The following is a 56,944-nucleotide window of genomic DNA, read 5'->3' as shown; positions in this document are numbered from 1 at the left end:
GCCGCGTTGAACGTTCTGGCTGAGGGCATCCGCCTGCGCGCGCAGGCGGCGGAGGCGTCCCTCGACGAGGGAGGGCAGGATAAGGAGATGGTGGCCGCTGGGCTGGCGGACACCGAAAACGACTGTGGAGGGCGGGTAAGACCGGGCGAGGCAATTCCGACCCTGGCACCGCCCGCGACCTACGACGCTCACGCGGCGTAGCAGAAGCAGTAAGGACCTCACGGCGACGTGGGGAGCCCCGGTGTTCAGGGGAGGATGTCAAGGATGTGGACGTTCAATCCCACACCGACGCGCTGGACATGGCCGCGGCACAGTTCAAGACCAACACCGGTATCAGCGTCATCGCCGAGACGGTCCCCGACGATGTATTCGTGGCCGACGTGTTCATAGCCAAGGTGCAGAGCCTCGCCCGGCTGGCGACCTGCCCGACGTGCTGGAGGTATACGCGGGCACGAAGACCGCGAGGTGTGCGCGTCCGGACTACTCTCCCGCCTGTCCGGGGACGTCGGCGCGCATCGACTGAACCAGCTGCTGCCGACCACCAGGGAAGCCGGTCTGATGACCCGGGTCGTCATCGATTGAGAATGATCGCCCCTCACGTGGCCGAGCAGCACAGGACTCCGGCTGATGAGGGCTGCCCTGACCACGGTGGGCGGGAGGAGTGCAGGAGGGCGGGCATCTCATCCCCCGGCTGCCGACCTGGGAGACCCTGGTCACCACCTGGAACCAGCTGCACTTCGTGGAGTACTTCCGCAACAGCCTGGTGGTGACCGGGCTGACCGTACTCGGGGTGCTGGTGGTGTACTCGCTGGCGTCGTACGCGTTCGCGGTGCTCGACTTCCCCGGGCGGCGGGCCCTGTTCTGGTTCTTCGTGTCGCTGCTGTTCGTGCCCGGGATCACGATGCTGCTGCCGGTGGTGATCCTGGAGAAGAACCTCGGCATCCTGGGGTCGCACCTCGGGCTGGTGCTGCCGTTCGTGAACGGGACGGCGCCGCTGACCGTGTTGCTGCTCACGGGGGCGTACCGGTCGATTCCGAAGGAGCTGCGGGAGGCCGCGCGGGCCGACGGCGCGCGGGAGGCGCGGATCTTCTGGTCGGTGTATCTGCCGCTGGCGCGGCCCGCGCACATCACGATCGCGGTGCTGACCGCGGTGCCGACCTGGAACGAGTACGTGCTGACCCGGGTGTCGATCAACGACCCGTCGCTCTACACGCTGCCGCTCGGCCTGCAGTCGCTGATCTCCAGCCAGGTGCCGCGCTACAACGAGGTGATGGCGGCCTCGCTGATCATCGTGCTGCCCGTGATCGCCCTGTTCCTGTTCCTTCAAAGGTATTTCGTGAACGGCCTGCTGGGGGCGATCAAGGGCTGATAGCACCTTGCAAGCGGGCGTCTACTCGCAAATGCGGCAATACCGGGGAACCCGAGAACGGCCGCATGAGCAAGGAAGACACCTATGGGACGCGCCGCCCGAACCACAACGACGTTGGCTGTCGCAATCCTGGCCACAGCACTCGTTCTCCCCACCCAGGCAGCGCTGGCCGACGTCCCGCCCACCTACGACGACGGCACGCCGTCCACGGGCGACACCGGCGACCAGCCGGGCCGCGGCGACGAGGAGATGCCACCGGCCCCGCCCGGTCTGGAGGGCTACTACACCCAGCAGCTGATCTGGACCGACTGCGAGAAGGGCGTCCAGTGCGCCCAGCTGACGGTCCCGCTCGACTACGCCAAGCCCGAGGCCGACCAGATCAAGATCGCCGTCCTGCGCCTGCCGTCCACAGGCGAGAAGATCGGATCGCTGCTGACCAACCCCGGCGGCCCCGGCCGCTCCGGAGTGGAGTTCGTCTTCGGGAGCGCCCCGCTGTTCCAGCGGCTCCGGCAGAACTTCGACGTGATCGGCTTCGACCCGCGTGGCGTGAACCTGTCCACGCGCCTCGACTGCCTGACCGACAAGGAGCGCGACGCCGAGATCGCGATGGACATCACCCCCGAGACCAAGGCGGAGATCAGGTTCCTCGAGAACACCGCCCAGCGCTTCGCCCAGGCCTGCCGGACGCGGTCGCCGAAGCTGATCGGCCACATCGGCACCATGAACGCCGCCAGGGACATGGACATCCTGCGGGCCGCCCTCGGCGACCCCAAGATGAGCTACCTCGGCTTCTCCTACGGCACCTACCTGGGCACCGTCTACGCCCACCTGTTCCCGACCCGGATCCGCGCGCTGGTCCTGGACGGGGCGATGGATCCGACGAAGTCCCAGACCGAGCAGAACACCGGCCAGAGCAACGGATTCGCGGAAGCCTACGCGTCCTTCCTGAAGGACTGCTTCAAGCGGAAGGACTGCCCGTTCAAGGGCCGCGGCACCGACGCCGACCTCCTGAAGGCGGCGAAGCGCACCAACGCGATGTTCCTCAAAGCCGACAAGACCCCGTTCTCCACCACCATCGATGACCGCAAGGTCACCATGAACGTCGCGCTGTGGGGCTGGCGGTCGGCGCTGTACAGCAAGTTCACCTGGCCGCAGTTGCGGGTGGCGCTGACCCAGGCGTTCCGGGGCGACGGCACCGGCCTGATCCAGTTCTCCGACATCTACTTCCAGCGCGCCGCCGACGGCACCTACACCAACGCGGACCCGGCGTTCCGGGCCATCAACTGCCTGGACAACCCGCGCCCGAAGCGGAACAAGTTCGACGAGTGCTCGCTGTGGCCCGCCAAGGTCACCCCGGTCCCCCGGTCGATGCGGGCCAAGGGCGCGCCGCCCATCCTGGTGGTGGGCACGACCCGGGACCCGGCCACGCCGTACCGCGAGGCGGTGGCCCTGGCCAAGCACCTGACCTCCGGTGTGCTGCTCACCAACGACGACGACGGGCACACCGCCTACGGCAACTCCTTCTGCTCCTCCGACGTCATCGACAAGTACCTGATCACCCTGGAGACGCCCAAGAAGGGGTTCGTCTGCAAGCAGGAGGCGCAGGTCTGATCACGTGGCTGCTCGCCCGAACTCCGGGCGAGCGGCCACGCGTCCTGTGGAAGATCATTTGGCGCCGGGTCGTGGCATCTTCCGCGTCGGTATACTTGCCGCTGGCTCGCCCAGCGCACAGCACCATCGCGGTCCTGACCGCCGTGCCGACCTGGAACGAGTGCGTCCTGACCCGGGTGTCCGTCAACGACCCCGCGTGCTACCGCCCAGGAATCCCTGATCCCCAGCCAGGTCCCCCGCCACATCGAGGTCATGGCCGCGTCCCGTTCCTCCAGCGCTCCAATGGCCTCGTGGGAGCGATCAAGGAATAGCGACCCCAAGAACCCCGCAAGCGCGGGATGCGCTGATTCGGGTTGAGCCTGCTATTCGAATCAACCCTGAAGGACACGGATATGGGACGCGCATCCCGACTTATCACGATGCTGGGCGTGGGCCTGCTCGCCACGACCTTCGCGTCGCCGGCCCGGGCCAACCAGCCCGCAACCGGGAAGCCCGATCTGGGCAGGTTCTACACCCAGCGGCTCAGCTGGACCGGCTGTGACGATGGTTTCCAGTGCGCGAGGCTGACCGTGCCGCTGGACTACCGCGACGCCGGTGGGGAGACCATCCAGCTTTCGGTGATCCGGCTGCCGGCCGGCGGCGGCGAACGCATCGGCTCCCTGGTCACCAACCCCGGCGGCCCGGGCGGGTCGGGGCTCGAGTTCCTGCGCGGCGGCAAGGGCGCCTTCAGCCCGGCGTTGCGGGCCCAGTTCGACCTGGTCAGTTTCGACCCGCGCGGGGTGGGCGAATCGGCGCCGGTGCGCTGCCTGACCGGCCCGGAGCAGGACGCCTACTTCGCCGTGGACGACACCCCCGAGACCAAGGCCGAGGAGCGGGCGCTGGACGCGGCGGACCGCGATTACCTGAAGGCGTGCGCGCGCAACTCCGGCCGCCTGCTGCCGCATGTGGGCACGCTCAACGCGGCCAGGGACATGGACGTGCTGCGGGCCGCGCTCGGCGACGAGCGGATGACCTACCTGGGCTTCTCCTACGGCACCTACCTGGGCGCGGTCTACGCCGACCTGTTCCCCAAGCGGGTCAGGGCGATGACCCTGGACGGCGCGATGGACCCGGCGCTCACCGGCAACGAGGCGGCCGCGGGCCAGGGCAAGGGCTTCGACGTGGCCTACACCGCCTTCGTGACGGACTGCTTCAAGGCCGCGAACTGCCCGTTCAAGGGGCGTACCGTGGCCAAGGCGTTCACCGAGACCAGAAAACTGCTGAAGCGGGCCGACCGCAAAGCGCTCCCCGCCACGACGGACGGCAGGAAGGTGACCGAGCCGGTGGTTCTGACCGGCATCATGGCCGCCCTGTACGACTCCGGCAGCTGGCCGGACCTGCGGGTGGCACTGGCCGGGGGATTCGGCGGCGACGGCACGGCACTCCAGGCACTGGCCGACTCCTACCACGAGCGGGGACCGGACGGAACGTACAGCAACATCGACGACGCGTTCCGCGCGGTCAACTGCGCCGACCGGCTGCGGGGCACGCCGGTCGCCTCCTCCGGAAACGCCGGGAAAGGCGGGAAGCCGGAGCTCTTCGGCGACTACTTCTCCGACGGGGACGACACCGCCGACGAGTGCGCGGAGTGGCCGGCCAAGCCGTCCCCGGTGCCCCAGTCGCTCCCGGCCAAGGGCTCGGCGCCCATCCTGGTGGTGGGCACGGTACGCGACTCGGCCACGCCGTACGAGCAGGCCAAGGCGCTGGCGCGGCAGTTCGAGTCCGGGGTGCTGCTCACCTTCGACGGGGACGGGCACACCGCCTTCTTCCAGTCCAGGTGCGTGAACGGCCAGGTCAGCGCGTACCTGCTGACGGGGAAGGCGCCCAGGAACGGGGCGGTCTGCGCGTCGGGTACCTGATCACGGGGGCTGCTCGCCCGAACCCCGGGCGAGCAGCTCCACCGGGACCGTGACGCGGTGGACCGGGCGGTTGTGGTCGGCGATGCGGGCTCTGAGCAGGTCGATGGCGGTGGAGCCGATGGCCTGGTCGTCCTGGGCCACCACGGTCAGGTCGGGTCGTAACAAGGTGGCCAGCTCGGAATCGTCGAACCCGACGATGGCCACCCTCCTGTCGCCGAGGCTGCGGACCACCTCGACGCTGATCGTGGCGTTACCCGTGATGATCGCGGTCGCCGGATCGGGACCCTCGAGTGCGGTGGCCAGGGCGTGCACGATCCTGGCCGGTTCGATCGGGCCGGTGTGGACCATGCCCTCCAGGGCCGCTCCGGCCTCGGCGGCGCAGGCGCGGAACGCGGTGGCACGTTCCTGGGCGGTGAAGATGCGCTCGTCGTCGCCGACGTAGGCGATCCGGCGGTGGCCGTGCGCGGCCAGGTGCGCGTACGCCGCCTGGATGCCCGCCACGTTGTCGGAGATCACGCAGTCCACGTCCAGGCCGAGCACCGGCCGGTCCACGGCGACCAGGCAGAGCCCGGCGGCCAGTTCCGGCAGCAGGTAGCCGTGGTCGGCGCCGATCGGCTCCAGCACGATCCCGTCGAAGCGGCGGCGGCACATCGACTCGACCACCCGGCGTTCCAGCCGCTCGTCGTCCTCGGTGGAGGCGGCCAGCACCATCAGGTCGGCCGCCCGGGCCGCCCGCTCGACCGCGCGCAGCACCGGGTTGACGTGGGAGAGCTGGCGCACGGCCGCGCCGAGCGTGCCGGTCACGCCCAGGCGCAGGTGCCGGGCCCGCTCGTCCGGCCGGTAGTCGAGCGCGGCGATCGCGTCGTGCACACGTTTGGCCAGCTCGGAGCCGACCGTCGCGTCGTCGTTGACCACCCGCGAGACCGTGCGCAGGGCCACGCCCGCCTCCCGGGCCACGTCGACCATCGTCGGCCGCCGGGTCCTGCCGCGCTTGTTCACCTCACCGTGCATGTGCCCATCATTCTCATGATCGCCGTTCTTGGCCATCCGGGGGATGTGACCAATTCGTTGCCGTCCTCGCTCTTTGAAACCTCGCAGTAACACTCTACCTTTCGGGATAACGTTATCTCACCCCGGCTCCGGGGAGCCGAACTGGAGCAAGGAGGGCTGTGCAGTGCGCAGATCCACTTTTGTGCGCAGATCGATAGCATTAACGGTGACCAGCATGCTGGTGGCCGCGGGTTGCGGAATGGGTACGCAGGAGCCGTCCGGCGCGCCCGCCGCCAGCGGGGCGGCGGCCGAGGTCGAGCTGTCCTTCCTGGTGTTCGAGACGCCCAACCTGAACGCGGCGTTCTGGGACGCCGCCATCGCCCGGGCCACCGCCAAGGTGCCGGGGGTGAAGATCAAGAAGCTGGTCACGCCGAACGTGGACCGGACCGCGTACGCCAAGCAGCTCGACGCCGCCGGGAACCTGCCGGACATCCTGCAGTCGGTCAACCCGGCCGGGTTCGCCGAGGCGGGCAAGCTCGCTCCGTTCACGCCGGAGGAGCTGGCCAACTTCACCGCGCCGGCGGCGGGGGCGATCGACGGCAAGGTGTACCAGCTGCCGTACAACACGCAGGTCATCCCGGTTGTCTACTACAACAAGGACCAGTTCTCCAAAGCGGGTATCACCGCGACTCCCGCGACGTACCCGGAGCTTCTGGACGCGTCGGCCAAGCTGAAGAAGGCCGGGTTCACGGCGATGATCGTCAGCGGCGGCGGCGCGGACACCTGGGCGGACATGTATCCGCTGACCGGTACGGTGGCCACCGACGTCTACAAGAAGACGCCGGACTGGCTGGTCCAGCGGCGCACCGGCGCGGTCAAGTTCAGCGACCCCGACTTCGTGAAGGCGGCGGGCAAGATCGCCGACCTGGCCAAGAACGGCTACATCGACAAGGCCGGGCTGAGCCGGTCCTACGCCGACGGCGAGCAGGCCTTCCGGGACGGCAAGGGCGCCATGTATCCGATGGGCTCGTGGTTCGCGACTTCGGCCGACAACAACAAGCCGGGCTTCGAGATCGGCGCGTTCCCGTGGCCGTCCGACGACGGCTCCCCGGTCACCCCGACCTTCACCGGCGGCGGCACCCTGGTCAGCTCCTCGGCGAAGAACGTCGAGCTGGCCAAGAAGTGGGCGCTGGCGTTCGACGAGGACGAGGAGAACAACGACGCCTTCGTCAAGGCCGACGGGTCGATCCCGGCGATCAAGGGCTATGTCCCGCCGACCGACATGGGCCCGGTCTACCAGGCGACCGTCGCGATCTACGACCAGGGCATGAAGGACGGGTCGATCGTCAACGCCTTCTCCCAGGAGGCGGGTGACGCCTCGCTGCCGCCGGGTCTGGCCGACGCCACGGCGCTGGCGGTGCAGGACCTGATCACCGGTAAGAAGACGGCCGAGGAGTTCGCGGCCTACCTCGACGAGCAGTACGCCAAGGCAACCCAGTAGATGGCTGACACCAAGCACGCGGTTCGTGGCGGGCCCGCGCTCGCCACGCCGCCGCGCACATCCCGGGCTCGGCGATCGGCCCGAGCCCGGCTGACGCCGAAGCTGGGGCGGTTCGCCCTGTTCGCCCTGCCGGGTCTGGTGGCGTACGGACTGTTCGTCCTGCTGCCCATCCTGATGACGGGCTACTACAGCTTCACCAACCGCAACCCGTTCAATCCGCCGACCGAGTTCGTCGGGTTCCGGAACTACGTCACGCTCGCGAGCGACCCGGAGTTCCTGCAGGCGCTCACCAACACGGTGATCATCACGCTCATCGTGACCGTGCTGGCGAACGTGGGCGGGCTGCTGATCGCGATGTTGCTGGACCGGCCGTCCAAGCTCTACCTGGCCCTGCGCGGGGTGTTCTTCACCCCGGTGGTGCTCAGCTCGGTGGTGATCAGCGTCATCTGGCGGGCCGTGCTCACCGACGACGGGCTGCTCAACTCGGCGCTGCGCGGCCTGGGCGTGGAGAACCCGCCCGGCTGGCTGTCGGATCCCGAGCTGGCGCTGTACTCCATCGCGTGGATCATCACCTGGCAGATGCTCGGCTTCTGTGTGGTGGTCTACCTGGCCGGGTTGCAGGGCGTGCCGCGGGAGCTTCAAGAGGCGGCGGCCATCGACGGCGCGGGCGGCCTGGCCCGGTTCAGGAACGTGACCTGGCCGATGCTGGCCCCGGCGCTGACCATCAACACCGTGATGCTGCTGATCACCGGCTTCAAGGCGTACGACCAGATCCAGGTGATCACCAACGGCGGTCCTGGCACCGGGGCCACCGCCACCATGGCCTTCCAGGTCGTGAAGGAGGCCTTCGTCGGCAACCGGATCGGCTACTCCTCGGCGCTGGCCGCGGTGATGCTCGCGCTGGTCGCGGGCGTCTGTGCGGGCTGATGATCCCGATTCCGGTGATCCTGTCCCCGGTGACGTCGGTGCTGAAGGCGTTCGACCTGATGGCGACGTTGCAGGGCCTGGTGCTGGTGAACGTCGGCTACTACGTGCCGTTCGGCGTGCTGCTGTTCATGGGGTTCGTCAAGGGCGTGCCGCGCGAGCTGGAGGAGGCGGCCGAGCTGGACGGCGCGAGCAGGTTCCGGGTGTTCTGGCAGGTCGTCTTCCCGCTGCTGCGCCCCGCCTCGGCCAGTGTGCTGATCTTCCTCGGGGTGTGGATCTGGAACGACTTCCTGACCCCGCTGATCGTGCTGGGCCCGGACAGCGGCACCACGGTGACGGTCGGCGTCTACCGGGCCATCGGCCAGTACGAATCCGACTTCGGCGACCTGTTCGCCTTCATGTTCCTGGCCACCCTCCCGATCCTGATCTTCTACGCCGCCGACCGCACCACCTGGCAGAACATCATCAACGCGCTGCCGCCCATCCCGCGCACCACCCAGAACGGCCAGACCGTGTACGCCCTGGCCGACCCCGGCACGATGACCGGCGGCGACACCCGGGTCTTCCGCCCCGGCGACAACACCGTCAACCTGGAGTTCATCCACCCGGGCGAGGTGCTCGGCCTCAGCAGCCCGGCCGCCGACCGGCAGGTGGCGATCACCAGCCTGGACCAGATGAACTCCTGGGGCCAGGAGAACAGCTTCCCGAAGGTCTTCACCCAGGCCGCCAGGGTCGGCTACCCGGCCCAGAGCCTGATCGACAAGCTCAAAGGCCAGCTGAACACCAAGCTCATGCAGAACGGCCGGGTGTACGACGGCAACCACGGCCTGGAGAAGGCGGGCGCGATCGAGGCCGTCAACAGCATGCTGCTGCAGACCGACGGCGGCGTCATGCGGGTGTTCCCGGTCTGGCCGTCCGGGAAGAACGGCTCGTTCGTGAAGCTGCGGGCCAAGAACGCGTTCGTGGTGTCCAGCGCCCGTTCCGGCGGGCAGGTCGGCTACGTGGACATCACCAGCGGGACGGGCAAGCAGGTCCGGCTGGCCAACCCGTGGCCGGGGCGGACCGTCCTGGTCACCCGGGTGGGCACCGGCACGGTGAGCCACACCGTGGCCAATGATGTGATCACCTTCCCGACCGTGGCGGGGGCGACGTACAGCGTCACCGTCGTCTGACCGGAGAAACGGGCACCCGGCTGGGCGCCCGTTTTTCCCGGCATGTCGCGGCTCGCGGCCACTAGGTTTGTCGCTACCGACAGATGCGACAACGTAGGAGAAGTCTCGCGTGGCTGACGAATTAGAGTTCGATCCCCAGATCGACACTTCGGTGCCGCATTCGGCTCGAATGTGGAATTACTGGCTGGGCGGGAAGGACCACTACCCGGTGGACCGCGAGGCCGGTGACCAGTTCCGGGAGGCGTTCCCCGACATCGTGGCCATCGCCCGGCTCTCCCGGCACCTGCTGGCGCGCATGGTGGGCTATCTGGCCGGCGAGGCGGGGGTCCGGCAGTTCCTGGACATCGGGACCGGGCTGCCGACCGTCGACAACACCCACACGCTCGCGCAGCGGGTGGATCCGACGGCGCGCGTGGTGTACGTGGACAACGACCCGCTGGTGCTCGCGCACGCCCGGGCCCTGCTGGTGGGCACCCCCGAAGGCGCCACCCACTACATCGACGCCGACCTGCGCGACCCCGACCGGATCCTCGAAGCCGCCGCGGGCACGCTCGACTTCGACCGGCCGGTGGCGCTCATGCTGATGGGCATCCTCGGCTACGTGCAGGAGAGCGAGGACCCCTACGGCATCGTCAAGCGCCTGCTCGACCCGCTCCCCCGGGGCAGCTACCTGGCCATGTGGGACGGTTCCAACGTGGTCACAGGACCGGCGCTCGACGAGGCCCAGGAGAGTCTCAACGCGAGCGCGGCCATGCCGCCGTACACGCTGCGCGACCGGGAGCGGATGGCGGGCTTCTTCCACGGCCTGGAACTGGTGGACCCGGGCATCGTGTCGATCACGCTGTGGCGGCCCGACCCCGACCCCTTCGGCCCGCCGGCCGAGGTCGACGGGCTCTGCGGGGTCGGGCGCAAATAAGCCTTTACTCCTCCGCCATGATCCGTTCGATCATCTCGACGGAGTCGTCCGGAGGCAGGGCGCGCACCCCGAGCTGGTTCATGAAGTGCCAGTACGGCGCCAGCTCCGCGGCCTTGGTGACGTAGATCGCGTGGGCGAGCTGTTCGAGATAGACGACATCGTCCAGCTCGTCCTCCGCGAACCTGAGCAGGGTGACCGGGCCGCCGCCCAGCGGGTGACCGGCCGAGAACGGCATCACCTGGAGGGTGACCCGCGGCCGCCTGGCCATCGTGGTCAGGTGCTTGAGCTGGCCGCGCATGGTGGCGGGGTCGCCGATCTGGCGGCGCAGGGCGCCCTCGTCCACGATCATCCAGAGCCGGGGCGGGTCGTGCCGCTCCAGGATCTCCTGGCGGCGCATGCGCAGGGTGACCCGGCGCTCGACCTGGGCCGTGGGCAGGTCGGGGTGGCCGAGCCTGATGACCGACGTGGCGTACTGCTCGGTCTGCAGCAGGCCGGGCACGAACTGCACGTCGTAGCCGCGGATCACGGCCGCGCCCTGCTCCAGGCCGAGGAAGGGCTCGAACCATTCGGGCGTGACGTCCTTGAACTCGTCCCACCAGCCGGGCTCGTTGCTCTGTTCGGCCAGGGCGAGGAGGGCGGATCTTTCGGCCTCGTCGCGGATGCCGTACAGGGAGAGCAGGTCGGCGATGTCGCGGAGCTTGAAGCTGCTGCGACCCAGCTCGAGGCGGCTGATCTTGGAGTGCGAGCCGCGGATGGCGTAGCCCGCCTTCTCCCGGGAGATGCCTCTGGCCTCGCGCAATCGGCGCAGGTGCGCGCCGACCAGGATACGCAATATGGTCGGACCGGCCTGCTGGTTGGCTAAGCCGGATACGTCGGGCAGATCGGTTCCAGCCCGATCAACGCGCATATTCGCTCCAAAGCAGCAATTTCACCAGATTTCTGGCCTTCCCTGAGTGTCGCACGAGACCCACCCGATTTCCCACCTGCCCTGCCCCCCTGCTGGAGCTCCCACTGATCGTTACGTCAAGTTCACCAGCATACGCGGGTACGGCGGACGAACTGTACGGAGACTGTGACCACCCGCGACCGGCGCGGACACTGAGGCACCAGGTTTTTTCAAGATCGGGGCTGAGCAGGAAGTGGCACGCGATGAAGGTCGAATTACGCATCCACGGCGTCGCGGGGGCCTCCCCCGGGTCTGTCCTTTATCCCGGCTCCGATAAGCCCGGCAAGCTCCTCGAAGACGGCGTCTCCGGCGGCGTCGGCTTCTACCGCCCCGACCCGCAGCCCACCCCCGGCTGGATCCGCCAGGCCTACGTCTGGGGCGGCCTCACCTCCGGCTCCAGAACCCGCGCCCTCTGGCTACTACTCCTCCCCTTCGCCCTGGTCAACATCGCCTTCTTCATGACCCCCCACCGCATCATCGACGGCAAGGAACGCAGCAAGCCCCTCCGCAAAACCATCGACTCCCTGCAACGCCTCTTCGCCCTCTCCCTGACCGCCACCGCCCTGTTCGGCTTCACCGGCGTCTACCTCAACATCCTCGCCTGGCAATCCGCCCACACCCCCTTCGGCGGCCCCCTCTCCTGGCTCAGCACCCTCAACGCCAACGACATCTCCCTCCGCCTGTCCCTCTCCTCCCTCATCCCCGCCCTGGCCCTCTCCCTCATGTGGCTCCTCAGCAACCGCACCTGGAAACACACCGACCAAATCCCCGTCCCCCAAGGCGCCCCTCCATCCAACGGCCCCCTCCTCACCCGCCGCCGCATGTGGAACGGCGGCCCCCCAGTCGGCCGCCTCCGCTCCCTCCACGTCGGCTTCGGCTTCACCTTGATCGCCACCACCTTGACCCTCGCCGACCCCCACCCCTGGCTCCTGACCGCGGAAGCCATCATCGGAGCCGCCATCGTCCTAACCGTCGCGTTACCCCAAGCGGCAACCCGAAAGGACCCGGAGGCCGAGCGCGAGCGCCGCCTAACTGCGTTTTGTACGAGCCTCCGCTGGGCCGGACTGCTCGTTTATGTGGCCGCTCTCCTCGTCCCCCTGTCCGGACCCGGCAAGCAAGCGACCCCTGGAGCGCTCCCGGGCTTCGATCCAATGGTGGAGAGTGTTTTCTGGACCCAGATCGCGTTGATGGTCGTGGTCGCGATCGGTGTGGCGATACTCGCCCGGGGTCATGAGGACACCTCGGGCGACAAGCGCTACGGGCGAGCGCTGCTGGGGCTCGCGGCGCCGGCCACCATGCTCATCGCCTGGACCTACACGGCGGCGCTGGCGATCGGCGCGGCGTTCATCGTCGCTGAAATGGTGGGCACGCCTGCGTTCTCGCGATTCCAGGTCCCGGAGGCGATCGTGCTCCCGGAGTCGTTCGCGTGGGCCCTCTACGCGGTCCCGATCGCGGTTCTCATGCTCATCGCCCTCGCGCTATGGCTCTGGCTGACCTACCGCCGAACCGCCCGCAAGACAAACGACTTGATCTCCTCCCACTACCCGCAACCCGAACACGAACGCGTGAGTAAAGCCTGGGCCGCCGCCGCGCTCACCGACCGGGCGCAGGCCGTGTTCGCCACCATCGCGTTGACCGCGATCGGCACCCTCATCCTGGTCGGCGTGATCCTCACCACCCAGATGACCACGAAACCCTCGCCTCCCCTGGTCCTGGCCGGAGCGATCATCCTGATCGTGTTCGTGATCGCCCTGATGGTGGTCGGATACGCGGCCTACCGCCTGCCCAGCCTGCGCCGCACGGTCGGCGTGCTCTGGGACATCAGCACGTTCTGGCCCCGGGCCACCCACCCCTTCGCACCCCCCTGCTACAGCGAACGCGTCATCCCCGAACTCATCACCCGCGTCAACCACCTCATCGCCGACGGCAACACGGTGGTCCTCTCCGGCCACAGCCAGGGCAGCGTGATCGCCGCCGCCGTCGTGCTCCAGCTGGACCCCGCCGCCCGCCCGTCCACCCGCCTGCTCACCCACGGCTCCCCCCTGCGCCGCCTGTACGCCCGCTACTTCCCCACCTACTTCGACATGACCACCCTGCGCGAAGTCCAGCACGCCACCCCCTGGAATAACCTCTACCGCAACTCCGACCCCATCGGCGGCCCGGTCGCCACCGACATCGACCAGGCCGTCTGGGACCCCGTCTCCCCGCCTCCGGATTCCCCCATCCGCGGCCACATCGACTACTACGTGGACGACGAATACCGCACCGCGCTGAACTCGCTCACCACCCCCTGATGCCATGATGACCCCATGGGGCTGATCGTCGTCACGGGTTCCACCGGCCGGCTGGGCGGCCGGGTGGCCCGCCGCCTGGCCGCCGCCGGAGTGCCGCAACGCCTGCTCGTCCGCGACCAGGCCAGAGCGCCGCACCTACCTGGCGCCACGGTGGCCACCGCGGAATACAGCGACCACACCGCCTGCCGGATCGCGATGACCGGCGCGGACACGGTCCTGATGGTCTCCGCCGCCGAGGACGCCGGCCGCCTGGCCCAGCATCGCACCTTCGTGGACGCCGCCGCCGAGGCCGGCATCGGCCACCTCGTCTACATCTCCTTCTACGGCGCGGGCCCCACGTCCACGTTCACCCTGGCCCGCGACCACTGGGCCACCGAGGAGCACATCAAGACCACCGGCCTCCCGCACACCTTCCTCCGCGACAACCTCTACGCCGACTTCGTCCCGATGATGGTCGGCGCGGACGGCGTGATCCGCGGCCCCGCCGGAACCGGCCGCGCCTCCGTGGTCGCCCAGGACGACATCGCCGACGTGACCGCGGCCGTGCTCCGCGATCCGGCCCCGCACACCGGCCTCACCCACGACCTGACCGGCCCCGAGGCCCTCACCCTCGCGGACATGTGCGAGATCATCACCGAGGTCACCGGCGATCCCGTCCGCTACCAGCAGGAAACGATCGAGGAAGCCTACGCGTCGCGTTCCTCCTACAACGCCCCCGGCTGGCTGGTGGACGCCTGGGTGTCCACGTACACCGCCATCGCGAATGGCGAGATGACCGGGGTCAGCAGCGCCGTACCCGACATCACCGGGCATCCGGCGACGCCGCTGGCCGAGGTGCTCCGCCGGAGCGCCGCCTGATCACGCGGTCAGCGCGAACCCCAGATCCCGCGTCTCGGCCGCGAGCGTGTTCAGGATGCGCGCCCGCTGCCGCCCCGACAGCTCACCCCGCACGACCACTCCCATGGCCAGCAGCTCCCCGCCCACGCACCGCTCCAGCGGCACGAAAGCGCACCAGTACCCCGCGATCACCTCGTCCTGCTCGATGTACACCCGCCGTTTCGAACCCTCCCTGATCGTGTCCCGCAGCCTCTGCCAGTCGCTGGTGGTGCGCGGGGTCAGCCGCGGGTACGGCTCCGGCGGCAGCAGCTGCGCCTGGCTCGCGGGCGGCAACCGGCTCAGCAGCGCCCGCCCGCTGGCCGTCGCCCACAGCGGGTAGGTCGAGGTGAACCCGGCCGTCAGCCCCCGGTCCCCGTCCCGGCCCGGCAGGTACGCGATCGGCACGTCCTGGCTCCCGAGCAGCTGGGTGAGGACCACGATCTCGCCGGTGGCCCGGCTCACCCGGGCCATCGGCGCCGCCGCCGCGTTCCGCAGCCGCGAGATCCAGTGCGTCGCCATCGGCAGCGACCTCGGCCCGACCGTGAGCCGCCGATCCGGGGTACGGCTGGCGTATCCCGACTCGACCAGGGTGGCCAGCATGCGGGACGCCGTACCCTGATCGACTTCCAGGTGTTCGGCCACGTCGACGACCCGCACGGTGTTCGGGGCCGCGGCCACGAGCAGATCCAGGGCGGCGAGGCCGCGCCGCACCGATCGGATGTGGCCGTCGAACGACGGGCTCACACCGGCACGCCGGCGATCACGTGCTCGCCGAACAGCTGGATCATGTCCAGCATCCGGGCGTGCTCGGTCGCGCCGCCGGCCGCCATGAACACGAAGTGCTGGACGCCCAGCTCGTCGCGGAGTCGCTCCACCTGCTCACCCACCTCGTCCGGGGTGCCCACCAGCATGGCTCCGGCCGCCACCATCTGCTCCAGCGTGCGCGGCACCGGGCCTTCCTGGCCGGGCAGCCGCCAGGCCTCGAAGAACCCGAACCCGCCGAGCCAGTCGGCCGTGATCGACATACCCTGCCGGGCGGTCTCCCACGCCTCCTCGTGCGTCCTGCCCACCGCGAGCCCCCGGCAGATCGCCACTCCCTCGCCGGGCAGGGTGGGGCGGCCGTATCCGGTGGCGAGGTCGGCGTATCCCTGAATCATGCCGCGCAGCATGTCCTGGTCGGTGGCGATGGTGACGACGGTGCTGCCCACCTTGGCCGCCCAGTCCAGCGTGGCCGCGCTCTGGGTGAGCGTGGTGAACAGCGGCGGATGCGGGGTCTGCAGCGGCTTGGGCACCACCGCGATCTGCCTGATCTCGCCGTCCTCGACCCCCGCGCCGAGCCGGGCCGAGACGGGGTGCGGCCACTCCAGGCCGGGCACCGGGATCTCGATGAACTCCCCCTGGTACGACCACAGGTCCTCGGTCCAGGCGCGGCGCAGCACCTCGAACCACTCCTCGAAGACCCTGCGGTTGCGAGCCTCGACGTCGGCCTTGCCGCTGCCGGCCACGTTGGCGCCGTAGTGCTGGCCGAGCACGCCGACCGAGCGATTCTGATAGCCGCGGCTCAGCCCGATGTCCAGCCGCCCGCCGGTCATGTGGTCCGCCATCGCGATGTCCTCGGCCAGGCGGAGCGGGTTCCAGTTGGGCAGGACCAGGCCCATCTGGCCGTGGCGGAGCCGCGTCGTGTGCTGGGCCAGGTAGACGTTGAGCAGCAGCGGGTTCGGGGTGACCTGGTAGCCCTCCACCTCGAAGTGGTGCTCGGCGAGCATGAGCGAGGTCCAGCCGGACTCGTCGGCGCAGATCGCCTGCTCGCGAAGTTCGTTGATCGTGGTCTGGTAAAGCTGCCGATCCAGGCCGAGCAGGCCGGTCCCAAGCTCTGCGGCACCGGCGACGGCGACAGGGTAGAACAGGGAGAACCTCATGCAAAGATCGTCAGATACCGGCATATTCGCAAGCAATGCGGGTCTTGCGCCTGGCGCAAGCTGTGGTGAATACCCCGTAAACCCTATTAACTGCGCGTTTCCGGCATCGGGATGCGCAGCGAGACCGCGCCGCGCAGGTCGAGCCAGGCCGCGTCCGGAGTCCTGACCAGGCGCAGCACGACCTCCTCGCAGCTGGGGCAGCGGGCGACCAGGCCGGGCTCCGGGCCGTACACCTGCAGGGCGGCCACCGGGCCCGCGTTGCCGCAGCCCGCGCAGGTGCCGATCGCGGCGGTCACGTCGACCGCGAACAGCTCGCCGAGCGGGCCCGCCAGCGCGTTGCCGTCCAGGTAGTCGATGGACATGTCAGCCTCCAGTGGGTCCGAAACGTTCGGTTCTGATGCGGTCCGGGGCGTGGCCGAGGGCGATCAAATGGTCGGCGGCGGCCTCCACGAACCCGGTCGGGCCGCAGACGTAACTGTCGATGTCCGTGGACGCTCCGGTCAGGTCGGCCTGGGTGATGCGCCCGGGAGGTCTGGCCCAGCCGTCGGGGGCTTTGCGGGTGAACAGGTAAGCGATGTCCAAGCCGGGGTCGGGATTGGCCAGTTCGTCCAGGTAGAAGCGCTGATCGGGTTCCCGTACCGAATAGATCAGGCGGAACGGCGCGGAGCTGCCCGCCGCGCGGCGAGCCCGGATCATGGCCATCAGCGGCACCACGCCCGAGCCGCCCGCCACCAGCAGCACCGGCGCCGTGTGGTCCGGCCGCCAGACGAACCACCCGCCGACCGGCCCGCGGATCTCCACCTCGTCGCCGACCTCCAGGATCTCCAGCAGGTACGGCGAGACCTCCCCGCCGGAGACCAGCTCCACCGTCAGCTCGACCCGATCCCCCTGCTCGGGCGCGGCCACCGAGTAGCTGCGCTCGGTGCTGTACCCGTCCGGCGCGGTCAGCCGCACGTCCACGTGCTGACCGGCCAGATGCCCCGGCCAGCCCGGGATCTGGAAGACCAGCGTGCGCGCGGTGGCCGTCTCCTGGCGGATCTCGACCAGTTTGGCCACGCGCCAGGGCAGGCGCGCCATCAGTCGCCCTGGTAGCGCTGCTCGCGCCACGGGTCGCCGTAGTCGTGGTATCCGGCCGTCTCCCAGAAGCCCGGCCAGTCCTCGTTCATCAGCCGGATGCCGCGCACCCATTTCGCGGACTTCCACAGGTACAGGTGGGGCACCAGCAGCCTGGCGGGCCCGCCGTGCCGGGGCTCGAGGTCGTCGCCGTCGTATTTGTAGGCGATCCACGCCTTGCCGTCGAGCAGGTCCTCCAGCGGCAGGTTGGTGGTGTATCCGCCGTAGGAGTAGGCCAGCGCGTATTCGGCGCCCGTCTCGACGTTCTCCATCAGCACGTCCAGCGACACGCCCTGCCAGCCGGTGCCGAGCTTCGACCACTTCGTCACGCAGTGCAGGTCCACGGTGGGCGTCTCCGACGGCAGCGCCAGCAGCTCCGGCCAGGACCACCGATGGGTCTCCCCCAGTTCGGTGTCGATCGCGAACTCCCACCGATCGAGCCCGATCCGCGGCGTCGGCCCCGCCGACAGCACCGGGAAGTCGTGGGTGAGGTACTGCCCCGGCGGAAGCTTGCCGTCCTCTTCCCGCCGCCGCCCAAAGAAGCCACGCGAAACGATTCCCATGATTCCTCCCAAGACCACGATATCCGGCCGGTCCCGGCGGCATCCGGTGCCAGACGCCACGTTGGCCTTGACTTGACGCATCTGGGATTCGCCGTCTCCGGCGCGCCGCCGGCGGAGATCGGGACCATGGCCGGAAGTCCAGATAATGCGGCTTTCAGGGGCTATTTCGGCCACATGGCTGGAGCCGTTGGCCGGGGGCAGGTGGCGATGATCAACTTGACGGCCAGTCATGTGATCACCTGTTGGGTAGATCTTTCAAAATGCCAGGTCAAAGCGGTTGTATAGCCCTTGCCTCGCGTTAGACTGACATTGCGTCATAGCGCAGAATCCTTTACCTGGATAACCGGAGCCTGACCCTCGGAAGCGGGATTACGGGCGAGCCCTATGCCGTTGACAAAGAAGTACACAACTCAAACCACGCCGCAGCGGCTGGCCGATCGCCACGCTGCACCGCGCTAGGGCGGTGAACACACCCGCCACCCCCGGTAAGGGGATGGAAAGCGCAATGAAAGCAAACTGTCAGCGCCGCGGCGCACTCTGAACTTGCGAGACCGGACGACGACCCGGAACCCGGAAAAATACGACGAAAATGTCGGTGGGGACTGGGACACTCTAGGCGTACGGATCGCCGTATACCACCGAAGAGGACGTGATGAGGATGGCACAGATCAGGCTCCGGCCCCGGCCCAAGCGGCCGACCCGGCTCGCCGCTGCCGACCTCCGCACGCCATCGGGCCGCACGTTGCCCTACTGAACGACCAAACCTGGAGAAACCCGAGAAGGACCAAGATCATGTGCAACCACCAGCCGCACTGCCCCTCACCGTACGCACCCGACCGCGAGGCCGCGCACGTCACCGCCGCCCACCCGGAGCAGGGCTGGAGCCTGCTGTGCAACGGCGTCATCCTGTTCGAGGACACCGGCCTGCTCATGCCGGACCGTTCCGTGATGACCCCGCACCGAGGCACCCTGGTCGCCGCGTGAACCCCGCCGCACAGGCCGCGCCATCAGTCATCGACGCGGCCTGAGGCCTGTCTAAGGCCCCGGCGCAGGAACTCGCGCTCCACCTCGTTCCCGGTCCTGGCCAGCGCCGCCTCGTAGGCGGCCACCGCCTCGTCGTCCCGGCCGAGACGACGCAGCAGGTTCGCCCGGACCGCATGGAACACGTGATACCCATCGAGACCCAGCCCGTCGACGAGGTCCAGCGCCTCTCCGGGCCCGCAGACCTCGGCCACCGCGACCGCCCGGTTGAGCTCAACCACCGGCGAAGGTGCCACGACCATCAGCTGGTCGTACAGCCGGAGGACCTGCTCCCAGTCGGTCCCACCCGCATCCGTGTGCACGGCGTTGATCGCCGCCTGAATCTGGTACGGCCCCGGCTTGCCCCGCCGCAGGCATCGCCTGACCAGGATTCGCCCCTCGGATATCAGCTCGGAATCCCACCGGCTCCGATCCTGCTCGGCCAGCGGCACCAGCTCGCCACCGGAGACGCGCGCGTTCCGCCGGGCTTCGATGAGCAGCATCAACGCCAGTAGCCCTAGGGCCTCGGGCTCGTCGGGCATCAGTTCGGCCAGCACCCGCCCCAGCCGGATCGCCTCCCCGCACAGGTCCTCCCGCACCAGGCGATCGCCCGAAGTGGCGAAATATCCCTCATTGAAGATGAGGTAGATCACCGCGAGGACCGCGCGCAGCCGGTCGGGCAGGTCGGCCTCGCGCGGCACCCGGTAGGGAATGCCCGCGTCCCGGATCTTGCCCTTGGCCCGGACCAGGCGCTGCGCCATCGTGGGCTCCGGCACCTGGAACGCGTGCGCGATCTCCCCCGTGGTGAGCCCGCCCAGCAAGCGCAGCGTCAGCGCCACCTGGGCCCCCGTGCCCAGCGCCGGATGGCAGCAGATGAAGATCAGGCGAAGCCGTTCGTCGCGCACCGCGCCCTCCCCCACCTGCTCGGCCTCGGCGCTCAGCAGCGCGGCCTGCGCGTGCTTGGCGTCCCTGGCGGCTTCCCTGCGCAGCCGGTCGACGGCCCGGTTCCGCGCGGTGACGATGATCCATCCGGCCGGGTTGGGCGGCACGCCGCTCTCCGGCCAGAGCCGTACGGCCGCCGCGAACGCGTCCTGGACCGCTTCCTCGGCGATGTCGAGGTCGCCGAAGACGCGGGCCAGGACGGCCACCGCGCGGCCGTACTCGCCCCGGAAGATCCGGTCGATGTCGTGCATCAGCCCTCGTGGACGGGGCGCACCTCGATCGGCAGCATGGTGATCCGGCCGAGCTTGCCGGCCCAGCCGAGCGCCGCGTCCAGATCCTCGGCCCGTATCACCGTGAAGCCCCCCAGGTGCTCCTTGCCCTCGACATACGGGCCGTCGGTGAGGAGCAGGTCGCCGTCCTTGGCCCGGACCACGGTGGCGGTGCTCGCCGGGTGGAGCAGCCCGTTGAAGACCCACGCCCCGGCGTCCCGCAGTTCCTGGTTCCACTCCTCGACCTCGCGCATGATCGCGGGCAGGTCGATCTCGGGCGGCGGGTCGCCGTCGGGCTGGTAAACGCTGAGCAGGTATTGCTTCATCTCTGGTCCCTCCTCGTTCAGCTTCTCACCCCTTAAACGAACGGCCCGCGCCCGGATCGACATCGGTCAGCCGAGAACCGGGTGGTTGCTGCGGAAGACGCCCTGGGGGTCGCGGCGGCGCTTGATGTCGCGCAGCCGGTCGAGGGTTTCGGCGGGGAAGGCCGCTTCGGCGGGGGCGTCGTGGCTGAGCAGGGTGAAGGGCCGGCGGCCGCTCAGGGACGGGGCGACCGCGCGGGCGATGGCGCGCTGGCGTTCCCGGATCGGGGCGGCGAGTTCGGGGAAGGGCAGGATGCCGAGCATGAACAGCAGGTAGGGCTCGGTCAGGTGGCCGCAGGCGCCGTCGGTGCCGGCCGGGCGGCTGAGGGCGCCGCCCAGGTGCCGTACCTGGAGGACGGCCAGGGGGGCGACGGTGCCGGGGCCGGCGGCGGCCAGCAGCGCGGCGGCGGTCTCCGCGTCGAAGCGGTCGAAGAGTTCGGTGTGCTGCAGGGCGGAGGTGGGCTCGGTGGGCTCGGCGCAGATGTCGCCGAGGTCGGCGATGTTCACCTGGCCGCGGGTGTCCATGATCACGCCGGGGATGCGGTCGAAAGCGGCCAGCAGATCGGCGGCCTCCTCGGTGGCGCCCAGGTAGGTGACGTCGATGGCGACGGCGGACAGGCCGCGCAGGAAGTCGGGCAATTCGGGGAAGGGCGGGAACTGGATCAGCGTGAACCAGGTGCTCAGCTCCTCGGGGGCGGTGGCGGTGACCTCGCGGAAGGCCGCCATGACCTCCTGGGCGCGGGCGGCCGGCCAGAGGATGCGCCCGCCGTACAGCTCCGGGGCCGGGAACAGGTCGAACTCGACGCTCGTGACCAGGGCGAAGTCACCGCCGCCGCCGCGCAGCGCCCAGAACAGGTCGGGGTCGGAGTCGGCGGTGACCCGCTGCGGTACGCCGTCGGCGTCGACGACCTCGAAGGCGTGGACGTTGTTGGCTGCGAAGCCGTGCTTGCGGCCGAACCAGCTGAGGCCGCCGCCGAGGGTGAAGCCGGTGGTGCTCACATAGGTGGTGCTCCCGGGCAGGCCGGTCAGCTGGTGCTTGGCGGACTGGGCGAGCACGTCGCCCCAGAGCGCGCCCGACCCGACCTTCGCCCGGCGCTGATCGGGAAATATCTGGATGTCGGATAGGTTCTTGGTTCGCACCAGGATCGCGTCGTCGAAGCTGGCGGGGGCGTGGCCCAGCGGCTGGGTGGCCAGGCCGATCCCGGCCTCGCGGGCGTATCCGACCAGCGCGGCCACGTCGGCGGCGTCGGCCACCTCGACGACCGCCTTGACCCGCTGCTCGACCGCCGAGTCCCAGGGCGCCCGCGCGTCGTCGAAGCCGGAGTCGCCGCTGACGAACACCCGCCCGCGCACGACACGGCGCAGGTCGGACCGGAGGGCGCTGAAGTCGTTCATGGTTCTCCCCTGAAAGGTCTTTTGTGTGACTTCAGGGTGCGTGGAGGCGTTTGTAGGCTTCCTGGAGGCGGCTTGGACACGGTCCAAGCCACTTCCAAGCCGTTCGCGACCGGCCGTACGCTTCATCCATGAATCCGCTGGAGTTCCAACTTTTCGGCCCTTTTGAGGTGGGGAGGGCCGACGGCGAACGCCTCGATCTGGGGCCCCGCAAGCAGCGCGCGGTGCTGGCCCTGCTGGCGTTGGAGCCCGGGCGGATCGTGTCCATGGACCGGCTCATCGACGAACTGTGGGCGGACACGGTTCCCTCCAGCGCGGTCGGAACGCTCCAGGCGTACATCTCGCACCTGCGCCGCGTGCTGGAACCCGGCCGCGCCCCGCGGACCCCGCCGGCGATCCTGCTGACCCGCGAGCCCGGCTACCTGCTCGCGGTCGAACCGGAACAGATCGATCTGGTCCGTTTCACCGCCGGGGTCGAGCAGGGCCGCCAGGCCCTGTCCCGCAAGGCGTACGGCGAGGCGCTGGACGCCCTGGACCGCGCGCTGGCCACCTGGCGCGGCGAACCGCTGGCCGAATTCTCCGCCTACGGCTTCGCCCAGCCGGTGATCGCCCGGATGACCGAACTGCAGGCCTCGGCGACCGAGGACCGGTTCGAGGCGCGGCTGGCCCTCGGCGACACCGGTTCGTCGATCGCCGACCTGGAGCGCCTGGTCGAGGCGCACCCCTATCGGGAACGGCTGTGGGGCCTGCTGGCGATGGCGCTGTACCGGGCCGGGCGGCAAGCCGACGCGCTGGCCGCGCTGCGGCGGGCGCGGGCGCGGCTGGCCGAGGACCTCGGCCTGGAGCCGGGTCCTGAGCTGCGCCGGGTGGAGCAGGCGGTCTTCGACCAGTCGGTGACCTTGGAGGCGCAGCCGCCGCCGAAGGCCGTCACCGCCGGCCTGATCGCCAGGGAAGCCCAGCTGCGCCGGATCGCCGACCGGCTGGCGGAGGCCGCCCGCGGCCAGGGCGGTGTGCTGCTGGTCGCCGGGGAGGCCGGCATCGGCAAGACCCGGCTGGCGCAGGCCGCCGCCGACGCGGCCGGGGTGCGCGTGGTGTGGGGGCGCTGCGTGGAGGCCGACGCGGCGCCCGCGTTCTGGCCCTGGCTGCAGGCCCTGCGCGAGCTCGGCGAGCGGGCCGCCGACACGGTCAGGCGGCTCACCTCCGGCTCCGGCGACCCGGCGGCCGACCCTGACGTGGCCCTGTTCGACCTGCACGAGCGGGTGCTCGGCACGCTCGCCGCCGAGCCCGTCATGGTCGTCCTGGACGACCTGCACTCGGCCGACGCCGCCTCGCTGCGGCTGCTCAGGTATGCCGCCAGGGAACTGCACCGCAGGCCGATGCTGGTGCTGGCCACGCTCCGCCCGGAACCCGGCCGCGAACCGGAGCAGCTGGCCGACACGCTGGCCGCGCTGGCCCGCGAACCCGGCACGGAACGCCTCCGGCTGGCCCCGTTCAGCCCGCGCGACGTGGCCGCCTACCTGGGCGGCGCCGACCCCGCCCTGGCCGCGGCGCTCTACCGGCGGACCGGCGGCAACCCCTTCTATCTGGGCGAACTGCTGCGCCTGCTGGACGGCGAGCGCCTCGACCAGGTGCCGGAAACGGTCCGCGACGTGATCTCCCGGCGGGTGGCCCGGCTACCCGAACCCACCCAGGACCTGCTCAGGACCGCCTCCGTGCTCGGGCGGGACGTCCGGCTTGACGTGCTCGCGGCGGCGGCGGCGGCCATCCCGGCCGAGGACGTGATGGCGCGGCTGGCGCCGGCCGTGGCCACCGGCCTGCTGACCGAGACGCCCGACGGTTTCGACTACCGGTTCTCGCACGTGCTGGTCTGCGACGCGCTGTACGCCGGGCTGGACCGGCTGGCGAAGGCCAGGCTGCACCTGCGGGCGGGTGAGGCGCTGGAGTCGACCGGCGGCGAGTCCGCCCCGCTGCCGGTGCTCGCCCACCATTTCGCCCTGGCCGCCCGGGTCGGCGGGGCGGCCAGGGCGGTCTCCTACGCGGCGCGGGCCGCCCGGCAGGCCACCGCTCAGCTGGCCTTCGACGAGGCGGTCGAGCTGTGGCAGCAGGCGCTCGCCGCGTACGGGCCCGGGGACCCGGCCGAACGCTGCGCGCTGCTGATCGAACTGGGCCGGGCCCGCCGGGCGACCGGCGACGTCATCGGCGCGCACGCCACCCTGGCCGAGGCCATCGACCTGGCCGCCGGGATCGGCGACCGGACCGCGATGGCCGAGGCCGCGATGGTGTTCGGCGGGGTGACGGTGTGGAACTGGCGCTCCTACGGCACGGTCGACGACCGTATGGTGGCCGTCCTGGAGGACCTGCTGGCCGGGGAGCTGCCGGCCGAGCAGCGGGCCGCGCTGCTCGGCACGCTCAGCCTCGAACTGCACTACAGCCCGCGCCGCGCCGAAGGCGAACGCCACGCCGCCGCGGCCGTCGAGATCGCCCGGCAGAATGGCGATGTCGCGCTGCGGGCCAGAACCCTGAACAACTACATCAACGCCGCCTGGGTGCCCGGCGGCGGACGCGACCGGCTGGCCGCGGCCGAGGAGATGATCGCCCTCCCCGGGCTCACCCGGTCCGCCGAGCTGGTCGCCCGGATCATGCGCATGACGGCGCTGCTGGAACTCGCGGAGGTGGCCGAATGGCACGTGGAGCTGGCCCGGTGCCGCCGCCTGACCGCCGAGGTGCACCAGCCCGATCTGGTGGCCATGGTGTGGCTGGCCGAGTCCACCCGGGCCGCGATGGCCGGGGAGTGGGCCGAGTCGGAGCGGCTCACCGGCGAATACGGCCGGCACCTGAGCCGGACCACCATGTGGGGGCTGGAAGACTGCCGGCTGGCCACCCTGTTCACCAGCCGCCGGGCGCGGGGCCAGGCCGGGGAGATGGCCGCCGGCCTGGTGGCCACCGCCGAGCTCCCGGTGCACGCGCCGATGCGGCCGCTCGCCGTGCTGGCCACCGTCGATGCCGGTGACGAGGCCGCGGCCCGGCGGCTGACCGGGCGCTGGGCGGGCTGGCAGCCCTCCGACTGGAGCACCCGCTTCGTCACGGCGGGCTGGGGCATGGTCGCCGCCCGGCTCGGCGCGCCCGACCCCGAGGTCATGTACGAGCGGCTGCTGCCGCACGCCGACGAGCTGGTGGTGATGGGCAGCCAGGTCGTCTGCTGGGGCGCGACCCACCAGATCCTGGCCGACCTGGCCGACGTGCTCGGCGACCGCGATCGGGCCCGCGACCACGCGGAGCGCGCCCTCGCCGCGCACGAGCGCCTGGGCCTCACCGCGCTGACGACGCCGCGGACGTACGCGCTGGGCCAGGCCCTCACCCAGACGCGATCGCCTGGTCCAGCGAGGTTTCGTAGCGGCCGAGGAACTGGGGGTCCGAGCGCAGGATGACGGCGTCCAGGAAGCCCTTGCCTGAGGCGAAGAACTCGCGGGCCGCGTAGACGTAGGTGGTGCCGCGGAACGCCTGGGAGGAATCGTCGCCCACGCCGTACGCCTCCAGGCCCGCGGTCCGGCACAGGGTCACCGCCCGGGGCAGGTGGAAACTCTGGGTGACGACCGTCACCGCGCTCGCCCCGAAGATCTTCTTCGCGCGGACGCAGGAGTCCCAGGTGTCGAAGCCCGCGTAGTCGAGCACGATCTTGTCCTTGGGCACGCCTTTGGCGATCAGGTAGTCGCGCATGATGGTCGGCTCGTCGTACGCCTTGATGTGGTTGTCGCCGGAGACGAGGATGGCCTTGATCTTGCCCTGGGCGTACAGCGTGGTGGCGATGTCGAGCCGGGAGCCCAGCATCGGCGTCGGCTGGTCGTTCCTGACGCCCGCGCCGAGCACCAGCGCCACCGGCGCGGCGGGCACGCGCTCGACCCAGCCGGCGGTGACCGCGTCCGTCCGGTACGGCGAGCTCACCAGCCACGCCCAGGTCATGGGCGCGATCGCCAGCACGCTCAGCCCCACCGCCACCTGGAACGCTAATCGCTTCATAGCTGAATGCTAGAGAGAACCGGGGCCGAACAGGTCGTAAAGGGCCACCAGGAGGGCGGCCAGCACGAACATCGTCGAGGTCAGCATGCCGAGCTGGAACGCGGCCGCCCAATCGCCGCCGGAGCCGGCGAGGTGGGCGAAGAACACCGCGCCGACGGTGGCGATGCCCGCCGCGCCGCCGATCCGCTGGCCGGTCTGCAGCACGCCGCCCGCGCTGCCCGCGCGGATCACCGGCACCTGGCTGAGCGTCAGCGTCTGGTTCGGCGTGATCACCAGGCCGCTGCCCAGGCCCGCCAGCAGGAGCGGGCCCGCCGTCGCCCAGCCCACGTGCGGGCCGGGCACCTGGTGCACGGCCAGCATCGTGCCCAGCAGGCCCGCCGCCACCATGAGCAGCCCGCACGCGACCATGGCCCGGCCTAACCGGAGCACCAGCCGGCCGCCGACGGCCGCCGAGAGCGCGGAACCGAGCGCGAACGGGGTCGAGGCGACGCCCGCGAGCAGCGCCGTGTAGTGCAGCCCGTTCTGCAGGAAGAGCGTGAAGGTGAAGAAGATCGCGGTGAATCCGGCGAAGTAGCTCAGCGAGAGCAGCGCGCCGAGCCGGTACTCGCGAATGCGGAACAGGTCCATGTGGACCAGCGGCTCGATCCCTTTCGCGGCGCGGCGCTCCCAGCGCGCGAACACCACGATCAGCAGCAGCCCCACGGGTTCGAGCAGCCATTTCTGCCAGCCTGGCCACAAACGTTCCTGCAGGAAGGGCAGCAGGATCAGCATCACGGCCGTGCCGAGCACCAGGGTCCCCACCGGGTCGAACCCGCGCTGCCTCGCCTCGGCGGCCGGTTTCGCGACCGGGTGACGCGCGGGAAGCAGCCGCCGCGCCAGCACCAGCGCGGCCAGCCCGATCGGCAGGTTCACGTAGAACACCCACCGCCACCCGTCCGCCGCCCCGAACACCTGGATCAGCACCCCGCCGAGCAGCGGCCCCACCGCCGTCGACAGCCCGACCACCGCCCCCTGCATCCCGAACGCGCGCCCCCGCTCGGCCCCGACGAACAGCTCCTGGATGAACCCGGAAACCTCGGAAAATGGGTTCTCCAGGACGCTCCTTACCCCTAACATGCTCAAACGGGACAAGGAGGACACACGTGCGCATTCTGGCAGTTAAGCGCATCAGTCGGGACACCGAGCAATCCTCGGCACTGGAGCGCCAGGACGCCGCACTCACCAAGGCCATCCTGGAGGGCGGCCACACGGTAGGCGGGTGGGTCGAGGACGCCACAGTCTCCGGCGCGGTCAACCTGGACAAACGTCCCTCCCTCGGCAAGTGGCTCCGAGAGCCGCTGGTCCACGAGTGGGACGCCATGATGGTCACCGAGCAGGACCGCATCACCCGCGACGACCTCCACTGGGCCGCCTTCGTCGGCTGGGTCCTGAACAACAACAAGACCGTCATCGTTCTCGACGACCCCTCCTTCGATCTCAGCACCCCCAACGGGCGGATGATCGCCAACATCAAGGCGACGCAGGCCGCGAACTACCGCAAGACCATCCAGGACAAGCGCCTGAACCAGACGAAGTACTTCCGGGACGAGATGCTCTGGCCCGGAGGTACGTGGCCCTTCGGCTACCGGTCCGTCCGGTTCGAGCACAACGGGGCCAAGCGGTGGCGACTCCAGATCGACCCCGTCACCAGTGCCCTGGTGCGGGAGTTCTACGACCGCCTGATCCACCTCGACCACACGGTGGGCCAGGTCATAGACGACTGGAACAGCCGGGGCATCCTCACGCCGCAGGAATACCAGCGGCACGTCAACGCCTTGGAGGACCGTGAAGATCGCGTGCAGACGCTTCGCGGAACCCAGTGGAGCACCACCAGCGCTCGGGAGATGCTGCGCAACCCGGCCCTCATGGGCCACGCCAACACCAAGAAGGGTGTCCTGAAAAAGAACGGCCTGCCCGTGCAGTGGGCCGACCCCATTCTCAGCCGGGAGGAGTTCGCCCTTCTTCAGCAGTTCCTGGACCACAGGGCCAAGCCCTACCGAGGCCCGAACCGGGCCGTTCACCCGCTGGTCGGGATCTTCTACTGCATGTGCGGGATGGTGTACTACACCAACTCCGCTCGGGAGCGGAAAGACGGTCCCCAGGTCCCCTACATGCTGTGCCGGTCGGTCTCCATTCGGCAGAAGTGCGCTTTCGCCCGATCATGGAAGCGCGCACTCCTCGAAGAGGCCCTGGAGGAGATGTTCCTGACCACCGCAGGAGACCTGGAGATCTCCTTCAAGACCTATGTCCCGGGCTCTGACCGTACTGCGGACATCCAGGAACTCCGGGAGGCCCTGGACAACCTCTCGGGGAGCCTGGCCGTCCTGAAGCCCGGCAGCGTTGCGGCAACTGCCGTCCTCAGGGCGATGGAGGCTCACGAGGAGAACCTTCACGCCCTGGAGGCACTTCCCGTCATCCCCAGCCGGTGGATCGAGGAGGGTACCGGGGAGACCTTCAGTGAGTACTGGGCCGCCCACCCCAAGCTGGAGGACCGCTGCGCCCTGCTGAAGAAGATCGGGGTCCGGATGTATGTCGGGACCGGCCGGAAGGTGCCTGAGCTGGACTTGCACCTTCCCGCTGACCTTCAGGCTCGTCTCGTAGACGCACTGTCCAACTCTGTCGATCCGGGCTTCCTCACGGCCTCCGCTGGGATGTCCGAGTCGGCGATGGCGGACTACCTGGCGACCCAGCAGAAGGTCCTCGCCGACGCCATGAAGGCGAGCGACGAAGCTCGACGCAGCCCACAACACCGCAGGTAGATGATCTAGAGAGGGAGGCTCCGGCCTCCCCCTTTTTCTCGTCCCCGGACCTTTCCGGCAAAGTCCGACAGATAGCTGTGGGGAAGGGGGTAGGGGGATGGGGTTACCGGGTTAACAAGAGGCTCCTTAAAGAGCCTCTAACCAGGGACTTAACTACTTCTAAGGGCCCTTCAGGGCCCTACTAGAACAACCGATTACTGGATCGCCTCCTGGCGATCCTAGATAGTCCCCCGGGCCTGAGGGCCCCACCGGTTACCCCTCCCCCAACCCCACTACGACTACAGCTCCTTGGGGGTGGTTCGCCATGCCCAAGGCACCCTCGAAGTGCCTGGAGACAGGCTGCCGTAACCCGGCCACCACCAAGGGCCGGTGCCAGAAGCACTACGTGCCCTGGACGGTCACCAGCGCCCGCAACCAGACGCGGCCCAAGAACGCCGCGTCCCTGATCCGCCGAGTGCGGTTCCGAGACCGTGAGCGCTGCTACGTCTGCGGGCGGCCCGGCCGGGCAGTGGACCACATCGTCCCTATCGCCGAACACGGCACCTGGGACATGAGCAACCTGGCCTGCATCTGCGATGCCTGCCATGACACCAAGTCTCGCCAAGAGGCTGCACGAGGGAGGTTGAGACGCCGATGACCACTTCCGGCTGCCAGGGCTACTGCGGCTCCTGTGTGACTCCTTGCTTCCTCCAGGGCGCTACCGCCCCCGTGGGCACCGAGACCATCCCGGAGGTCGCCTACAGCGACCTGGCCCACGACTTGGACAAGTCCGACACCGACGCACTCGGCTGTAAGCGCTGGGAGGACCTGAACGCCTCCTGCCTGCCCGAAGCGTGTGTCGGCAACTTCTTCTGCTGGCGCGAGATCGCCAGCGACGGCGGGGCCTCGTAAGTCCCCGATGGGCGGTCAGCACACAAACCGCGCCTTGGGCCGGTGGGTGTTGGCACGGCGTGCGCGAGGGCGGGTTCCGCACACCACTTCTTCTTTCTTCTTCACAGGAGGTTGTACATGGCCAAGCACACCAAGCCGGCCGATGAGCCGTCCGCGGAGTCTCAGGACGTTGAGATCGTCGAGTACCCGGTCGAGCCGGTGTACGCCGCCCGTGCCGGTCGGTACAGGTTCACCAGGGAGTCCTGATGGCAGGTCGCGGGCCTGCCCCCAAGGAGAACGCAGTCCGGCGTAACGCCGTGGACCTGAGCCATCTGGAAGGCGACGAGGATGTCCCCGACCGGGTGAAGAAGCTGTTCAAGCGCGACGGCTACAGCGTCGCCACGCAGCGCTGGTGGGACACGTGGGTGGACTCCGAACAGTCCGAGTCCTTCCGGGCCACGGACTGGCAGCGGCTCCAAATGCTCGCCCCGCTCGTCGAAGCGTACTTCCGCCGGCCAGGCCACAACGCCCTGGCCGAGATCCGACAGAACGAATCGCTCCTGGGTGCGACGGTCACCGACCGGATGCGCCTGCGGATGAACAAGGCCGAGCCCAAGAAGGACGAGGGCAAGCCAGACACCCTGCCCGAGAAGGTCGCCGACTTCGAGCTTTACAAGAGCCTTGGGGGTGCGTGAGCTACTCCAGCTCACGCATTGTCGTTCTGGAACCTCGCAACCTTATGTAAGCCCTCTTTGCCCTCTCTGCTTCGACGCGGCCCCGATACCAGCCTGCCTGTAGCTTCGGAATCCACTCTCCGATCTTGTCTGGATTCCTAAAGAGATACACCGCAGTCGAGGCAACCCCCGCCCCGGTCACAAGCAGCTCCAACGTGAGTGGGGATTCCATCGATATCCGGACCACCGTCAAGTCGCGGGCCGACGACTTAGGTTGACGCATCAGCTCTATCTCCACGTCACCACTCACAAGGTCTGGGCTCGCTGCCCGCACCAGGTGTGCCCTCCGCACCGCATCAACGAAGTCGTAAACGGCCATTACCACGCGCGCGACGTTCTCCAGCGGCGAAGCTTCCCACCGTATGTGGTGCAGCTCGTTTGCCTCTGCCTCTTCCAGTGCCTCATCCGAATCGAATATCGGGTCCGCATAGTTCTGGTCTGGACTCATGACGACCACTTCAAGCCTGCTGCCAGTACGAGTCTGCTCGGCCACACCTAACACCGTCATAAATTCCAAATCGTAGTGCCCCGAGGGCCGGGGGGTGGTGTCCGTTGCAAACGGGCAGCTCGGGGGTTCGTGATCAGATCTCTTGCTGGGGCATGTGTGGGGGATCCGCGTACACCTGTGGGGGATCCGCGTACACGTCTATCTCTGTCTGGGCTTGACGCAGCATCTCGTACGCCTTCTTGGCCTTCACAGCCTCGGCGCGCCCGTTGTACCAGGAGGTCTGGAGCTTCGGCCACCACTCTCCGAGCTTGTCCGGGTTCTTGAAGAGGTACACGAACGCAGTGAGGACACCCGCGCCCAGGGTGCCTGACGCGATCAATTCAACCGTCAATGGCGAGTTCAAATACAGACGGTCAACACGTATACCGAGTTCCCTCTGCTTGATTTGCTCCTCAAGCTGGCGCTCCGCGACACGTCGGTGGTCGCGTCTGTCCCGCCATCCGCTCACACCAGCTCGCTTGACGAGCAGAGCCATACCGACTGTGTCAGAGGTGCGATCCAAGGTCAGCAGCATATTGGCCACCTCAGTGAGTTTCGGCACACCCGTCCAGGCGTGAGTAACCACCTCAACTCTGACAAGACCGTCGGCTCGATCGCCTGTCACAAACTCCGTCACAAATTACAGATCGTAGTGCCATTGGCACCTGGGGGGTGATGCCTGTGCAAACAGGCAACCTCAGAGAGGGCGTCCCCCACCCGACGCGCAGCTTGGGCTACCAGATCCTCCGCTGGGCCGAGACGTACATCGTCCAGCCGGACGGCGAGAACGCCGGAGAGCCCTGGCAGTTCACCGTCGAGCAGAAGCGCTTCATCCTCTGGCTGTACGCGATTGACTCCCGGGGCAAGTGGCTGTACAGCACCGCGTGCCTTCGGCGCTCGAAGGGCTGGGGGAAAACGCCGGTCCTGGCCGCCTTGGCGATTATCGAGTTCATCGGCCCGGCCCGGTTCTCGCATTTCGACGAGAACGGCTTCCCAGTTGGGAAGCGGGTGGGCCTGCCGTTGGTGCAGATCGCGGCTACCTCGATCGACCAGACCGCGAACACGCGGGACATGATCCGGGGGATGCTGGCGAACTCGCCGGCCGAGTTTGAGTACGACCTTGAGATCGGCAAGGAGCGGATTCAGTTCCGCTCCGGCCGCCCGGGGCGTATCGAGCCGGTGACCAGCTCCAGCCGCACCCTGGAGGGTGCACGGCCCACCTTCGTGGTGGGCGACGAGACGCACCACTGGATTCCGAGCAACGGCGGCACGACTGTCTTCGAGACGCTTGACCGTAACGTCCGCAAGACGGCCGGTTCGGGCTCGCGCATGGTGGAGTCCACCAACGCCTTCAACCCTAACGAGGACTCGGTCGCGCAGCGCACCTACGAGGCGTTCCAGAAGAAGCCGAACGGCAAGCTGCTCTACGACTGCGTTGAGGCTGAGTCCGACGAGATCGACCTCAACGACCTTGAGGCCGTCGAGCTGGGCTTGAAGCAGGCGTACGGCGACTCGCACTGGGTGGACATCCAGGGCTTGATCGATGCGATTCAGGACCCGCGTACGAGTCAGGCGCAGGCTTACCGCTTCTACCTGAACAAGATCCAGGAGTCTGCGGACGCCTGGATGGCCAAGCCCATCTGGGATGGCCTGGCCGACGACACCGACCCGATCAAGGCGGGCGACCAGATCGCCATCGGGTTCGACGGCTCGCTCTACAGCGACAGCACAGCGATCGTGGGCTGCCGTCTGCGTGACGGCAAGCTGTTCATGATCCACCTGGACGAGCAGCCCGACCCGAAGTTCTCCAAGAACGCGGCCGATTGGCAGGTGGACACCCTCCTGGTGGACAAGCGGATGCGCGAGGCGCAGACGACTTACCGCGTGGAGTGGGTCTACGCCGACCCCTCGTACTGGCAGAACGTCGTCGGAACGTGGGCTCTCGACTTCAAGGAGAAGGACCGGGACAACCGGGACATCGTCTTTGAATTCAGCCCGGCCCGAGCCAAGCAGATGAGCGACGCCGTCGAGCGGCTGCACACCGCAGCGCATCTGGCCGAGGACATCTGCCATGACGGCAACCCCGACCTGGCCCGGCACATCTCTAACGCGGTCACCTACGAGGTCCCGCAGGGACATCTGATCCGCAAGGAGTCCAAGAAGTCCCGCAAGAAGATCGACGCCGCCATCGCGGCTGTCTTGGCCTACGAGGCGCGAGCCGAGGCCATCGCTGACGGACGCATGCGAGTGCGCCGTCGCGCCCGGCTACGTACCTACTAAGGAGGGTTGGTCTTTGAACCGCCCAGAGACGCCACTCGAATGGATCTTCTGGCTGGAAGGCAAGCTCGGCCGACAGCGGGCCGAGATCCGGAAGTACGCCACCTACTACGACTCCGAGAACAGGGTCCTCAGTTACGCGCAGACCAAGTTCTCCGAGATCTTCGGAGACTTGTTCATCGGCTGGCGGGACAACTTTTGCCCCTTGATCGTGGACAGCATCTCCGAGAGGTTGCGGATTCAGGGCTTCCGGATGGGCCCGGAGGAGCAGGCCGACAAGGACGCCTCCGACATCTGGCAGTTCAACCGGATGGACGCCGAGAGCAACGCGGCCCACATCGACGCCCTGATGGGCGGTGCGGCCTTCATCGGTGTGTGGGGCGATGAGGACGACCAGCCGACGATGGTCCCCGAGTCGGGCGAGGATGTCGTGGTCCAGTACGAGCCGGGCAGCCGTACCAAGCGCATCGCCAGCATGAAGCAGTACACGGATGACTGGGGCACCGAGCACGTCTCCTTGTGGACGCGGAAGACCATCCACACCTCCACGCGGGAGGGTGAGGACCGGAAGTGGGCTGAGCCCAAGGACCGGCCCAACACGCTCGGCGAGATCCCGCACATCCCGCTACTGAACAGGACCCGGCTCAAGCAGACGCCGTTCTCGGAGCTGGCTTCGATCATCCCCGTCCAGGACGCCATCAATAAGGTGGCGGCTGACGCGCTGGTGGCCTCGGAGTTCGCAGCTTTCCCGCAGCGCGTGATCAGCGGCGTCGAACAGCTTCCCGAGGACGCGACGCCGGCCGAAGAGGCTGCGGCGCGGGCGCAGGCCGTGAAGGCGTACATCGACCGCATCTTGACCTTGGACAACCCCGAGGCCAAGTGGGGCCAGTTCGCTGCGGCCGACCTCAAGAACTACGTGGTCCTGATCGACATGCTGGTCCAGCACATGGCCAGCCAGTCCAGGGTCCCGTTCCACTACTTCCTGCTCAACGGTGGTCAGGCGCCCTCGGGCGAGTCCATCACCGCCGCTGAAGCAGGGCTCGTCGCTAAGGCGAGGGAGAGAATGCTGCACTTCGGCGAGTCCTGGGAGGAAGCTCTCCGGCTTGCGTTCTTGGTCAAGGGCGACATGCGCCGCGCCAAGGCGTACAGCGCAGAGGTCATCTGGGCCGACCCGGAGTACCGCAGCAAGGCGCAGCTCGCCGACTCCCTGCTGAAGATGAAGGAACTAGGTGTTCCGGATCGTCAGCTCCAAGAGGAGTACGGCTACACGCCCACGCAGATTCTCCGCTTCGACGGTATGCGCGAAGAGGAGATGAAGCGGGCCAAGGAGCTTGCCGACAAGTACGGCCTGAGCGACATGCTCGGCCTGAACGGTCAGCAGCCCGGAGCCAGCAGGCCGCAGCAGAGCGCTCGCGGCGAGGCCAAGCCGAAGACCGCCAGCGACAAGGTGGCCTCGGTGGAGCGGCAGAAGGCCGCAGCGTAACCAAAACCTTTCGAGCCCGAGCTGACATGGCGCGGGCTTTTTGTATGCCCCCAATCCGACATGGAGAAGGACCCGATGGCAGACCAGATCACCCCTCCCGCCGACCAGACCACCCCGCCCATGCAGGGCGCGACTTCTGCTGCCCCCAACCAAGAGGTTGGTAGTGGCGAGAAGGACTGGAAGGCCGAGGCCGAGAAGTGGCAGCACTTCAGCCGCCAGCACGAAGCCAACTGGAAGAAGGCGACTGGCGAGCTGGACAGGCTGAACAAGGCCGGTATGACCGACGCCGAGAGGGCCGTCGCGGAGGCCAAGGAGTCGGGCCGCCAGGAGGCCCTGTCGTCCATCGCTGAGCAGCGTGCTCAGGACAAGCTCGACGTCGCCGCTGCACGCGCCGGCGTGGATCTCACGCCTGTGAAGGGTGTGCTCGACATCTCCAAGTTCCTCGCCAACGGCGAGATCGACGAAGCCGCGATCAGCGCATTCGTCTCCCAGCTCTCTTCGTCCGCCCCGAAGGAGCCCAAGTTCGCGCAGGGCCTGGGCTTCGGCCCGCAGGGCTCTGGCACCGCAGGACAGCTCACCCGAGAGCAGGTCCGCGGCATGAGTCCTCGCGAGGTCGCAGCGGCCCGCAAGGAAGGGCGCCTGGACGCGCTGTTGCGCGGCCAAATCTGACCCCCCGTATACCGGGCCCTCGGCACAGCGCCGGGGGCCTTTCGTATGCCCAGAACTAAGGATTTCCCTTGGCATTCGTCGATGGCCTCTACACCGATGCGGGTACGAGGCTGACCAATGGCACCGCTGGTGTCTTCATCCCCGAAGTCTGGACTTCGCAGCTGCTCACGGACACCGAGGACAGGCTTGTCCTCGGCAGCCTTTTCGGCACGAACACGTACGAAGGTGAGTTCAGGAAGGAGGGGGACACCATCAGGATTCCCCACTTCCAGGACACCGTCGCTGACAAGGGTGTGGTGCCGGCCTATGGCAGCATCGGCACGGCTGACCGGGCCGCGCTGGAGTACGTCAAGATGCAGGTCGCCAAGGGTTCCAGCTTCCACTTCGAGGTGGATTCGCTGCACGCCCTCCAGACCAAGCAGGGCATCGACCTGATGAGCGAGCTGGTCCGCCAGCGTGCGCGTCGGACCGCCATCGCGCTGGACTCGCTGGTCGCCACCGCGATCGTCCAGGCGTCGATTGAGACCGCGACCAACTCCGGTCTGGGTAAGGACGCCAACTCCGACGGCGGCACTGCCGCGCTGCACGGCCTGGTCGAGTCGGTCGTGCTGGGTACCGGTACGCAGGCCCGCTACAACCAGCTCGTCGACATGATCGCGCTGCTGGACGACGTCAACGCCGAGGGTGAGCGCTTCCTAGTCATCGGGACCTCGGTCAAGGCCGAGATCCTGAAGCTCAAGGAGTTCATCGACGCGAGCCACTGGGGCGGCACCCCGATCATGGTGACTGGCTTCATCGGCTCCATCCTTGGTGTCCCGGTCGTTGTCAACAACACCGTGGGTGCGCGCGTGGCCCGAAAGGGCAAGCAGGCCCTCGTTGGCCCGACGCACACCGCTGCCAGCTCCGTAGACATGATCCTCGGCACTGCTGGCAGCGTCGCGGCGGTCATCCCGAACATCGACATGAAGGCGTACGAGCCTGAGGCCAAGTTCACCCAGGCCGTCAAGACCCGTGTCCACTACGACGCCAAGGTCATCGCCCCGCAGGAGATCGTCGTGGGCCGCCCCGCCCCGTCTGGCGGCTGATCCCTCCCCCTCTGGTTGAGCCCCCGGTCTTTCGTGCCGGGGGCTTTTCCGCTGCTCGATTGGAGCTTCCATGCTGATGTCGGTCGACGACATCGAGAAGCGGACCGGTCAGGTTTTCGAGGACGAGCGGCTGGATCAGGTCAGCGTCTACATCACCGACGTAACCGCGCTGGTGGAGTCCTTCCTGGGCCGTTCGTACGACACCGTCGCGGCCCCGGCCGCCGTGAAGGCCATCGCGTGCCTTGAGGTAATCAGGAACCTCAACACCGACCCAGGTGTCGCGGGTGACCGCGTCGGCGACCTGTCCACCACCTACGCCTACGGCGGCGCTGTGGTCGTGCTCTCGCCGGATGCCAAGGCCGAGCTTCGGCGCTTCCGCAAGCGGTCGGGGATCGGCTCGATTCAGATCATCAGCCACCTGGTTCCGCCTCCACCCGAGGAGGACGCTGCGTGATCCTCGACAGGGCACCGGAGACGGTGAAGATCTTCAGAACCAACTGGGTGAACGACGGATACGGCGGCGGGCAGAGCCCGGTCCCCGGGAACGTCATCCGCACGGTCAAGGCGTTCGTGATCCCGACCGGATATGCGGGCGCTGGCTGGGCGGCCAACATGAGATTTGCATCTCAGGGCTTCGCCGACACCGCCCGCGTCACGATCATCATCAAGTGGCTCCCCCAGCTCGCGGCCGAGCTTGACCAATGGACTGAGGTCGAGGCCCAGGGCCAGATCTGGACGGTGGCCCAGGCCCCCAGGCGCTGGTTAACCCGCCGCGTCTCCTATGTCACTGTTCTGTGCGAGTTGAAGGGGGATGTGTGAGCTACTACATCCGCCCCGACATCGCCGAGATCGTAGCCGGGCTACCGGGCGTGCATAAAGAAGTAATCTCTACCGCCCACAAGGGCGCGAAGCTGCTGCGCAAGAAGATCGCCAAGGACACCGGGGCGATGGCCGCGAGCGTACGGGTCGACGTGCTGGCCAAGGACGCCTTCTTCGGCATCAAGGACGACGGCGCGATCGGCTACAACTTCGGCCACCTCAACAACTGGTCGGGAGAGCCGGTCCCCGGCAGCCACGTGATTGAGCGCACGATCGCGGAGATGGGATGATCCCTGACCCCGAGAAGGCGATCATCGCTGCGCTTGAGCACTACATGCCGGATCTGCTGGACACCGGCCGTTCCCGCGTCTTCAGCCAGGCCCCCAAGGGCTGGGACAAGCTGGCGTTCATCGTGGCCCGCGCCACGCCGGGCGGGGCTTCCCGATCCCCCCACCTGTTCTCGTCGGTCTACTTCGAGACCGAAGCGTTCGCGCTCAGCCGGGGAGAAGCCTCAGCTCTGGCTCGGCGGGCCGCAGCCAGCCTTGTCCAGGCCAGCCGGGACGGGTTCCGCTACGCGGACGACGAGGGGTCGGGCTACCTGTTCGGCTTCCGCGAGGTCAACGCCCCGTCGCTGATCTACGACGGCCTCAGCAGCAAGCACGGCGACACCTACATGTTCCAGGGGACCTACCAGATCTCCCTTCGCCCGCTCCGCTGACGGGCCTGCACCACTTCTTTCTTCTTCCTATCCCCCTGCCTGCATATAGGAGATTGGTAGCCTTGCCGCCCACTTATCTGACCAAGGACCCGGTGCTCGTTCCGGCCACCGGTTACGTCTTCGTCGCCCCCGAGGGCACCCCGAAGCCGACCCTTCCGCTGGACATCCGCAACCTGCGCACGCTGCGCGAGAGCATCGGCACCAGCTGGGCCAGCATCGGTAACACGTCGCTGGAAAACGGGATCGCCCACGAATCCGCAGGTGACGACGCGGAAGTTTTGGGGACGTGGCAAAATCCGGCACTTCGGACCACCAACCCGCCGCGCATCTACACGCTGACGCTGGCTCTGGCCGACTTCACCCTCGACACCTACAAGCTGTACTACGGCGGCGGCGACGTCGCGGCGGACGGCTCGTTCATCATCCCGACCGTCCCGGCCTCGCAGACCAAGGCCATGCTGATCGTCGCCGTGGACGGCGACCGTCACGTGGTCGAGTACTACGAGCGGGCCTCCATGATCGGCGCTGAGGGTGTCACCTACGACCCCGCAGCGCTGACCGAGATGCCCGTCACCGCAACCGTCCTGGGCGGCACCAACGGCCTGGGCGAGATCTCCCCCGTCATGTGGGGCAAGGCCGGGGAGATCAACCCGCCGACCCTCACCGCCGTGACGCCGGCCACCGCTGCCCCGGGCACGCAGGTCCAGCTCACCGGCACCAACCTGAACGCGCCTCTGACCGTCTGGTTCGGCATCTACGAGGGTGTGAACCCCATCACCACCCCGACCGGCACTCAGGTCACCGTCACGGTGCCCGACCCGGTGGAGACCGGCGACCTTCCGGTCCAGGTCCGTGTGGAGACCAACTTCGGCGAGAGCGCCGAAGAGGACTTCACGATCGACCAGTCCTGACCCCCAGCTCGGGCGCGGCCTCATAACCCGCCCGAGTACTGAGCCCTGCCGCGTGCGTTGGGAATGGCCGCGCGGCGGGGCTTCGCCATTCCCACCATTCCCGTGCTGTTGAGGAGCCCCCATGTCTGTTCTGAAGTACTCCGATCTGATCGACGAAGTTGAGCGCGAGCAGGCCGCCAAGGGCCTGGAGTTCGAGGCCAAGGACGGCAAGGTCCTCTTGCTGCGCCCGATCCTGCTGCTGAACAAGGACGAGCTGAAGGTCGTGCGGACCCTGCTGAAGGTGGTTGGCGACAAGGACACCGACACCTTCGAGCAGATCGACGCGATGGACGCGATGCTCGTGGCTGCGGCCGACCGCAAGGACGCGATGAAGAAGTCCCTGGCTGACCTGCCCCCGCAGATGAAGACCCGCGTCTTCGAGGCGTGGATGCAGGCGGCCAAGTCGGGGGAAGCCTCGGCCTGATCGAGCTGCTGGACAGTCACGGGGACGAGCTGCTCGCCGACTTCCGCAGGTTCTACCAACTGGACCTGCTGGACCTTCGCCGCGGGCTGCTCTCCCCCGTGCTCGTCCTGGCCCTCATCAGGCATCTCCCGCTCGACTCCGCGTATGTGTCCGCACTTCGGGGCACGGAGTACACCGGCTGGGACCGGAACACCTACGTAATGGCAGATCTCTATGACGCCATCCGCGAGCTCGCCTACCTCTACGTGTCCTCACATGCCGAGAACCCGAAGAAGGTCAAGCCCTTCCCGCCGTACCCACGCCCTGGCGTCCAGGTGGCGGCCAAGCCAGCCAAGCCCACCCCACTGCTTGCCCGTTTGAGGGGCGAGGACGCCCCTGCGCACGTGTTGGGGCCTGGGTCGAAGGTGCCGCCGCCTGCCCCCCGGATAGGCAGATGAGAGCTCCTCCGAGCCGTGGAAGGGGAGATGGTTCCGAAGCAATGCCGAGATATGGATTGAGAAGTCTGAAATCGATCGGTGTCTGACACCAAAGAAATCACGCTTCACAGCCACGCAAATCGTCTACGGACTAATAGCCGGAGGGCTCGTCCGAAGATTCGCCTCATCTTGATCAGATACTTCTCCGGTAAGCAGTGCGGCCGAGCGCCACCCTTCCGACCTGGTGGTAACTATAAAATCTTCTCCGCCGTAGAGCGACTCATAGCGAATCTCTAAATCCAACCGCTGTTCGATAAGTTTCCTAAATTGAACATGTCTGTCCCTGTCGAAGGCATCCATCCTCAACAAATAGTCCGTTTCACCACTTGGAATGACGCTGCCGTCAACCAGCGTCGAGGCTACGGGTCGAGGCGTAATGGGATAGCGGGCCTTACGCGCCGTCATTCTGTGCCACGGACCTATCATCTCGCCGTCGAGCCAAGTTTTAGTTCCTGTAACGATAGCTGGACCGAGGCCGGAATTGACTAGCACAAAACCCGCAGGATGCCCCTCAACAAGCTTGACTTTTATCTGAAGAAGCGGTCGGAGGGTATGACGATTGTGTAATCGGGCCAGTCTTAACTGATAGATCGAAACAGCGAGGGACGCGGTAGCGATAACGGTGGCACTGATTGCCACAACCGTCCCGGAGTCCACAGCCGCCTCCTTCGTTCATGCCTCACTGTGGAACCAATATCTCCCGCAGATCGCAGAACTTCTACTACTGGAACGGTGGCTGCTAAGCCTCAGTTCCCGAACCCGTCTTCTTGCCTTCAAACAAGAGATTGGTAGGAATGGAGCTGTAAATGGCGGGGAGTCCCGCGCGGAAGGAAGTCGGCAGGGTTGGCGTCCGGGTGGTCCCGGACACCAGCGACTTCGGCAAGGAGCTGAAGGCAGAGCTGGCCCGATGGTCCAAGGAGTCCATCGAGATCGAGGTCACGGCGGATCTCGCCGCGTTCGAGGCCGAGCTGGAGAAGGAGCTGACCGACCGTTCTGTGTCGGTCAAGGTCGAGCTTGATACGGCGCAGGCGGAAGCCCAGCTCACAGCGTTTTTGAAGTCGCGGAATCTCTCCGTCCAGCTCGACCTGGACACGGGCAAGGCGGCCTCCCAGCTGGCGGCTCTCCGGAGGCCGGCGACCAAGAAGCTCACGGTCAACCTGGACGCTGCGGCGGCCCTGGTCAAGATCAAGGAGCTAACTCGGACCGAGTCGAAGAAGATCGATGTCGATGTCGATTCGAAGTCCCTGAGCGGGGCCGTCAACCAGGTAAACCAGGTTGGCAGCAAGGCGTCCGGGATCTTCTCAGGGCTCGGCAGGAGCGTCGCTCAGGTCGTCTCCGGGGTTGCTGGTCTGGCCACGAACACGGTCAGCGCCCTGGGCGGGATGGTCAGCGGCAGCGAGGACGCGTCCAAGGCCGTCGCAGGCATCGGCACGTCGATCGTCTCCGTCGCATCCGGCCTGCTCAGCCTAGGTGCATCGACTGTCGTGCTCGCTGGAATCGCGGCGCTGCTGGGTTCGGTGATCGTCGCAGCTGGAGCGGCTGTCCTGGCCCTTGGCGCGGTGGTCATCGGCGCGGGAGCGCTGCTGGCCCTCCCGGTGATCTTCGCCGGGATCGCCATGAGCTTCATGCAGTCCAGCAAGGACCTGAAGGACGAGTGGGCCGAACTCACCTCGGTCTTCAAGGAGGCGTTCAAGACCTCCCTGGAGCCGATGCTGGTAGCCATCGGGGATCTCGCCACCAAGGCGGGCGAAGCACTCAAGGAGGGACATCCCGCCTGGGACGCCTGGAACCGGGCGGTAGCCGCTGCCTCGCAGGCGATTGGCCCACTGGCCTCGGGTTTCAGCGCTTTCGTCACCAACACGCTCTCCGGCATGGCGACCGCCATGGAGAACCTGAACGCCAACGGGTTCTGGGAGCAGATCAAGATCGGGCTTGGCACCCTCGGGCAGGCCATCGGCGAATTCTTCGTCGAGCTGTCGGTGGCAGGACCGCAGATCGCCGCTGGTTTTCAGGGCCTCGGGGAATCCATGCTCCTCTTCCTTCCTGCCCTGGCCCGACTGATCGGTGCTTTCTCCTCTATTGCGCCCTCTGTGATCGAAGGGGTAGGGGAAGCCTTCACCATCCTGTTTGATGCGTTTTCCGCCAATAAGGACGTATACGGCGCTGCGGCTCAAGCCTTCGCCGACGCCCTGGTGAACATGGCACCCGCCCTGGAGCAGGTCTTCCGGGCCTTCGCCCTGATGGCCCCCTCGGTCCTAGCCACCATCGCGGTGGCCGTCCAGCACTTCGCCGACGCGATCAGCAACCCCGAGACGATCAAGGGTCTGACCGTCCTCGCCGAGACGCTGGTCAATGTGGGTGCGGCGGCCCTGACGGCGGCCACCAACGTGGCTGCCAACGTAGGCCAGATCCTGGACACCGTCGCCACGAAGTGGGACATCCTGTCCGGCACGATCAAGGAAACCTCTACCGTCACCAAGCAGGACTTGCAGGCCCTGGTGGACCAGGCCGACTCCTCAGCCGAGTCCGCGTCCAACCTGGCCAAGCAGCTGTCCACGTCGCTGGCGATGGCCGAGTCCGACGCGGTGGGCTCGATCTTCCGACTCAACCAGGAGTGGGCCGACAAGATCGGCCAGATGGTCAAGATCGGCCAAGACGGCGCAGCCGACATCAACCAGGGGTTCGTGGACAAGTTCGCGGACCTGCGGCTGAAGCTGCTGGAGAACGGCGGGCAGATCACCACCGAGTGGAAGGCTCAGCTCGACAAGCTGATCGCCGACACTCAGGCGTCCACGGACCCGACCGTCCAGGCCATGGGCGCGACCATGCAGGGCATGCTCGACCAGGCCACCACCAAGGGTGGTCAGATCTCCGAGCAGTTCCGGACCTTCCTGCTCCAGATGGAGGACCGCACCAAGGCCCTCCAGATCGCCCAGCTCATGGGGATCGAGCTGGAGGACATGACCGCGAAGGTCAAGGACGGGGTCACCCAGGCTCAGCAGAACTTCCTCAAGCTGCCCGAGGTCATGCAGGAGATCATCAGCTCCTCCAAGACTCCGGAGGAGCTGGGGGCCAAGCTCGACGCCATGAACGCCGTCATCAGCCAGAAGGCCGGTGAGGGTGCCGAGGCGTTCGCGAAGCTCCCGGAAGGTATGGCCGACGCGGTTGCCACGGACACGATCTCGACCCAGGTCTCCACGATCATGGGCAAGATCTACACGACCGTGACCGCAGGCGTGACCGACGCCAAGCAGTCCTTCTCCGAGCTGCCGAAGGCGCTGTCGGGTGTCGTGATCGGGGACGGCACGATCGTCTCCGCCGTCCAGGTCCAGATGACCAAGGTCAAGGGCACGGTGGTCACCGGCGTGAACGACACGTCCACCGCCTTCAAGGTCCTGTTCACCAACATGAGGTCAGCGGCGGCGGCCGACCAGACGCCGGCCACGATCGAGACGAACATGAAGAAGGTCGTCTCGACGGTCAAGACCAACGTCGACCTCTCGGTCACCGAGTTCAAGCGGCTCGCTGATCAGGCCGCCTCCCACGGCAGGCTGACCGGCTTCACCTCGGCGATCTCCACGGCCATGAACACGGCTAAGACCACCGTGGCGAACGCGGTGTCCCAGATCGTCAGCGACCTGTCCAGCCTGAACCGCACCTTCCAGGGCCCGACCATCACGGCCCCCACGGTGCAGGAGAGCGGCGGCGAGGCCAATCGGTCCTCCTCCTTCGCGCCCGAACCGCCACCGATGCTGATGGCGTTCGCCGCACCGGAGCCGCTGGCGTTGACGGTCGCCGACAACGACGCCCTGTCCACGGTGACCAGCCAGGTCGCCACGATCGCCTCCTACGCAGGGGCGCTCAACTCGGCCAGCAAGCAGAAGCAGGACGGACAGCCGGGCGTGACGAAGATCTACAACATCGATATCTACGCGGCCCCGGACGTCCCCACCGAGGAGACCCTGCGCAAGCAGCTGTCCTACGCCGACGCCCTCTACGAGTAACCCACTCCCCCGAACGGGGCCCTGGCCGCACGACGGCCGGGGCCCCTTCTTTCTTCTTACTCAGGAGGTCTGCCCTGTGCTGTTCAAGCCGACCGTCGTACAGGTTCGGGGAGTGAACGGGGAGCTGTTCACCCTCACCGACGAAAGCATCTCTGGGGCAGCGATCCTGCTCCGACCTGGGGCTAAGGGCTTGGACGCACCGAGCTTCAACGTGCTGGCGGATGAGTACCCCGCGATCGATGGCGGATTCGTCAGGTTCAGCCGGGCCACCATCCGCGAGATCTTTCTCCCGCTCACCATCACCGGCTCCACCCGCCCGGAGATGATGGCGTTGAAGAGGCGCTTCATCGCGGCGTTGAACCCCAAGAAGGGTCTCGTCTCTCTCCAGACGACGGAGTACGCCGAAGTCGGCGGACTGCTGGTGGCGGAAACCCCTCGGGCGCTCACCTGCTTCTACGTCTCCGGCATGGAGGGCGGGGAAGGCACCGACGACGGTATCCACTGGGCCAAGTACGGCCTGGTGCTGCGCGCCCCCAACCCGTACTTCCAGCACCCCAACCGCGCCCAGGGCCGCTTCCAGATCATCGACGTGCTGCGCCCCTTCCTCGATCCGCCTTCAGGCGCCACACCTTTCCTGAGCATCGACGGGGTCACCCCAGGCAAGGGGCTTGGACTGTCCTCCGACCCCCTGTGGGTCGACACGCTCGACCTGGAGAACCCGGGCGACGCCGAGTGCCAGCCGCGCTGGGAAATCCGCGGGCCCCTGTCCTCCCGCATGTCGATCGTCCTCAAGGACGACGAGGGCAACGTCGTGAACGAGCTGCGCTTCACCGAGTCCATCACGATCGCGCCCAACCAGGCGCTGGTCATTGAGACCACCAAGGGCTCCCAGTTCGCCCGGCTGTACCCGGCTGGCGAGACCGGCGACGAGTACGACCCCACCCAGGGCGACTCGATGTGGTGGGCCCTGGACGTCACCTCAGACCTGTGGCCGATCCAGCCCGGCCTCAACCACCTGGCCTTGCAGATCGACAAGCCCGAGGACATGACCCCCGAGCAGGAGGCCACCTGGACGGCGGCCAACCAGCCACTCGTCACGGTCTCCTACTTCCCGACCTTCCTAGGGATCTGATGCGCAACTTCCGAATCCTCGTCCGGGAGTCGCTTTTCCCCCGCACCAGAGCGGAGGGTGGCGACGGCCTAGCCCCGCTCGCCATCGTCGGCCCGGTCGACGCCTACACCGACTTCCAGGCGATCGTCCGGCACAACGAGGTCGGCTCATGGAGCCTGACCATCCCGGCCGGTCACCCGCAGTCGAAGTTGCTGATCCCTGGCCGGGGCATCGTGGTTTTCCAAGACGGCCAAGACGAACCGATCTTCTCCGGACCCATCCGGGAACTCACCAAGACCTGGGATGCGGAGAACGCCGGGGCAGGAACGGCCATCGCCACCGGGGTCGACGACAACTACTTGCTGGCCGAAAGGCTGGCCTGGACCAACCCGGCCCAGGACATCCACCTGGCTTCAGTCTTCCAGTGGTGGCAGACCAACCAGGCTTGGCCCAACGTGGCTGAGCTGCTGCGCCGACTGTTCCTGGCCAACGCCCAGGGGCACGCTTCGCGCCGCATCAACCGGCTGTTCATCCCGGGCCCCGAGGCGACCGCCGTCTTCTGGAACGACGACACGGCCCTCGCCGCGAGGTTGAAGTTCGACCAGCCCGACCTGCTCGTCAGCATGCTCAGCGCGGTCTACGGCTTCCGCATCCGCTTCGTCTGGCACCCCAACCCTTCTGAGGTCGCCTCCAACGGCGACCCACAAGCCACCGGGCCAGGAATCCTGCTCAAGCTGGAACCGCTGATGGACCTGACCAACGAGGTCAGGTTCGGGCCCGAGCTAGGCAACCTGCGCGGCTACACCTACAAGGTGAAGGCCCCCATTGCGACCCGCCTGGTGGTCGGCACCCAGAACCGGACCTTCAGGGAAACGGTTCAGCAGCCCACCTACGACTCCGAAGGCACCGTAACCGGCTACACCGAGACCGAAGTCGAGCGAACCGGGCCCGAGAGGTGGTTCGGCTACTTCTCCAACGAGGAGTACAACCCGCAGTGGTGGGGCAACCCCGCCAACACGCCGGCCGACAAGCAGCACACGCTCGCGTGGGCCCAGGCCGGGTTCACCGCCACCGAAACCGAGTGGGGTGTGACGGCCGAACGGTTCAAGGACCGTCGCGACATCCCCTGGCAGTGGGTGCAGCAGTCGGGGAAGCCGACCGGCTGGGGGCAAGACCCGCCCACCTGGTCGGCCCAGTACCGAGCAATCCAAGACGAGGTCGACGCCTTCAACCTCGCGCAGGGGCCGGTGGCGGCCATCTCCATCACCCCGCTGGAAACCCCCGGGAGCATGTTCGGCCTCGACTACAACCTCGGCGACGTCATCCGGGTGTTCGTGGACAACGAGGTTCGCGACGAGATCGTGCGCGAGGCGCGCATCACCTCCACCGTCGCTGACGGCCCGAGGGTTCAGCCGACCATCGGCACCTACGGCACCAGCGAAACCCCCTACCTGTACGCGTCCATCCAGGCCCTGTGGGGCCGCATCGCCCAGGTCGAGGGGCGTGAAGACCTTTCCCACCAGGTGGGTGCCATCCCCACCTCCGACTTCACCCTCAAGAAGGCGGCGTAAATGGCGGTCGTAAGCTTCGGGTTCAGCCTCCAGTCCTGCATCACCATCAACGGTCTCGGCTTCGCCGCGTCCAACGTCCGGGTGACCGCAAGCGTCGACCAGCCCCACTACCTCGGCCTGTACTACGACGGGTTCTTGTACGCCGGACCCTGGTACGTCACCCCCGGGTCATCCCTCAACGTGTCGTCCACCTTGCCTGCCGACGACAAGTCGCACTCGGTCACGCTGCGGGACACCGGCTCCAACGGGACTGCCGCCACCATCTCGGCCTCCCAGAGCCAGTCGTCTTCGTGCTCCGGCATCATCGAGTCCAAGATCCTGGGCGAGGAAACCAACCCCACCACCAAGCAGAAGACCGTGTCGGTGTGGGTGGCCAACAACAGCACCAGCACCATCCCGTTCCCCTACCGCGTGCTGTTGGACGGATCGCCGGTCAGCGACTCAACTCTCCCCCTCGGCGGCTCGGCCTCGGTGAACGTCACCATCCAGGCGGACGGGCAGCTGCACAAAATCGTCACCGAGACGAAGGCCGGGACGAGCTGGTACCCAGTCCCCATCCTGTGGCACTCGGTGCAGGGCCTCGGGGCTGCGCCTCCCGAGGAGCCGCCCCCGGCTGAGGAAGCCACCGAGTTCGTCCCCGGGGAGACGGTCCTCATCGGGAGCCTCGAATCCGACACCCCGCTGGCCACCGATGGCAGCGAATGGGTGCTGATGGAGGTCGCCCGGGAAGGTACTGAGAACTGGACTCCGGCCGGGGCGCCTGGCGGGCTCATCTACCCGGGTGAGGACGGTAGCTGGGCGGCCTCGATCCAGACCACCGCCGCGACGTATCCCGTAGGCACGGACTGGACTGTCCGGACCCGCAGGTTCCGTAACTTCGCTGAGTCCGCGGTGGTCGAGCACGACTTCATCATGGTCGCTGGCTCTGTGCCGAGTATCCCGACCACCCCTCCCGTCATCGTCGGACCGCCCAACCACAGCCAGCACGGCAACAGCTGGATGTGGCTGTTCGGTACCGGCACTCCCGGGTCCCTAGTGGAGTTCGAGACCGAACATGACGACGGCGTGGGCTTGGACATCGAAATCCCACAGTCCACCACGGTCGGCAAGGACGGAACTTGGCGCACTGAAGTCTTCGGGATGCAGCGCTCATACCCGACCACCCAAGGCGTGGCCACCTACACGGCCACCAGCAGCATCAACGGCCAGTCGTCCGGCCAGTCCAACCCCCTTGACGTGACTTGGCGGAACCAGCGCCGCTAACTGAGGAGCCTCACCTTGTCTATGCCCCTTCCCCCGACCGACGCGCATGGGTGGCCCTTCGCCTCGGGTGCCGGCCAGGTGGTCACCGAGCACGACTGGGAGACGATGGCCCGCACGTGGCAGGTCTCCGGTGTCGTGGGCCAGCCTGGCGACAGCGTGGGCCTGGTCGCCACTCGCGTCAACGAAACGCAGATCCTCATTCAGCCGGGCGTGGCCACCATCAACGGCCACTACTACGAACTGAAGCTGGCCCACACCTTCGACATCGACATCACCGGCTCGGGTTGGGGCCCGGACGACATCCGGCACGACCTGGTGACGTTGCGGCTCGACCGCGCCAGCGACGACTTCCAGTTCGTCCAGATCAAGGGCGGCGTCGACCTGACCGGCGGGCAGCTCGCCTTGGAAACCTCCGAGGAGATTCCGGTCCTCCAGGTGGACGTCACCAACGGCGTCGGGATTGCGACCGAGCCGGTGGACCGGCGTTGGTTCATCGGCAGGCATGTGCGCCCGATCTCCGGGGCCGTGCCGGGTATGGACCCGGCCCCCTTCGATGGGGAACTTGGCGTGGACACGACAAACAACTACCTCGTGGTCGGCTCTGAGGGTGCCTGGGTGCCGGCCTCCCAGGTGTTCGCCAACGACGGCGGATCTGGTGGGGCGATCGCAGCGCTCGATGTCCGGGTCACCACCCTGGAAGGCCAGACCAGCACTCTTCAGACGAACCTGACCAGCACCCAGACCACGGTCACCGGACTCGCCGCAGGCTCCTGGACCAACATCACCAACTTCGCGAACAGCTTCGCCAGCGCCAGCGGCGCGACCCTCGCGGTGCGTAAGCAGGGAGTGATGGTCAACCTCAGGGGCACAATGCAGAAGGCGAACGGCTCAGACTTCGCGTCATCTCTGGCGGGCACCGGAATTTTCTGCTTCACCCTCCCCGCAGGGTTCTTCCCTGGCCAGAGCACGGTGTTCCCGATCATCGGCAGGACCGGTGCAGGTGCCCTCTTTCAGGCCCGCATGACAATCGCATCATCCGGATCTATGACCCTTGAGTCAGGCTCGAACACCATCGGGGCCGTCACCGCCGTGTCCCTCAGCGCCTCCTGGATGACCGCATGAGCGACGAGGACAAGGACCTTGGTGGTGTGTTCGTCGGGACCCGCCAGATCTACGAGGGCCTTCTGGCGCTCACCCACGAAGTGAAGTCGCTGGTAGCCAAGCTCGATAACGCGGCTGAGAAGTCCGACGACCACGAGGTCCGAGTGCGGGCACTGGAGCGCTGGAAGTACGCCACCTCGGCGGCCCTGCTGGCCGCACTGGTCGCGCTGATAGCTGAGATCGTCCGCATCGTGAACGCCTGATCAAGAAGAAAGAAGTTGGGCCCTGCCATCGGCGGGGCCTTTTTGTTTGGAGGCAACCCCATGACCACCCCCGCTAAGGCAGTCGCGGAAGCGCGGGCCGACCTGGGCATGAAGGAGAAGCCGCCCGGCTCCAACCTGGTGCCTATCACCAAGGCGTTCGGCAAGATCCCCAGTTACCCGGGCGGGGGCTACGGATACCCCTGGTGCGCGGCGGCAACGAGCGTCTGGCTCAAGGCGATCGGCCTCAAGCCGGGCGTCGACTACCCGCACACCGCTTCCACGATCGCCCAGTACAACTGGGCCAAGACCAACAAGCGCTGGTACAGCATCCCCAAGGTGGGGGACCTGGTCCTCTACACCACGGGCGGATCGGCCGGCATCTACCACGTCGAGCTGGTCGAGAAGGTGTCCTCCAGCTCGATCACGACCATCGGGGGCAACACCTCCGGCTCGGCCGCCAACGGCGTCCAGGGCAACGGCGACGGCTGCTACCGCAAGACCATCACGCGCGGCCAAGCCCGGATCTACGGCTACGTCCGGCCTCGGTACACCGGCCAGGTCGAGACCCCCGACAAGCCCTGGGACGGCAAGTCCTACCCGGGCCACCTGATGCGCCTGGGTGATCGAGGGGCCGAGGTCAAGGTCGTCCAGCAGCTGCTGAACGCCTTCGGTTGGAAGCTTGCCGTGGACGCAGACTTCGGGCCTGCCACCGAGCACGCGGTCAAGGTCTTCCAGTCCAACCACCGGCTGGACGTCGATGGAGTCGTGGGCGAGGCCACCTGGAAGGTGCTGGCCGCTGGCCCGCCCCCGGCCAAGCCCCCCGTCAAGCCTCCGGCCCCGCCCGTCGTGCCCAAGCCCCCGGTTCCGGCCGACAAGCCGAAGCTCAAGCTCGGCGACAAGGGCCCCGAGGTGCCTCGCGCCCGGGACCTGCTGATCGCCCTGGGCTACGGCTACCTCAAGCCGGGCGACGCCTTCGACCCACTCATGCAGGTGGCGGTCATGGACCTCCAGGCGCGTCACCAGCTCATGCTGTCCGGCCAGATCGGACCCGAGACCCGCAAGGCCCTGGGCCTGTAAGGAGACACGACCCCATGGACGCCGACGAGCTTGCGGCCAGCCTGCAAGCCATCATGGACCAGCGCGGGGCCCGACAGACCGAAGCCCCTCCCCCTGACTTCCCGCCTGCCCCGGAGCCTTCGCCGGTCCCGGTCAGGCCGGTTGAACCCGACCCCTTCTACGAGCAGTACTTCGCGCCCGCGACCACTGCCACTCTCCCGCCCGTCTACGAGCCCATCCAGTTCGACGATCACCTTCTCGAAGAGACAGAAAGCGCAGGCAACATCATGGCTTCCACTTCCTCCAACGCTGCTTACCGGGCCAAGCGGACCGGTTACCAGGGCCTTCTGGCCTCGGCTCTCGTCGCTGTCGGCGGCGTCTTCGCCTCGCTCTCGCTGGACGCTGACGTGGACTGGCGGCTGCTGGGCCTGTCGGTCGGCCAGGCCGTCCTGACCGCCGTCATCACCTTCCTGCACAACGACAACTCCGCGGACTCCGCTTCGGCGTGACCCCGTAGCAAGAAGAAAGAACTCACGGACCCTCGCCCACCTGGGCGGGGGTTCCTTCTTTTCCCTCAAGGAGGACCAGGCGTGGCGGGCACATACCGCTTCAAGATCGACCAGGGGGCCACTCTTCGGCGCATCCTGGTGTGGAAGAAGGAAGACGGCACGCCGGTCGACCTCACCGACTACACGGCCCGCATGGAGATCCGGGACCAGGCCGGGGGCGTACTGCTCTACCGGCTCGACACCGATAACGGCGGCCTGACCCTGGGTGGCGAAGCGGGCACCATCACCCTCCACATCCCTGCCGCTACCTCCACCCCGTGGGCGTGGCGCGCAGGCGTCTACGACCTGGAGCTGATCGCACCCAACGGTGACGTCGTCCGACTGATCCAGGGCGGCCTCCAGGTCGTGCCGGAGGTGACGACCGGTGCCTGACATCGTTGAGGTGTACGCCGGGGAAGTCGTCGTCGAGAACACCCTGATCCAGACCGTGGACGTCGGCTACATCAGCGTCGTCGGCGGTGGCGAGGGAGGCCAGGGCCCGCGCGGCTACAGCGCCTACGAGATCGCGGTCCAGGAAGGCTTCGTCGCAACCCGGGACCAGTGGCTCGACTCCCTCGAAGGACCCCAGGGCGTACCCGGTACGCCTGGAGCGCCTGGAGCTACCGGAGCCACGGGCGCGACCGGAGCCGCTGGAGCTGCTGGTGCAGCTGGAGCCGAAGGACCCAAGGGCGATACCGGAAGCCAGGGCCCGGCCGGGCAGGGCGTCGCCGCCGGCGGCTTCTCCGGGCAGGTACTCACCAAGGCTTCCGCGACCAACTACGACACCTACTGGGCCACCCCTTCGGGGGGCGGCGAAGGCATCACACTGCCTGACGGCTCGGCTGATGGCGACGTGCTGGCGTGGGACGAGGGCACCTCCCAGTGGCTGCCCGCCACCCCACCGATCGGGCCTGAGGGCCCTCCTGGTGAACCCGGTGAGGACGGAGAAAACGGGGCGCCTGGCGCAGCGGGAGCGGACGGATCGTCCGCCTACGACATCGCTGTGGCGCACGGATTCGTTGGCACCGAGACCGCTTGGGTGGCGTCCCTCAAGGGCGATCAGGGTGTACAGGGACTGCCCGGGGAAACTGGAGAGCAGGGCATTCAGGGGCTCGAAGGTCTGCAAGGCCCGAAGGGTGACACCGGAGATCAGGGAATCCAAGGCGAGCCCGGCGAGGCTGGGCAAGACGCATCCGCCAAGCCCTTGGCGTGGACGATGCAGGACGAACTGACCGTCGAGGTTGGGTCAGGCCAGCTCTACAACGACTCCGGATTGGCCTGGACGATCATCTCTGTCCGCGCATCCGTAGGCACCGCGTCCACGGGCTCAGCGGTCGTGGTGGACGTGAAGCTGAACAGCACGTCCATCTTCGGGGGCAACCCCAAGCCCACGATCGCCGCAGGCTCGATCACCTCGGGCAAGCTGACCGCCCTGGCGACCACCATCGTGGCCGATGGCGACCGGCTGACCGTTGACGTAACCCAGGTCGGTTCGACTACGCCCGGCAAGGACCTGACCGTAACCGTGACGGTGCTCTGATGACGCTCCTGTCGAACTCCCTCGAAGGTGGTACCCCCGGGGCAGTCATCACCGCCGCCAACAGCGGAGGGCTGTCCGGGACAGCGTTCGGGGACTCCTCCGTAGACACCGGGAACACCCTCGCCTACGACTCGACCACGGCAGCCCACGGCAGCGTGTCCGCCCAAGTGTCCACGGGGGTTGGCTCAGGACAGGCGTGGGTTGCCTGGACGTCCGGACTCCCCGGGACGTCTCCGACCATCTGGGGGCGCTCCTACTACCGGTTCGCGGGTAACCCATCAGCGGCGGTCAACGTCTTCCGAATCCTGTCCGGCAGCAACGGGATCATGGGGTCCATCAGGGTCAACGCCAACGGCACGCTGGGGATGCTGCACGGCTCCGGGACCCTGTCCGGAACGTCTACCGCCGCTCTCACCGCAGGTGCGTGGTGGCGGATCGAGGTCATGGTCACTGCCGGGACGGCGACGACGGGTTCGATGGCATGCCAGATCTTCTGGAGCCCTGACGCGACCACACCCGATCAGGTGCTGTCCGTCAGCGGCGTCAACACGGGCGCGGTCAACCCGAGCCGCTTGCGCGTCGGCGTCGTGTCCAACGCTGCGAGCGTCGCCCCGTTCCACTTCGACGACCTCGCGCTGAGCGACACCGGCTACCCCGGCCCTGCCGGGGCACCTCCGCCTGCACCTCTGAAGGGGTTCCGTGGATGGGGTATCCGCCTCTGACACAACCCCGAGGCAGAAGAATTAACCCCCGGCCTTCACCGCCAGGGACCTTTCGGGTTTGTGTGGGTATCAGTACCCACGCGACGAGTGCAGGCACCTATGACCCATCAACCATTCCGCAGGAACTTGTGTCGCCAGATGGAATGGCCTGCGTCTGAAAGTGCGGCGGCCAAAGGGTGGTCGAGTCGAACTTTACGTCGTAGAAACGAGCGTAAAACCTCGCGTTTGTCGCATCCGACGCCAGAAGATACAGGTGGGCCTGGCTAAGATCGACACCCCGCAGGTTGGCATCGCAGAAGCTTGCCCGGCGCAGATCGGCATTCTTCAGTGTTGCATCACGAAGGTCAGCGGATTGGAAGTCGACAGTGGACCAAATATCGTCATCTTCGAGGCTACATGGACCTTGGAACGGTATTCCTATGTTTTCGTCAAGGGCAGCTTTTCCGTCAACTACGCTCACGTCCATAGTCACGTCCGATAGATTCGCCCCGCGTAAGTTCGCGCCGGAAAAACCTGCGCAGGTAATCTCAGCGTGCGACAGATCGGCATTCTCTAGCTTCGCCTTGGCGAAATTTGATTTGACGAGAAGCGCATCCGTTAGCCGTGCCCGGGAAAGATCGGCATCTGAGAGCTGGGCAGCGGTCAGGTCCGCATCACGGAGTTGCCGTCCACGCAGCGACACCGCTTCAAGGTCCCGGTCACGCAGATCGGCGCCCGTGAGGTCTGACTGGGTGCGCAGCGCATTAAGAATGGACTGGTCCTCTCGCCGCTGGTCTGCACTGTCCTGTTGACTGAAGATCACGAAAGCGATGACTCCGCCACCGATGATGGCCGCGCCTAAATTGCTGCGACTGGCCTTAGAGGAACTGTCCTGCACCCACAGGAATGCCCCAATTCCGAGAACAGACATCAGCAGATAGGAACCTGCGGTCAAGCCTATCGTTTCAAATAGGAAATCATCACCCTCCGCAGCCAGACGTGCCATGGTTAGAATCGAACTGCCGCCAGCGATGATTGCATAAATATACAGCACGTCCATGGGCCACTTGAAATCCGTGGCGAGGGTGGCAAGGGTGACGCTGGCCGAAACATAAAGTGTCCACGACATGAGCATCAAGCCGAGGCCGGGACTGATGATCCCGCTTTCCATAGGGAACGGCGAGTTGACCTCGCCCAAGGACCTGGAGGTCGCTACCGCAGGCAGGCCAGAGTAGGACAAAACGAGGACGAGGGCTGCGACAGCCTGCCAGCAGAATGCACGAATTCGCGGAACCGGATGCGACCGCGCACCATTCCCTAGCTCCAGGACTCGTATCAAGACATACCATAGAAGCGAAAGAATCATCCCACCCCAAAGCACCACATGAAATAACGCAAAAAACAACCACTCCGGAATATCCGCCACCATGTACGGTAATCCACACGAGCAGAATTCGAAAAAATAGGAAGGTCTTGTCAATACCCAGTAGAGACAGAAAAAGAGAACTGCGACCAGCATCAGGGTCCGCGCGAAACCGACGAGCAGTCTTCGCGGCCATGAAGGCACAAACGTGTCAGCTTGACTATCCGTCTCAGGTACAGCCCCCTCTTCCCGGACATGCTGTGAGGGCTTTCGCCTGGCCTGCAGGAGAGAGTTCGCAGCCACACCAAGGGTGAGCGCGGACAACACCCACACAGCCCAACGCGGCACTTTTACCATCGGGGAACCCCATCCGATTTCGGCGACCACCATTTGAACGCCTAACCGACGGAATTGGCAATGTTCCCAGCCCAGGAACTTCTTGTCATCTGGTCACTTCGGTCGAATCCCTTCGGTGGTGGCTTGCGGACCGCTATGGCGATCTCCCCGCCCGACCGGATCACCCGATCCGGTGAGCAGGGGGACCGTCAGGCGACAGCGAGTGCCAGAGCGTCCTGGTCCTCCTCAGCGACTTCGTCAACCCAGGTGAACAGGGTTGCGGGGCGGCCACCCTCGGACCGCATCTTGGAGGTCTTGACCTGGTCGCAGGCGTCCACGATGGCCCGAATCTCGGCCGCGCGGACCCGCTGGAACTTGCGGGCAACCTCAGTGGAGGTCACGCCCTGCTCCCCGGCCTCCCGGACGTAGGCGATGATCCGAGCCGGGATGTCCGACCCGTCCGACTCGGCCTCAGGCAGAGTGAACGTCACCGTCTCGACCATGTACTGAACCAGGCACAGCGCCGCGTCGAAGTCCACGACCTTCAGTTCCGTCCGCTTGTCTGCCAAGCAGTACAGCCCGGCCAGCCGGATCATGTAGGCCATGGCCCGTTCGGTGTACTGGCCCAGCTCCTCATTCCCGGTGGTCATCCCATCGCAGATCTCGCGATGCTTGTGCTCGAAGACCTTGGCCACGTCCTCAGGCACGCCCAGGTCCGTGACCTCCTGGGCGAAGTTGACCATGGACCGGAACCGGTTGCCCAGCTTGGCGATCAACTCTTCCGGGTTGGCCTGGGCGAACACAGGCAACTTCTTGCTCTGCACGACCCACACCGGGAAGAAGCGGTTGTAGGTGCCGCCCGTGGCGTCCTTCGACCCGCTGATCGCACCCCAGTTCTTCGGCTGGATGTGCCCGATGATCCCGACATGCGGTTGCTTGATCGTCAGGTCCGTCTGGCTGGTGCGGTGTGTGATGGGCTGCCCATCCCAGCCCTTGCGGAGGTAGGTCCCGATCTTCGTGTCCCGCTTGCTGTTGGCGATGAACGTGTCCATCTCCTCTTCGATGAACAGCACCGGGGCCGCCACGCCCCGGATCGAACGCTCCGCCAGCTCGCCCGCGAAACCCAGACCGGTAGCCGGGCAGCCGTAGACCACGTTGTGCTCATTGAAGTTGGCCAGCCCCGCCGCAAGCACCTTCATGGCGATTCCGGTAGCGGTTCCCTTGCGCCCGACTCCTGTAGGGCCGACCAGCACCGGCCAGAAGCTCAACGGCATCGAGCCCTTGCCCGTGCCAACGCCCGGCAGGTTGCCCACCGCGACGCTGAACCCCGACAACAGGCTCACCAGGACGCCGACCTTCGAGCCTTCCGTGAACGCATCCAACTCGTTGACCATCTTGCCGAGCGGCCCCGTGAACATCTCAGGCCCGGCCACGGGCAGCTTATTCGTGGTGGACATGGTGCTGACCTCCTGTATGAAAGTAAGAAGTAACCGTGATTCGGTAGAAGCTCGGTACGGGGCACCCGCAAGGGGTGCCCCAGGCCCAACCGCTAGCTATCCCGCTCGTCGTTCCAGTGGTAACCGCAGTCGTCATCCGGCAGGCCCTCGAAGATCTCTTCGAGTTCCAATACGTCGTAGTCCTCTTCCTGGTTGGCCACGTGAATGTCCTTGGCCTTGCTCACAGCCGCGTAGTCCGATAGCGCATGCACAACCCAGGTGAAGGGCGCTTCCCCGTCTTCACGCTCTCGACCGGAGAGCGTGACTGTGAAGGTCTTCACGCCACCCACCGCTGCTTTACGGTCTTGACCGAGGAGTCGGTGATATCCCGCTCAAGGCACCCGGAGAAGTTGTTGTCGCTACACTCGTCGATCCACTCCCGCTCGTTCTCCCCGAGCCATTCTTCGACGGCGTCGATGTCGCCCAGGATCTCCTCGGGGATGTCCAGGTCCTCGACATCCAGCTCGATTTTGTATTCGACGGTCTCCACAACCGTGAGCCGGATGACCTGCTTTTCTGTCTCACGCATTGACAAGCTCCAGTCCCTCGATGGCGACATACAGGTCCTCGGCCGAACCCCCAGGGCTGACAGCATTCTCGGATGCTGAGACGGTGGGTGCCGGTTCTGCGGATCACGGATGGATCGCGTACGGCGTGGCGTAGCCCTGACATGCAACAAGACCCCATAGAACGGCGGTTACCACACC

At 67.2% G+C, this 56,944-nt stretch carries 58 protein-coding genes (1 of these 58 cut by a window edge); 39 read left to right on the top strand and 19 right to left on the bottom strand.

The genetic code is table 11. From position 1 onward, the window contains the following. The 4 genes from ABGB08_RS35265 to ABGB08_RS35250 all read left to right on the top strand — a co-directional run. Positions 1–201 carry the end of an RNA-guided endonuclease TnpB family protein gene (locus ABGB08_RS35265; protein ID WP_347599558.1) on the top strand. 1,080 nt of this gene lie to the left of the window's left edge, so only the last 201 of its 1,281 coding nucleotides appear in the window; the start codon falls outside the window, past its left edge; its stop codon occupies positions 199–201. 460 nt (positions 202–661) lie between these two features. Then, positions 662–1,369: a carbohydrate ABC transporter permease gene (locus tag ABGB08_RS35260; RefSeq protein ID WP_347599555.1), complete on the top strand. Its 708-nt coding sequence runs from the start codon at positions 662–664 to the stop codon at positions 1,367–1,369. A 114-nt stretch (positions 1,370–1,483) separates the two neighbouring features. Next, positions 1,484–2,980 carry an alpha/beta hydrolase gene (locus tag ABGB08_RS35255; RefSeq protein WP_347599552.1) on the top strand — a complete coding sequence of 499 codons (1,497 nt, stop codon included), beginning with the start codon at positions 1,484–1,486 and terminating at the stop codon, positions 2,978–2,980. 392 nt (positions 2,981–3,372) lie between these two features. Beyond that, complete coding sequence (locus tag ABGB08_RS35250) at positions 3,373–4,878, top strand: alpha/beta hydrolase (RefSeq protein WP_347599549.1); 1,506 nt, start codon at positions 3,373–3,375, stop codon at positions 4,876–4,878. Here the strand turns inward: ABGB08_RS35250 and ABGB08_RS35245 are convergent, their stop codons facing one another. Further along, positions 4,879–5,889: a LacI family DNA-binding transcriptional regulator gene (locus ABGB08_RS35245; protein WP_347599546.1), complete on the bottom strand. Its 1,011-nt coding sequence runs from the start codon at positions 5,887–5,889 to the stop codon at positions 4,879–4,881. 214 nt (positions 5,890–6,103) lie between these two features. On the opposite strand from ABGB08_RS35245, the gene ABGB08_RS35240 reads away from it, so the two are divergent. From ABGB08_RS35240 to ABGB08_RS35225, 4 genes are all read left to right on the top strand, one after another. After that, positions 6,104–7,369, top strand: a complete 1,266-nt coding sequence (locus ABGB08_RS35240) for an extracellular solute-binding protein (RefSeq protein ID WP_347599637.1) — start codon at positions 6,104–6,106, stop codon at positions 7,367–7,369. Further along, positions 7,370–8,296, top strand: a complete 927-nt coding sequence (locus ABGB08_RS35235) for a sugar ABC transporter permease (RefSeq protein ID WP_347599543.1) — start codon at positions 7,370–7,372, stop codon at positions 8,294–8,296. Positions 8,297–8,325: 29 nt separating this feature from the next. Beyond that, positions 8,326–9,465: a carbohydrate ABC transporter permease gene (locus tag ABGB08_RS35230; protein WP_347599540.1), complete on the top strand. Its 1,140-nt coding sequence runs from the start codon at positions 8,326–8,328 to the stop codon at positions 9,463–9,465. A gap of 109 nt (positions 9,466–9,574) precedes the next feature. Beyond that, a complete protein-coding gene (locus ABGB08_RS35225) occupies positions 9,575–10,381 on the top strand; it encodes an SAM-dependent methyltransferase (protein ID WP_347599537.1) in 807 nt (268 codons plus the stop codon). 4 nt (positions 10,382–10,385) lie between these two features. Here ABGB08_RS35225 and ABGB08_RS35220 read toward each other — a convergent pair whose 3' ends face one another. Further along, complete coding sequence (locus tag ABGB08_RS35220) at positions 10,386–11,288, bottom strand: helix-turn-helix transcriptional regulator (RefSeq protein WP_347599534.1); 903 nt, start codon at positions 11,286–11,288, stop codon at positions 10,386–10,388. 242 nt (positions 11,289–11,530) lie between these two features. On the opposite strand from ABGB08_RS35220, the gene ABGB08_RS35215 reads away from it, so the two are divergent. Both ABGB08_RS35215 and ABGB08_RS35210 read left to right on the top strand, forming a co-directional pair. Continuing rightward, complete coding sequence (locus ABGB08_RS35215) at positions 11,531–13,621, top strand: hypothetical protein (protein ID WP_347599531.1); 2,091 nt, start codon at positions 11,531–11,533, stop codon at positions 13,619–13,621. A gap of 15 nt (positions 13,622–13,636) precedes the next feature. Beyond that, entirely contained in the window at positions 13,637–14,479 is an 843-nt protein-coding gene (locus ABGB08_RS35210; RefSeq protein ID WP_347599528.1) for an SDR family oxidoreductase, read from the top strand. Here ABGB08_RS35210 and ABGB08_RS35205 read toward each other — a convergent pair whose 3' ends face one another. From ABGB08_RS35205 to ABGB08_RS35185, 5 genes are all read right to left on the bottom strand, one after another. Beyond that, positions 14,480–15,241, bottom strand: a complete 762-nt coding sequence (locus ABGB08_RS35205; RefSeq protein WP_347599521.1) for a helix-turn-helix domain-containing protein — start codon at positions 15,239–15,241, stop codon at positions 14,480–14,482. Continuing rightward, on the bottom strand, positions 15,238–16,416 hold the full coding sequence (locus ABGB08_RS35200) for an LLM class flavin-dependent oxidoreductase (RefSeq protein WP_347599518.1): 1,179 nt from the start codon (positions 16,414–16,416) through the stop codon (positions 15,238–15,240). The genes ABGB08_RS35205 and ABGB08_RS35200 overlap by 4 nt, the downstream gene beginning before the upstream one ends. Positions 16,417–16,502: 86 nt before the next feature. Next, entirely contained in the window at positions 16,503–16,778 is a 276-nt protein-coding gene (locus tag ABGB08_RS35195) for a DUF6510 family protein (protein WP_347599515.1), read from the bottom strand. 1 nt (position 16,779) lies between these two features. Beyond that, positions 16,780–17,493, bottom strand: a complete 714-nt coding sequence (locus tag ABGB08_RS35190) for a ferredoxin reductase (protein ID WP_347599512.1) — start codon at positions 17,491–17,493, stop codon at positions 16,780–16,782. Further along, complete coding sequence (locus ABGB08_RS35185) at positions 17,493–18,092, bottom strand: molybdopterin-dependent oxidoreductase (RefSeq protein WP_347599509.1); 600 nt, start codon at positions 18,090–18,092, stop codon at positions 17,493–17,495. The genes ABGB08_RS35190 and ABGB08_RS35185 overlap by 1 nt, the downstream gene beginning before the upstream one ends. Positions 18,093–18,884: 792 nt before the next feature. Between ABGB08_RS35185 and ABGB08_RS35180 the strand changes: the two genes are divergently transcribed. Continuing rightward, a complete protein-coding gene (locus tag ABGB08_RS35180) occupies positions 18,885–19,076 on the top strand; it encodes a DUF5999 family protein (RefSeq protein WP_155343456.1) in 192 nt (63 codons plus the stop codon). 23 nt (positions 19,077–19,099) lie between these two features. Here ABGB08_RS35180 and ABGB08_RS35175 read toward each other — a convergent pair whose 3' ends face one another. The 3 genes from ABGB08_RS35175 to ABGB08_RS35165 all read right to left on the bottom strand — a co-directional run bounded on the left by ABGB08_RS35175 (position 19,100) and on the right by ABGB08_RS35165 (position 22,080). Continuing rightward, complete coding sequence (locus ABGB08_RS35175) at positions 19,100–20,305, bottom strand: RNA polymerase sigma factor (RefSeq protein ID WP_347599505.1); 1,206 nt, start codon at positions 20,303–20,305, stop codon at positions 19,100–19,102. Next, entirely contained in the window at positions 20,305–20,649 is a 345-nt protein-coding gene (locus ABGB08_RS35170) for a YciI family protein (RefSeq protein ID WP_347599502.1), read from the bottom strand. The genes ABGB08_RS35175 and ABGB08_RS35170 overlap by 1 nt, the downstream gene beginning before the upstream one ends. Before the next feature lie 66 nt (positions 20,650–20,715). After that, positions 20,716–22,080, bottom strand: coding sequence for an FAD-binding protein (locus ABGB08_RS35165; protein ID WP_347599499.1), 1,365 nt, complete (start codon positions 22,078–22,080; stop codon positions 20,716–20,718). 128 nt (positions 22,081–22,208) lie between these two features. Between ABGB08_RS35165 and ABGB08_RS35160 the strand changes: the two genes are divergently transcribed. Beyond that, a complete protein-coding gene (locus ABGB08_RS35160) occupies positions 22,209–25,505 on the top strand; it encodes a BTAD domain-containing putative transcriptional regulator (protein ID WP_347599496.1) in 3,297 nt (1,098 codons plus the stop codon). Here the strand turns inward: ABGB08_RS35160 and ABGB08_RS35155 are convergent. Next, entirely contained in the window at positions 25,432–26,094 is a 663-nt protein-coding gene (locus ABGB08_RS35155) for an ElyC/SanA/YdcF family protein (RefSeq protein WP_347599493.1), read from the bottom strand. The genes ABGB08_RS35160 and ABGB08_RS35155 overlap by 74 nt on opposite strands. Positions 26,095–26,103: 9 nt before the next feature. After that, positions 26,104–27,210 (bottom strand): MFS transporter, encoded by a 1,107-nt coding sequence (locus ABGB08_RS35150; protein ID WP_347599490.1) that lies wholly within the window; start codon positions 27,208–27,210, stop codon positions 26,104–26,106. A gap of 26 nt (positions 27,211–27,236) precedes the next feature. On the opposite strand from ABGB08_RS35150, the gene ABGB08_RS35145 reads away from it, so the two are divergent. The 5 genes from ABGB08_RS35145 (at position 27,237) to ABGB08_RS35125 (ending at position 30,457) form a co-directional block, all read left to right on the top strand. After that, positions 27,237–28,892 (top strand): recombinase family protein, encoded by a 1,656-nt coding sequence (locus ABGB08_RS35145; protein ID WP_347599487.1) that lies wholly within the window; start codon positions 27,237–27,239, stop codon positions 28,890–28,892. A 304-nt stretch (positions 28,893–29,196) separates the two neighbouring features. After that, a complete protein-coding gene (locus tag ABGB08_RS35140; RefSeq protein ID WP_347599484.1) occupies positions 29,197–29,529 on the top strand; it encodes an HNH endonuclease in 333 nt (110 codons plus the stop codon). After that, the gene (locus ABGB08_RS35135) at positions 29,526–29,783 is read left to right on the top strand and encodes a hypothetical protein (protein ID WP_347599481.1); all 258 of its coding nucleotides are present in this window, start codon (positions 29,526–29,528) and stop codon (positions 29,781–29,783) included. Before ABGB08_RS35140 ends, ABGB08_RS35135 begins: the two co-directional genes overlap by 4 nt. Positions 29,784–29,900: 117 nt before the next feature. Next, a complete protein-coding gene (locus ABGB08_RS35130) occupies positions 29,901–30,029 on the top strand; it encodes a hypothetical protein (protein WP_347599478.1) in 129 nt (42 codons plus the stop codon). Then, entirely contained in the window at positions 30,029–30,457 is a 429-nt protein-coding gene (locus ABGB08_RS35125) for a hypothetical protein (RefSeq protein WP_347599475.1), read from the top strand. The genes ABGB08_RS35130 and ABGB08_RS35125 overlap by 1 nt, the downstream gene beginning before the upstream one ends. Before the next feature lies 1 nt (position 30,458). Here ABGB08_RS35125 and ABGB08_RS35120 read toward each other — a convergent pair whose 3' ends face one another. After that, positions 30,459–30,989 carry a hypothetical protein gene (locus ABGB08_RS35120; protein ID WP_347599472.1) on the bottom strand — a complete coding sequence of 177 codons (531 nt, stop codon included), beginning with the start codon at positions 30,987–30,989 and terminating at the stop codon, positions 30,459–30,461. An 88-nt stretch (positions 30,990–31,077) separates the two neighbouring features. Continuing rightward, entirely contained in the window at positions 31,078–31,620 is a 543-nt protein-coding gene (locus tag ABGB08_RS35115; protein WP_347599469.1) for a hypothetical protein, read from the bottom strand. A gap of 44 nt (positions 31,621–31,664) precedes the next feature. Here ABGB08_RS35115 and ABGB08_RS35110 point away from each other — a divergent pair, with 44 nt between their 5' ends. The 11 genes from ABGB08_RS35110 (at position 31,665) to ABGB08_RS35060 (ending at position 39,845) form a co-directional block, all read left to right on the top strand. Then, positions 31,665–33,263, top strand: coding sequence for a terminase TerL endonuclease subunit (locus tag ABGB08_RS35110; RefSeq protein ID WP_347599466.1), 1,599 nt, complete (start codon positions 31,665–31,667; stop codon positions 33,261–33,263). Positions 33,264–33,276: 13 nt separating this feature from the next. Then, a complete protein-coding gene (locus tag ABGB08_RS35105; RefSeq protein WP_347599463.1) occupies positions 33,277–34,743 on the top strand; it encodes a phage portal protein in 1,467 nt (488 codons plus the stop codon). Positions 34,744–34,818: 75 nt separating this feature from the next. Then, positions 34,819–35,412 (top strand): hypothetical protein, encoded by a 594-nt coding sequence (locus ABGB08_RS35100; protein WP_347599460.1) that lies wholly within the window; start codon positions 34,819–34,821, stop codon positions 35,410–35,412. A 68-nt stretch (positions 35,413–35,480) separates the two neighbouring features. After that, complete coding sequence (locus ABGB08_RS35095) at positions 35,481–36,497, top strand: hypothetical protein (protein WP_347599457.1); 1,017 nt, start codon at positions 35,481–35,483, stop codon at positions 36,495–36,497. Between the two features lie 70 nt (positions 36,498–36,567). Beyond that, entirely contained in the window at positions 36,568–36,951 is a 384-nt protein-coding gene (locus tag ABGB08_RS35090) for a hypothetical protein (protein WP_347599454.1), read from the top strand. Beyond that, positions 36,948–37,316, top strand: a complete 369-nt coding sequence (locus ABGB08_RS35085; RefSeq protein ID WP_347599451.1) for a hypothetical protein — start codon at positions 36,948–36,950, stop codon at positions 37,314–37,316. Before ABGB08_RS35090 ends, ABGB08_RS35085 begins: the two co-directional genes overlap by 4 nt. Beyond that, positions 37,313–37,606, top strand: coding sequence for a DUF5403 family protein (locus ABGB08_RS35080; RefSeq protein ID WP_347599448.1), 294 nt, complete (start codon positions 37,313–37,315; stop codon positions 37,604–37,606). Before ABGB08_RS35085 ends, ABGB08_RS35080 begins: the two co-directional genes overlap by 4 nt. Then, the gene (locus tag ABGB08_RS35075; RefSeq protein ID WP_347599445.1) at positions 37,603–38,034 is read left to right on the top strand and encodes a hypothetical protein; all 432 of its coding nucleotides are present in this window, start codon (positions 37,603–37,605) and stop codon (positions 38,032–38,034) included. The genes ABGB08_RS35080 and ABGB08_RS35075 overlap by 4 nt, the downstream gene beginning before the upstream one ends. A gap of 62 nt (positions 38,035–38,096) precedes the next feature. Continuing rightward, entirely contained in the window at positions 38,097–38,945 is an 849-nt protein-coding gene (locus tag ABGB08_RS35070; RefSeq protein WP_347599442.1) for an IPT/TIG domain-containing protein, read from the top strand. 121 nt (positions 38,946–39,066) lie between these two features. Beyond that, positions 39,067–39,408 carry a hypothetical protein gene (locus ABGB08_RS35065; protein ID WP_347599439.1) on the top strand — a complete coding sequence of 114 codons (342 nt, stop codon included), beginning with the start codon at positions 39,067–39,069 and terminating at the stop codon, positions 39,406–39,408. Then, on the top strand, positions 39,369–39,845 hold the full coding sequence (locus ABGB08_RS35060; RefSeq protein ID WP_347599436.1) for a hypothetical protein: 477 nt from the start codon (positions 39,369–39,371) through the stop codon (positions 39,843–39,845). The genes ABGB08_RS35065 and ABGB08_RS35060 overlap by 40 nt, the downstream gene beginning before the upstream one ends. A 123-nt stretch (positions 39,846–39,968) precedes the next feature. Here ABGB08_RS35060 and ABGB08_RS35055 read toward each other — a convergent pair whose 3' ends face one another. Beyond that, entirely contained in the window at positions 39,969–40,541 is a 573-nt protein-coding gene (locus ABGB08_RS35055; protein WP_347599433.1) for a hypothetical protein, read from the bottom strand. A gap of 149 nt (positions 40,542–40,690) precedes the next feature. Here ABGB08_RS35055 and ABGB08_RS35050 point away from each other — a divergent pair, with 149 nt between their 5' ends. The 11 genes from ABGB08_RS35050 to ABGB08_RS35000 all read left to right on the top strand — a co-directional run bounded on the left by ABGB08_RS35050 (position 40,691) and on the right by ABGB08_RS35000 (position 53,063). Next, on the top strand, positions 40,691–43,888 hold the full coding sequence (locus tag ABGB08_RS35050; protein WP_347599431.1) for a hypothetical protein: 3,198 nt from the start codon (positions 40,691–40,693) through the stop codon (positions 43,886–43,888). Positions 43,889–43,964: 76 nt separating this feature from the next. After that, positions 43,965–45,020 carry a hypothetical protein gene (locus ABGB08_RS35045; protein ID WP_347599428.1) on the top strand — a complete coding sequence of 352 codons (1,056 nt, stop codon included), beginning with the start codon at positions 43,965–43,967 and terminating at the stop codon, positions 45,018–45,020. After that, positions 45,020–46,570: a hypothetical protein gene (locus ABGB08_RS35040; RefSeq protein WP_347599425.1), complete on the top strand. Its 1,551-nt coding sequence runs from the start codon at positions 45,020–45,022 to the stop codon at positions 46,568–46,570. The genes ABGB08_RS35045 and ABGB08_RS35040 overlap by 1 nt, the downstream gene beginning before the upstream one ends. Next, positions 46,571–47,833, top strand: coding sequence for a hypothetical protein (locus ABGB08_RS35035; RefSeq protein WP_347599422.1), 1,263 nt, complete (start codon positions 46,571–46,573; stop codon positions 47,831–47,833). Between the two features lie 21 nt (positions 47,834–47,854). Continuing rightward, on the top strand, positions 47,855–48,955 hold the full coding sequence (locus ABGB08_RS35030; protein ID WP_347599420.1) for a hypothetical protein: 1,101 nt from the start codon (positions 47,855–47,857) through the stop codon (positions 48,953–48,955). Then, entirely contained in the window at positions 48,952–49,197 is a 246-nt protein-coding gene (locus tag ABGB08_RS35025) for a hypothetical protein (RefSeq protein ID WP_347599417.1), read from the top strand. The genes ABGB08_RS35030 and ABGB08_RS35025 overlap by 4 nt, the downstream gene beginning before the upstream one ends. Before the next feature lie 60 nt (positions 49,198–49,257). Further along, on the top strand, positions 49,258–50,274 hold the full coding sequence (locus ABGB08_RS35020; protein WP_347599414.1) for a peptidoglycan-binding protein: 1,017 nt from the start codon (positions 49,258–49,260) through the stop codon (positions 50,272–50,274). Between the two features lie 14 nt (positions 50,275–50,288). Further along, entirely contained in the window at positions 50,289–50,762 is a 474-nt protein-coding gene (locus tag ABGB08_RS35015; RefSeq protein WP_347599412.1) for a hypothetical protein, read from the top strand. 81 nt (positions 50,763–50,843) lie between these two features. Further along, positions 50,844–51,194 (top strand): hypothetical protein, encoded by a 351-nt coding sequence (locus ABGB08_RS35010; RefSeq protein WP_347599409.1) that lies wholly within the window; start codon positions 50,844–50,846, stop codon positions 51,192–51,194. After that, entirely contained in the window at positions 51,187–52,341 is a 1,155-nt protein-coding gene (locus ABGB08_RS35005) for a collagen-like protein (RefSeq protein WP_347599406.1), read from the top strand. Before ABGB08_RS35010 ends, ABGB08_RS35005 begins: the two co-directional genes overlap by 8 nt. Beyond that, positions 52,341–53,063 (top strand): hypothetical protein, encoded by a 723-nt coding sequence (locus ABGB08_RS35000; RefSeq protein ID WP_347599403.1) that lies wholly within the window; start codon positions 52,341–52,343, stop codon positions 53,061–53,063. Before ABGB08_RS35005 ends, ABGB08_RS35000 begins: the two co-directional genes overlap by 1 nt. Before the next feature lie 97 nt (positions 53,064–53,160). Here the strand turns inward: ABGB08_RS35000 and ABGB08_RS34995 are convergent, their stop codons facing one another. The 4 genes from ABGB08_RS34995 to ABGB08_RS34980 form a co-directional block, all read right to left on the bottom strand. Further along, positions 53,161–54,795, bottom strand: coding sequence for a pentapeptide repeat-containing protein (locus ABGB08_RS34995; protein ID WP_347599400.1), 1,635 nt, complete (start codon positions 54,793–54,795; stop codon positions 53,161–53,163). A gap of 155 nt (positions 54,796–54,950) precedes the next feature. Continuing rightward, positions 54,951–56,198: a DUF3987 domain-containing protein gene (locus ABGB08_RS34990; RefSeq protein ID WP_347599397.1), complete on the bottom strand. Its 1,248-nt coding sequence runs from the start codon at positions 56,196–56,198 to the stop codon at positions 54,951–54,953. Positions 56,199–56,290: 92 nt separating this feature from the next. Next, complete coding sequence (locus tag ABGB08_RS34985; RefSeq protein ID WP_347599395.1) at positions 56,291–56,518, bottom strand: hypothetical protein; 228 nt, start codon at positions 56,516–56,518, stop codon at positions 56,291–56,293. Beyond that, the gene (locus ABGB08_RS34980) at positions 56,515–56,766 is read right to left on the bottom strand and encodes a hypothetical protein (protein ID WP_347599392.1); all 252 of its coding nucleotides are present in this window, start codon (positions 56,764–56,766) and stop codon (positions 56,515–56,517) included. The genes ABGB08_RS34985 and ABGB08_RS34980 overlap by 4 nt, the downstream gene beginning before the upstream one ends. Between the last annotated feature and the right edge of the window lie 178 nt (positions 56,767–56,944).

This window comes from Acrocarpospora sp. B8E8 (genome assembly GCF_039871605.1).
Classification (GTDB): domain Bacteria; phylum Actinomycetota; class Actinomycetes; order Streptosporangiales; family Streptosporangiaceae; genus Acrocarpospora; species Acrocarpospora macrocephala.
The sequence above is the reverse complement of the archived record's forward strand: the minus strand, read 5'-3'. Positions and strand labels throughout refer to the sequence as shown.

Bases quoted from the DNA above. Each gene is read 5' to 3' on its own strand.
- ABGB08_RS35250 (WP_347599549.1), top strand. From the start codon at position 3,373: ATGGGACGCGCATCCCGACTTATCACGATGCTGGGCGTGGGCCTGCTC.
- ABGB08_RS35245 (WP_347599546.1), bottom strand. From the start codon at position 5,889: ATGCACGGTGAGGTGAACAAGCGCGGCAGGACCCGGCGGCCGACGATG.
- ABGB08_RS35240 (WP_347599637.1), top strand. From the start codon at position 6,104: ATGCTGGTGGCCGCGGGTTGCGGAATGGGTACGCAGGAGCCGTCCGGC.
- ABGB08_RS35235 (WP_347599543.1), top strand. From the start codon at position 7,370: ATGGCTGACACCAAGCACGCGGTTCGTGGCGGGCCCGCGCTCGCCACG.
- ABGB08_RS35220 (WP_347599534.1), bottom strand. From the start codon at position 11,288: ATGCGCGTTGATCGGGCTGGAACCGATCTGCCCGACGTATCCGGCTTA.
- ABGB08_RS35215 (WP_347599531.1), top strand. From the start codon at position 11,531: ATGAAGGTCGAATTACGCATCCACGGCGTCGCGGGGGCCTCCCCCGGG.
- ABGB08_RS35210 (WP_347599528.1), top strand. From the start codon at position 13,637: ATGGGGCTGATCGTCGTCACGGGTTCCACCGGCCGGCTGGGCGGCCGG.
- ABGB08_RS35200 (WP_347599518.1), bottom strand. From the start codon at position 16,416: ATGAGGTTCTCCCTGTTCTACCCTGTCGCCGTCGCCGGTGCCGCAGAG.
- ABGB08_RS35195 (WP_347599515.1), bottom strand. From the start codon at position 16,778: ATGTCCATCGACTACCTGGACGGCAACGCGCTGGCGGGCCCGCTCGGC.
- ABGB08_RS35190 (WP_347599512.1), bottom strand. From the start codon at position 17,493: ATGGCGCGCCTGCCCTGGCGCGTGGCCAAACTGGTCGAGATCCGCCAG.
- ABGB08_RS35185 (WP_347599509.1), bottom strand. From the start codon at position 18,092: ATGGGAATCGTTTCGCGTGGCTTCTTTGGGCGGCGGCGGGAAGAGGAC.
- ABGB08_RS35180 (WP_155343456.1), top strand. From the start codon at position 18,885: ATGTGCAACCACCAGCCGCACTGCCCCTCACCGTACGCACCCGACCGC.
- ABGB08_RS35175 (WP_347599505.1), bottom strand. From the start codon at position 20,305: ATGCACGACATCGACCGGATCTTCCGGGGCGAGTACGGCCGCGCGGTG.
- ABGB08_RS35170 (WP_347599502.1), bottom strand. From the start codon at position 20,649: ATGAAGCAATACCTGCTCAGCGTTTACCAGCCCGACGGCGACCCGCCG.
- ABGB08_RS35165 (WP_347599499.1), bottom strand. From the start codon at position 22,080: ATGAACGACTTCAGCGCCCTCCGGTCCGACCTGCGCCGTGTCGTGCGC.
- ABGB08_RS35160 (WP_347599496.1), top strand. From the start codon at position 22,209: ATGAATCCGCTGGAGTTCCAACTTTTCGGCCCTTTTGAGGTGGGGAGG.
- ABGB08_RS35155 (WP_347599493.1), bottom strand. From the start codon at position 26,094: ATGAAGCGATTAGCGTTCCAGGTGGCGGTGGGGCTGAGCGTGCTGGCG.
- ABGB08_RS35150 (WP_347599490.1), bottom strand. From the start codon at position 27,210: ATGTTAGGGGTAAGGAGCGTCCTGGAGAACCCATTTTCCGAGGTTTCC.
- ABGB08_RS35140 (WP_347599484.1), top strand. From the start codon at position 29,197: ATGCCCAAGGCACCCTCGAAGTGCCTGGAGACAGGCTGCCGTAACCCG.
- ABGB08_RS35135 (WP_347599481.1), top strand. From the start codon at position 29,526: ATGACCACTTCCGGCTGCCAGGGCTACTGCGGCTCCTGTGTGACTCCT.
- ABGB08_RS35130 (WP_347599478.1), top strand. From the start codon at position 29,901: ATGGCCAAGCACACCAAGCCGGCCGATGAGCCGTCCGCGGAGTCTCAG.
- ABGB08_RS35125 (WP_347599475.1), top strand. From the start codon at position 30,029: ATGGCAGGTCGCGGGCCTGCCCCCAAGGAGAACGCAGTCCGGCGTAAC.
- ABGB08_RS35100 (WP_347599460.1), top strand. From the start codon at position 34,819: ATGGCAGACCAGATCACCCCTCCCGCCGACCAGACCACCCCGCCCATG.
- ABGB08_RS35090 (WP_347599454.1), top strand. From the start codon at position 36,568: ATGCTGATGTCGGTCGACGACATCGAGAAGCGGACCGGTCAGGTTTTC.
- ABGB08_RS35075 (WP_347599445.1), top strand. From the start codon at position 37,603: ATGATCCCTGACCCCGAGAAGGCGATCATCGCTGCGCTTGAGCACTAC.
- ABGB08_RS35065 (WP_347599439.1), top strand. From the start codon at position 39,067: ATGTCTGTTCTGAAGTACTCCGATCTGATCGACGAAGTTGAGCGCGAG.
- ABGB08_RS35050 (WP_347599431.1), top strand. From the start codon at position 40,691: ATGGCGGGGAGTCCCGCGCGGAAGGAAGTCGGCAGGGTTGGCGTCCGG.
- ABGB08_RS35040 (WP_347599425.1), top strand. From the start codon at position 45,020: ATGCGCAACTTCCGAATCCTCGTCCGGGAGTCGCTTTTCCCCCGCACC.
- ABGB08_RS35035 (WP_347599422.1), top strand. From the start codon at position 46,571: ATGGCGGTCGTAAGCTTCGGGTTCAGCCTCCAGTCCTGCATCACCATC.
- ABGB08_RS35030 (WP_347599420.1), top strand. From the start codon at position 47,855: ATGCCCCTTCCCCCGACCGACGCGCATGGGTGGCCCTTCGCCTCGGGT.
- ABGB08_RS35025 (WP_347599417.1), top strand. From the start codon at position 48,952: ATGAGCGACGAGGACAAGGACCTTGGTGGTGTGTTCGTCGGGACCCGC.
- ABGB08_RS35020 (WP_347599414.1), top strand. From the start codon at position 49,258: ATGACCACCCCCGCTAAGGCAGTCGCGGAAGCGCGGGCCGACCTGGGC.
- ABGB08_RS35015 (WP_347599412.1), top strand. From the start codon at position 50,289: ATGGACGCCGACGAGCTTGCGGCCAGCCTGCAAGCCATCATGGACCAG.
- ABGB08_RS35000 (WP_347599403.1), top strand. From the start codon at position 52,341: ATGACGCTCCTGTCGAACTCCCTCGAAGGTGGTACCCCCGGGGCAGTC.
- ABGB08_RS34995 (WP_347599400.1), bottom strand. From the start codon at position 54,795: ATGGTGGTCGCCGAAATCGGATGGGGTTCCCCGATGGTAAAAGTGCCG.
- ABGB08_RS34990 (WP_347599397.1), bottom strand. From the start codon at position 56,198: ATGTCCACCACGAATAAGCTGCCCGTGGCCGGGCCTGAGATGTTCACG.
- ABGB08_RS34980 (WP_347599392.1), bottom strand. From the start codon at position 56,766: ATGCGTGAGACAGAAAAGCAGGTCATCCGGCTCACGGTTGTGGAGACC.